The sequence below is a fragment of the Streptomyces mesophilus genome (genome assembly GCF_040300965.1).
Lineage (GTDB): Bacteria > Actinomycetota > Actinomycetes > Streptomycetales > Streptomycetaceae > Streptomyces > Streptomyces mesophilus_A.
Map to the genome: position 1 here is coordinate 1 of NZ_JBEPEW010000060.1, position 45,666 is coordinate 45,666.

Annotated in this window: 39 protein-coding genes and 2 pseudogenes; 17 read left to right on the top strand and 24 right to left on the bottom strand. The window is 67.6% G+C overall.

Features of this window, described 5'->3' with window-relative positions; translation table 11 throughout:
- The 5 genes and pseudogenes from ABT367_RS21350 to ABT367_RS21370 form a co-directional block, all read right to left on the bottom strand.
- Window positions 1-235, bottom strand: a pseudogene (locus ABT367_RS21350) (cytochrome c biogenesis protein CcdA); the annotation flags it as partial.
- A 6-nt stretch (window positions 236-241) separates the two neighbouring features.
- Entirely contained in the window at window positions 242-814 is a 573-nt protein-coding gene (locus ABT367_RS21355; protein ID WP_352254657.1) for a peroxiredoxin family protein, read from the bottom strand.
- A gap of 131 nt (window positions 815-945) precedes the next feature.
- Complete coding sequence (locus tag ABT367_RS21360) at window positions 946-2,043, bottom strand: SPFH domain-containing protein (protein WP_352254658.1); 1,098 nt, start codon at window positions 2,041-2,043, stop codon at window positions 946-948.
- A 44-nt stretch (window positions 2,044-2,087) separates the two neighbouring features.
- Window positions 2,088-2,525, bottom strand: a complete 438-nt coding sequence (locus tag ABT367_RS21365; RefSeq protein ID WP_352254659.1) for an NfeD family protein — start codon at window positions 2,523-2,525, stop codon at window positions 2,088-2,090.
- Between the two features lie 76 nt (window positions 2,526-2,601).
- Window positions 2,602-3,750: a DUF4190 domain-containing protein gene (locus ABT367_RS21370; protein ID WP_352254660.1), complete on the bottom strand. Its 1,149-nt coding sequence runs from the start codon at window positions 3,748-3,750 to the stop codon at window positions 2,602-2,604.
- Between the two features lie 320 nt (window positions 3,751-4,070).
- Here ABT367_RS21370 and ABT367_RS21375 point away from each other — a divergent pair, with 320 nt between their 5' ends.
- The 3 genes from ABT367_RS21375 (at window position 4,071) to ABT367_RS21385 (ending at window position 6,730) form a co-directional block, all read left to right on the top strand.
- Window positions 4,071-4,736: a hypothetical protein gene (locus ABT367_RS21375; protein WP_352254661.1), complete on the top strand. Its 666-nt coding sequence runs from the start codon at window positions 4,071-4,073 to the stop codon at window positions 4,734-4,736.
- A 262-nt stretch (window positions 4,737-4,998) separates the two neighbouring features.
- Entirely contained in the window at window positions 4,999-6,288 is a 1,290-nt protein-coding gene (locus ABT367_RS21380) for a cation:proton antiporter (RefSeq protein ID WP_352254662.1), read from the top strand.
- Complete coding sequence (locus ABT367_RS21385; RefSeq protein WP_352254663.1) at window positions 6,275-6,730, top strand: CBS domain-containing protein; 456 nt, start codon at window positions 6,275-6,277, stop codon at window positions 6,728-6,730. Before ABT367_RS21380 ends, ABT367_RS21385 begins: the two co-directional genes overlap by 14 nt.
- 110 nt (window positions 6,731-6,840) lie before the next feature.
- On the opposite strand, the gene ABT367_RS21390 is transcribed toward ABT367_RS21385, so the two are convergent.
- A complete protein-coding gene (locus tag ABT367_RS21390; protein WP_352254664.1) occupies window positions 6,841-7,320 on the bottom strand; it encodes an STAS domain-containing protein in 480 nt (159 codons plus the stop codon).
- The gene (gene nhaA / locus ABT367_RS21395; protein WP_352254665.1) at window positions 7,317-8,612 is read right to left on the bottom strand and encodes a Na+/H+ antiporter NhaA; all 1,296 of its coding nucleotides are present in this window, start codon (window positions 8,610-8,612) and stop codon (window positions 7,317-7,319) included. Before nhaA ends, ABT367_RS21390 begins: the two co-directional genes overlap by 4 nt.
- A gap of 293 nt (window positions 8,613-8,905) precedes the next feature.
- Here nhaA and ABT367_RS21400 point away from each other — a divergent pair, with 293 nt between their 5' ends.
- Together ABT367_RS21400 and ABT367_RS21405 are read left to right on the top strand one after the other, a co-directional pair.
- Complete coding sequence (locus tag ABT367_RS21400; protein WP_352254666.1) at window positions 8,906-10,405, top strand: FAD-dependent monooxygenase; 1,500 nt, start codon at window positions 8,906-8,908, stop codon at window positions 10,403-10,405.
- Between the two features lie 32 nt (window positions 10,406-10,437).
- On the top strand, window positions 10,438-11,025 hold the full coding sequence (locus tag ABT367_RS21405; RefSeq protein WP_352254667.1) for a TetR/AcrR family transcriptional regulator: 588 nt from the start codon (window positions 10,438-10,440) through the stop codon (window positions 11,023-11,025).
- A 38-nt stretch (window positions 11,026-11,063) separates the two neighbouring features.
- On the opposite strand, the gene ABT367_RS21410 is transcribed toward ABT367_RS21405, so the two are convergent.
- The 4 genes from ABT367_RS21410 to ABT367_RS21425 form a co-directional block, all read right to left on the bottom strand.
- Complete coding sequence (locus tag ABT367_RS21410; protein WP_352254668.1) at window positions 11,064-11,282, bottom strand: hypothetical protein; 219 nt, start codon at window positions 11,280-11,282, stop codon at window positions 11,064-11,066.
- Between the two features lie 39 nt (window positions 11,283-11,321).
- Window positions 11,322-16,172, bottom strand: coding sequence for a DNA repair ATPase (locus ABT367_RS21415; protein ID WP_352254694.1), 4,851 nt, complete (start codon window positions 16,170-16,172; stop codon window positions 11,322-11,324).
- A 209-nt stretch (window positions 16,173-16,381) separates the two neighbouring features.
- Window positions 16,382-18,421 (bottom strand): SPFH domain-containing protein, encoded by a 2,040-nt coding sequence (locus ABT367_RS21420; protein ID WP_352254669.1) that lies wholly within the window; start codon window positions 18,419-18,421, stop codon window positions 16,382-16,384.
- 89 nt (window positions 18,422-18,510) lie between these two features.
- Window positions 18,511-18,681 (bottom strand): hypothetical protein, encoded by a 171-nt coding sequence (locus ABT367_RS21425; RefSeq protein ID WP_352254670.1) that lies wholly within the window; start codon window positions 18,679-18,681, stop codon window positions 18,511-18,513.
- Between the two features lie 250 nt (window positions 18,682-18,931).
- Here ABT367_RS21425 and ABT367_RS21430 point away from each other — a divergent pair, with 250 nt between their 5' ends.
- Window positions 18,932-19,993 carry a PucR family transcriptional regulator gene (locus ABT367_RS21430; protein WP_352254671.1) on the top strand — a complete coding sequence of 354 codons (1,062 nt, stop codon included), beginning with the start codon at window positions 18,932-18,934 and terminating at the stop codon, window positions 19,991-19,993.
- Between the two features lie 87 nt (window positions 19,994-20,080).
- Here the strand turns inward: ABT367_RS21430 and ABT367_RS21435 are convergent, their stop codons facing one another.
- Window positions 20,081-20,806 carry a uridine kinase gene (locus ABT367_RS21435; RefSeq protein WP_352254672.1) on the bottom strand — a complete coding sequence of 242 codons (726 nt, stop codon included), beginning with the start codon at window positions 20,804-20,806 and terminating at the stop codon, window positions 20,081-20,083.
- Between the two features lie 343 nt (window positions 20,807-21,149).
- Here ABT367_RS21435 and ABT367_RS21440 point away from each other — a divergent pair, with 343 nt between their 5' ends.
- The 3 genes from ABT367_RS21440 (at window position 21,150) to ABT367_RS21450 (ending at window position 23,301) form a co-directional block, all read left to right on the top strand.
- A complete protein-coding gene (locus ABT367_RS21440; RefSeq protein WP_352254673.1) occupies window positions 21,150-21,791 on the top strand; it encodes an LmeA family phospholipid-binding protein in 642 nt (213 codons plus the stop codon).
- A gap of 396 nt (window positions 21,792-22,187) precedes the next feature.
- A complete protein-coding gene (locus ABT367_RS21445; protein WP_352254674.1) occupies window positions 22,188-22,670 on the top strand; it encodes a hypothetical protein in 483 nt (160 codons plus the stop codon).
- A gap of 25 nt (window positions 22,671-22,695) precedes the next feature.
- The gene (locus ABT367_RS21450; protein ID WP_352254675.1) at window positions 22,696-23,301 is read left to right on the top strand and encodes a hypothetical protein; all 606 of its coding nucleotides are present in this window, start codon (window positions 22,696-22,698) and stop codon (window positions 23,299-23,301) included.
- Window positions 23,302-23,345: 44 nt separating this feature from the next.
- Here the strand turns inward: ABT367_RS21450 and ABT367_RS21455 are convergent, their stop codons facing one another.
- Window positions 23,346-23,594 carry a hypothetical protein gene (locus tag ABT367_RS21455; RefSeq protein WP_352254676.1) on the bottom strand — a complete coding sequence of 83 codons (249 nt, stop codon included), beginning with the start codon at window positions 23,592-23,594 and terminating at the stop codon, window positions 23,346-23,348.
- A 92-nt stretch (window positions 23,595-23,686) separates the two neighbouring features.
- A complete protein-coding gene (locus tag ABT367_RS21460) occupies window positions 23,687-24,244 on the bottom strand; it encodes a hypothetical protein (protein WP_352254677.1) in 558 nt (185 codons plus the stop codon).
- A gap of 308 nt (window positions 24,245-24,552) precedes the next feature.
- Between ABT367_RS21460 and ABT367_RS21465 the strand changes: the two genes are divergently transcribed.
- From ABT367_RS21465 to ABT367_RS21485, 5 genes are all read left to right on the top strand, one after another.
- Window positions 24,553-24,882: a hypothetical protein gene (locus ABT367_RS21465; protein WP_352254678.1), complete on the top strand. Its 330-nt coding sequence runs from the start codon at window positions 24,553-24,555 to the stop codon at window positions 24,880-24,882.
- A gap of 967 nt (window positions 24,883-25,849) precedes the next feature.
- Window positions 25,850-26,278, top strand: coding sequence for a hypothetical protein (locus ABT367_RS21470; RefSeq protein ID WP_352254679.1), 429 nt, complete (start codon window positions 25,850-25,852; stop codon window positions 26,276-26,278).
- A gap of 18 nt (window positions 26,279-26,296) precedes the next feature.
- Window positions 26,297-28,552 carry a hypothetical protein gene (locus ABT367_RS21475; RefSeq protein ID WP_352254680.1) on the top strand — a complete coding sequence of 752 codons (2,256 nt, stop codon included), beginning with the start codon at window positions 26,297-26,299 and terminating at the stop codon, window positions 28,550-28,552.
- On the top strand, window positions 28,549-29,067 hold the full coding sequence (locus ABT367_RS21480) for a hypothetical protein (RefSeq protein ID WP_352254681.1): 519 nt from the start codon (window positions 28,549-28,551) through the stop codon (window positions 29,065-29,067). The genes ABT367_RS21475 and ABT367_RS21480 overlap by 4 nt, the downstream gene beginning before the upstream one ends.
- Before the next feature lie 271 nt (window positions 29,068-29,338).
- On the top strand, window positions 29,339-30,349 hold the full coding sequence (locus ABT367_RS21485; RefSeq protein WP_352254682.1) for a hypothetical protein: 1,011 nt from the start codon (window positions 29,339-29,341) through the stop codon (window positions 30,347-30,349).
- Window positions 30,350-30,572: 223 nt separating this feature from the next.
- Here the strand turns inward: ABT367_RS21485 and ABT367_RS21490 are convergent, their stop codons facing one another.
- From ABT367_RS21490 to ABT367_RS21510, 4 genes and pseudogenes are all read right to left on the bottom strand, one after another.
- Entirely contained in the window at window positions 30,573-31,709 is a 1,137-nt protein-coding gene (locus tag ABT367_RS21490) for a hypothetical protein (RefSeq protein ID WP_352254683.1), read from the bottom strand.
- Complete coding sequence (locus ABT367_RS21495; protein ID WP_352254684.1) at window positions 31,697-32,857, bottom strand: hypothetical protein; 1,161 nt, start codon at window positions 32,855-32,857, stop codon at window positions 31,697-31,699. Before ABT367_RS21495 ends, ABT367_RS21490 begins: the two co-directional genes overlap by 13 nt.
- 407 nt (window positions 32,858-33,264) lie before the next feature.
- Window positions 33,265-33,920: pseudogene (locus tag ABT367_RS41465) on the bottom strand (winged helix-turn-helix domain-containing protein); the annotation flags it as partial.
- Between the two features lie 127 nt (window positions 33,921-34,047).
- Window positions 34,048-34,359: a hypothetical protein gene (locus tag ABT367_RS21510; protein WP_352254685.1), complete on the bottom strand. Its 312-nt coding sequence runs from the start codon at window positions 34,357-34,359 to the stop codon at window positions 34,048-34,050.
- A gap of 232 nt (window positions 34,360-34,591) precedes the next feature.
- On the opposite strand from ABT367_RS21510, the gene ABT367_RS21515 reads away from it, so the two are divergent.
- Both ABT367_RS21515 and ABT367_RS21520 read left to right on the top strand, forming a co-directional pair.
- Entirely contained in the window at window positions 34,592-34,915 is a 324-nt protein-coding gene (locus ABT367_RS21515) for a transposase (RefSeq protein ID WP_434975507.1), read from the top strand.
- Window positions 34,916-35,534: 619 nt separating this feature from the next.
- Window positions 35,535-35,789 (top strand): hypothetical protein, encoded by a 255-nt coding sequence (locus tag ABT367_RS21520; protein WP_352254686.1) that lies wholly within the window; start codon window positions 35,535-35,537, stop codon window positions 35,787-35,789.
- A gap of 410 nt (window positions 35,790-36,199) precedes the next feature.
- On the opposite strand, the gene ABT367_RS21525 is transcribed toward ABT367_RS21520, so the two are convergent.
- The 6 genes from ABT367_RS21525 to ABT367_RS21550 all read right to left on the bottom strand — a co-directional run bounded on the left by ABT367_RS21525 (window position 36,200) and on the right by ABT367_RS21550 (window position 44,458).
- Window positions 36,200-37,348: a D-alanyl-D-alanine carboxypeptidase family protein gene (locus ABT367_RS21525; RefSeq protein ID WP_352254687.1), complete on the bottom strand. Its 1,149-nt coding sequence runs from the start codon at window positions 37,346-37,348 to the stop codon at window positions 36,200-36,202.
- A 112-nt stretch (window positions 37,349-37,460) separates the two neighbouring features.
- Window positions 37,461-38,174 carry a spermidine synthase gene (locus tag ABT367_RS21530; protein WP_352254688.1) on the bottom strand — a complete coding sequence of 238 codons (714 nt, stop codon included), beginning with the start codon at window positions 38,172-38,174 and terminating at the stop codon, window positions 37,461-37,463.
- Window positions 38,175-38,255: 81 nt separating this feature from the next.
- Entirely contained in the window at window positions 38,256-39,941 is a 1,686-nt protein-coding gene (locus ABT367_RS21535) for a ribonuclease J (protein WP_352254689.1), read from the bottom strand.
- Window positions 39,942-40,100: 159 nt separating this feature from the next.
- Window positions 40,101-41,045 (bottom strand): MHYT domain-containing protein, encoded by a 945-nt coding sequence (locus ABT367_RS21540; RefSeq protein ID WP_352254690.1) that lies wholly within the window; start codon window positions 41,043-41,045, stop codon window positions 40,101-40,103.
- A gap of 230 nt (window positions 41,046-41,275) precedes the next feature.
- Window positions 41,276-42,604 carry a M28 family metallopeptidase gene (locus tag ABT367_RS21545; protein ID WP_352254691.1) on the bottom strand — a complete coding sequence of 443 codons (1,329 nt, stop codon included), beginning with the start codon at window positions 42,602-42,604 and terminating at the stop codon, window positions 41,276-41,278.
- Between the two features lie 282 nt (window positions 42,605-42,886).
- Complete coding sequence (locus ABT367_RS21550) at window positions 42,887-44,458, bottom strand: alpha/beta hydrolase (RefSeq protein WP_352254692.1); 1,572 nt, start codon at window positions 44,456-44,458, stop codon at window positions 42,887-42,889.
- Window positions 44,459-44,644: 186 nt separating this feature from the next.
- Between ABT367_RS21550 and ABT367_RS21555 the strand changes: the two genes are divergently transcribed.
- Window positions 44,645-45,666, top strand: a 1,022-nt coding sequence (locus ABT367_RS21555) for an alpha/beta fold hydrolase (RefSeq protein ID WP_352254693.1), incomplete at its 3' end; no start/stop codon positions are given.

A 45,666-nucleotide genomic window follows, 5' to 3' on the forward strand; every position in this document is an offset into this window, starting at 1 on the left:
GTACCTGGCCGGCCGCCGGTTGTACGGCCAGGCCGAAGATGCCGAACACCGCGCCGAACCCGAGCGTGATGGCGAGCGTCGCGGTCAGGGCACGTACCACCGCGGTGGCACGGCTCGCGGGCCGCTCGCCCAGGACGAGCAGGGAGAGGTACGCGGGCAGCAGTGCGAAGCCGCACGGGTTGACGGCCGCGAGCAGGCCCGCGCCGAGCGCCAGGGCGAAGGGAACGTCGGACACCGGGCGTCAGCCGGTGAGTTCGGTGAGCTTGTCCGCCAGGCCCTCGCCTGCGGGCAGGACACCTTCGTAGACCTGCTTGCCGTCCTGGTCGAGGATGACGTAGCGGCTCTGTTCGGTGACCTCGAACCGTTTCCACACCTCGCCGTTCTCGTCGGACAGGTGCGGGAAGCTCTCGGTCCCGGTCTCGGCGACGAAGTCCCGCATGGCGTCGTTCTTGTCGAGTCCGGCGACGCCGAGCACGTGCGCCTTGTCCGTGAACTCCTCGGCGACCTTGGCCGTTTCAGCCGCCTGGGCGCGGCACTTGGGGCACCACGGTGCCCAGAACCACAGCACGACGGGCTTCCCCGCGAGCGTCGCGGCGTCGAAGGACTTCCCGTCCACGGTGGTCCCGGTGAAGCGCAGTGTCTCGGGCACCTGCGGGCTGTCCTCGGGCGTCGACGAGTTCGCCGGGGAGGAACTCTTCGTAGCGGACGGGCTGTCGGCGCTCGCGGCGGATGGCTCTTGCGAGCCGCAGCCGGCGACCAGGGCCATCAGCGCAACGGTCAACAGCGCTGCGGGGACGGCAGTTCGGGGGCGCATCGCTCCTCCTGGCAGGGAAGGTCCTTATCGGAGCCGACCTTATGCACGATGCGCGCGCACAGCCGGGGCCCGAGCCTTACGGTTCGGTGACATCGGCCGGACACTCCGCGGCTGACAGCCCGCCTTCAGGCTCAGGCCTCCATACCCTCATCTCCCCGGCCACGCACCCGATTCGTCTTCGCCGCCTCAGCCTCCGCCTTGGCGTCACTCACTGCGGCGGCCGCCTGCTCCGCGACCTGGTCAGCGGCCTTCGCGGCGTCCAACGAGAGCGGCGAGCCCGACTCGAGTTCACCGGTCCCCGTCTCGCCCTGAGCCAAGTCCACTTGCTCCGCTGCTGCGGGGACAGACCCTGGTCCATTCGACTGGTCGCCGAAGGCGCTGCTCACGGTGCGGATTGCCTCGGTCAGCTCGCCCGGGATCACCCAGAAGGTGTTGTTGTCGCTGTTCGCCAAGTGCGGCAGTGTTTCGAGGTACTTGTACGCGAGGACCTTCGCGTCGGCGTTGTTGCGGTGCACCGCCTGGAAGACGCGCTCCACGGCCTTGGCCTCGCCGTCGGCCCGCAGGATCATGGCCTGCTGGGTGCCCTGCGCCTCCAGGATGTCCTTCTGCTTCGTGCCCTCCGCGGTGAGGATCTTGGCCTGCCGCTCGCCCTCCGCGTGCAGGATGGCCGCGCGCTTGTCCCGCTCGGCCCGCATCTGCTTCTCCATCGCCTCCTTGATGGTGTGCGGCGGATCGATCGCCTTGATCTCGACGCGGTTCACGCGGATGCCCCACTTGCCGGTGGCGTCGTCCAGGACCGTACGCAGCCGGGTGTTGATCTCCTCGCGCGAGGTGAGCGTCTCCTCCAGGTCCATGGAGCCGATGACATTGCGCAGCGTGGTCACGGTGAGCTGGTCGATGGCCTGCAGATAGTCCGCGACCTCGTAGGCCGCCGCCCGCGGGTCGGTGATCTGGTAGTAGAGCACCGTGTCGATGTTCACCACGAGGTTGTCCTCGGTGATCACCGGCCGGGGGTCGGAGGAGTACACCTGCTCGCGCACGTCGAGCTTCGTGTTGACGCGGTCCGCCACCGGCAGCACGAAGTTCAGGCCGGGCTGCAGCGTACGGCGGTAGCGCCCGAACCGTTCGATGTTGTACCGACGCGCCTGCGGAACGATCCGTACGGTCGCTGCAATCAGAAAGATGACGACGATCGCCGCCACAAGGATGGGGATGACCACGGGGTCCATGCTTCCTCCATTGCAATGAGTTCAGGCGTGCGGGCCAAAGACGTTCAGGGCAGAAGCTCACGGGGGTAGACGACCGCGGTCGCGCCGTCGATCTCCATGACGTCCACCAGCGCTCCGGCCGGAATCACGTGGGTCTCGTCCAGCGCGCGGGCAGACCACTCTTCGCCCGAGATCTTGATCAGCCCACGGGTTGCCGTGACCTCCTGGATGACCTCGGCCCGTCGGCCGATCAGGGCATCGCTGCCTTCGCGCGTGAGAGGCGCCCGCTCCATCTGGCGCAGCGCGATCGGGCGGACGATGAGAAGCCCGGCCGCCGCTGCCGCACCGAGTGCGAGGAGCTGACCGAGCAGGCCCACGCCCACACCGGCGACCACAGCAGCAACCAGGGCGGCGCCTGCCAGTAGCCCGAGAACCAGCGTCAAGGTGAAGAACTCAGCGACACCGAGCACTCCGGCTGCGAGCAGCCACACGAACCACGGCATGGAATCAGCCTCCCTCAGGGGGACCTAGTGACAACGCTACGCCCCGGAACCGGACAAACAGAGTGATCACGCCCTGTCAGGCATCTGATCCCCCATCCGAGCCACCGGATCCCCCTGCCCCCGGCCGCACGTCCGGGATGGGCAGGTCGAGCCCCGTCCGCAGACGTCGCTCGAGATCGATGCCGCGAGCAGGGTCGACAGCTGCTCGTTGCATGGCTGCGTAGTAGACGTTCGAGCTTGCCGCCTTGGCGGCTTCGTCCCAGTGCGGCACTCCCCTGCGGAGTTCGGCGGCCAGTTCCTTCGCCGGCTTCCCCACCCTCTCTGGCAGTTGAGCCTCATCCAGAAGGCGAGCGGTCTCCGCTTGGGCGACAGACATCTCCTTAGCCCATTGCCGGGCTCCCGGCAGATCCCTCTTCGGCCCCTTCAATGGTCTCTCCGCCTGAGCCTGCTGCAGCGGTCTGAGGGCCTCCAGATAGGCCCGCTGCGCGGGATCCAAGGTTGCGGTGTCCTGACGGACGGACTGGTCGAGTTCACCTTGGGGCAATCCCGCCCAGCAGCGTACGGTCCGGTCGCCCTGTTGCCAGCGGTCGCGTTCCGGGAAGTAGAAGTACGTGCGCAGACCTCCGTACACGGCGGGGTCCGGGGTGTAGTCGAACAGGCGGTCCGTGCACGCCTCGGTCGCTGCCGTCTTGATCCACTCGGTGCCTGGATACGTTGCCCTGTGGGGCAGTTGGACCAGGGCGTAGAGCTCGCCGCGATGCGCCTCGGTGCAAGGCAGCCGTACCGCGGAGAAGTCGTCGAGCCCTCCACCGTCCTGGACGGGCAGTTCCCCCGGTGTGAAGCAGTCCCTTTCGTGCAGGTCGTTGATGTGGACGCGCTCCCCATTCGCGGACTGCGTCGGTGCGCTTGAGGTTCCTATCGGCACGCCCGAGCCTCCGTACGCCCAGACCCGGAAATGGAGCGCGCCGCCGAGGAAGGCCGCGGCAACGGCGAGGGTCACACCGGAGACGGAGATTGCGGCAATGGCAAGTCCCCTGCCGCGGTTGCCCGTTCGCGCCGTCCGAACCAAAGCGATGATCCCGAGGGGTAGACCGACAGGTGCGAGCAGAAGCAGTGAACACACCAGGGATGCGACAGCGAGGCCGTCGACCGGGGGTCTTCGGAGTGGAATCACCGGGCCGTAGAGGGGTGGCGGCGCGAAAGCCTCGTCAAGGGATTGCGTCATGGGACTCCCCCTCTGCTCCGCCCGCCCTCCGGCATGCGGAGGATCCCACGGGTCGCGACCGGGGGCATTGCCGTGGCCCGGCAGTCTTCAAGCCAGTTCCATGCCTGCATCCGCCACCGGCCAGGCCCTGTGGCCTATCGGGGTGAAATAGCAGCCTCGGCCGCGCGTCACCCTGGACAGCGCGGAATGTCACAACATGACCATCACATTTTCTCCATGAAGGGTCTGTGGCATTCATGCACGCTCATCGCTCCTACCGTCGCGCCGCGTCGATCGCTGTAGCTGCTGTCGTCCTGTCCGGCGTTGCCGCCCCAGCCGCCATGGCAGCCACCCCTGACGGAGTACCGGCCGTCACCGCGGTCGCGCCCTCCCCCGACACCCCGCTGACCGGCGGACTGCTCACGCTCGACCTCGCCACCGCCCTCAAGCTGGGCACACACGGCGTCGCAGTGGCGGTGGACGGCAAGGTCCAGACGGACGCAGTCGTTCGTCTCAAGGTCGGTAGCGGCAGCAAGGTCACTCACAAGAACAAGAAGCTCGTCGGCGGCACGGTCGTCCTCGACGGCTCCGTGCAGCTGGCCAAAGGCAACAAGAAGATCACTGTCTCCCGTCTGTCCGTCGACGTCGCCACGGGAATCATCACGGCGGACGTCGATGCCAAGGTGGGCGTGAAGATCGGCAAGGTCGTCAACCCGAAGAGCATCACCGTCAAGACCGACAAGGGCTCCGCCGCGGCCGTCATCATGCTCGCCGACCAGGGAGTCACCCTGAGCGCCGACCTCCTGGCCCGCATCGATGCCGCGCTCGAGACGAAGATCTCGGCCAACGTGGACGTCAACGTGAACGCCGCGCTCGACGTGGACGCCGCGCTCGCAGTCAACGGCAAGGTCAACCTCGACCTCGCCGCCGCGCTCGGGCTCAAGACCAACCTGAGCCTGTCGGGCCTGCTCGGCCTGGATGCGATCCTCGGAGTGCACCTGCTGTAGCACCCCTCCGTTGTTGCGTGGCCGGTCACAAGCCGGCCGGCCACGCAGCAAGTCTGCTCATCGCCACCGCTGCAAGAGCCGCTGCCAGAAGTCGCACTGCCGGATTCCGGCAACAGTTGTGGCGCCTGGGTGCCCGCAAAGAACCTGTCAGTGTTGCGTATGGAACGTGTAAGGTCCGCCTTGGTGTGCCGGGAAGTCTGGTCGGCGGTCTGGGGACAGGTGTCCCCAGGCGGAGTCTGTGAGCCGATCGGGGGCGTACGTCATGGTGCTGGTTGCTGTGTTCGGGGTGGCACTGCTGGTTGCGGTGCTGTTGTCCGGGCTTGCCGCGCGTACGGTTCTGTCCACGTCGCTGTTGTTTCTGGTGGGCGGGGCGATCGTCAGTGACGGATTCCTCGGTCTGATTCACATCACGCCGGACAGCGAGATCGTCGCCGTGACGGCGGATCTGGCCCTGTTCGCTGTGCTGTTCACCGACGGCATGCACGTGCACTTCGGCAAGTTGCGGCAGAACTGGAAGAACCCGGCACGTGCGCTCGGCCTGGGGATGCCGCTCGCGTTCGTGGGCATGGCGCTGGTCGCGTACTACGTGGTGGGGCTGGACTGGACGACGTCGTTCCTGGTGGGTGCGGTGCTCGCGCCGACCGACCCGGTGTTCGCCTCGGCGATCGTCGGGCGTAAGGAAGTGCCGTCCAAGCTGCGCCAGTTGCTGAATGTCGAGTCCGGCATCAACGACGGTCTCGCTCTGCCGGTCGTACTGATCCTCATCGCGGCCGCGGGCCCGAGTTCGGGTCACGCCGAGGCCTCCTACTCCAAGATCGCTCTGGAGCTGGGGCTCGGACTGGCCTTCGGCATCCTGCTGCCGCTGCTCGTGAACGGACTCGTACGCTTCCGGCACTTGGGCGCGGAGCCGAAGCTGCAGCCGCTGCTGCCGCTGGCGATCGGCGTGATCCTGTACGGCCTGTGCCACCTGACGCACGCCAATCCCTACCTGGCGGCGTTCTCCGCGGGTGCCGTCCTCACTGCCGTGTCACCGGAGGCCAAGACCGCGTTCGAGCCGCTGGGCGAGTCGCTGGCGGAACTGGCCAAGTTCGCTGCCCTGCTGGTCTTCGGAGCGCTGCTCACTCCGCAGCTCTTCGGCGACCTGTCCATCGGCGGCTACGTCGCCGTGGTCCTGGCGATCGTCCTGATCCGCCCGGCTTCGTTGCTGCTCTCGTTGATCGGGACGCGCTTCACCCGTCAGGAGAAGCTGGTCGCCGCTTGGTTCGGCCCGAAGGGCTTCGCCTCAGTGGTGTACGGGCTGCTCGTGCTGCAGGCCGGGATCCCACAAGGCGAGGAAGCCTTCACGCTGATCGCCGTGTGCATTGCCGTATCGATCATCGCGCACAGCAGCACGGACGTGCCGATCGCACGTCTCTTCCACGTCGACGACATCGCAGGCATCCCCAACGGGTCTCACGACGCCGGCGCTGAGCACAGCACAGGCCCTGCCGCCGGCCCCGGCACGCAGACCGCCCCCGCACCACGCAAGGAGAACGGCCATGCTCGCGCGTGACCTCGCAGAGCCCTACCCCTCGGTCACGACGGACGACGACGCCGTTCGGGCGCTCCAGCTACTCGCGGAGAATGAGCTTCCCGCGTTGCTCGTGGTCGATCCCGACGGACTGCCGTGGGCCATCGTGCCCGGGTCTCAGTTGGTACGGCAGTTGGTGCCCGCCTATGTACAGGAGGACCCGCTTCTCGCCGCCGTCGTCACCGATCGCAACGTCGGCGAGATGAAGGAGGAGTTGGCGGGCCGATCCGTGGCGGAGTGGCTGCCCCGGCGCCGGTTCACGCCACCGTTCGTCGGTCCCGACGCGAGTGCAACGACCGTCGCCGCCCTCATGGCCCGGACCCACACACCCCTGGTCGCCGTCATCGAGCGGGATGGTGACCACGTCCGTCTGCTGGGCGCCGTCACCGCCGCCCGCCTGATCGGGCAGCTCATCGGCGACTGACCCGTGCGCCAGGTTTCTCTGTGCGTACGCGCTCCACATCAGCACACGCGCGAAGTCCTTCACCTCACGATGGTGCTGCACTGTGAGGCGTCTGCCGGCAGTGGTCTGTGTCAGTGGCGGTAGTGGTGGAGCTGGTCCAGGCCGAGCTTGTGCAGGACGGCGCGTGCCTGAGGGCTGGCGTTGCGGATGGTGACCTCGGTGCCCTGCTCGCGAGCGATACGGGCAGCAGAGAGAAACGCCATCGCGCCGTCGCTGGTGAGGAGTTCGACTTTCGACATATCGATCTCCAGTGTTGTGGGGCGAGTGGCCAGCGCGCGGGTCAGCCGACGTGTCGTCTCACCTGCGGTGGTAGCGCTGATCTCGCCCCGCAGGTAGATGCGGCCCGGCTCTCGAGGCGTGATCTCACGCAATGTGGAACGAGCGGTCCAGGCCGCCATCGCCCCGGCGCGTAGTGCTGCAGCGGCAGCGATGAGGCAGAGGACCTTCGCCCAGACGGGTGTGAGCTGAATGACGGCCGCGGTGGCCAAGGCGCAGAGCAGCAGCCATGCTGCCGCGGTCACCAGGCGACGGTCCGGCGATGAGTGCGTCATGCACTGCTTCCTTCGGTGCGCTGGTAGATGTCGGGGATGCCGTCGCCGTCCTGATCCACGCGCTCCTCTTCGTAAAGGCGCTGATAGACCCTGTTCCGGCGGCGCAGGAACAGGGTGGCGAGGAAGGCAGCGGTGAGGGAGGCGACGAGCACCGCAGCCTTGATGTGCTCTCGGGTCGCGGCGTCGGGGAAGGCGAGCTCGCCGATGAGCAGGGCGACGGTGAAGCCGATGCCGGCGAGTGTCGCCAGGCCGAGGACGTCGGCCCAAGCCAGGTCCGGGTTGAGCTGGGCGCGGGTGAAGCGGGCTGCCAGATAGGTGCCGCCGAAGATGCCAAGGATCTTGCCCGCGACCAGGCCGATAATTACCCCGAGAGGCTCGGGGGTGGTGAACACTTCGCCCAGCGCTTCGCCGGAGACCGTGACCCCGGCCGCAAACAGAGCGAACAGCGGCACGCACAGCCCGGCGGAGTACGGGTGCAGCAGATGTCCTATCCGCGCCCCCGGAGACTCCTGCTCTCCCTCGTCACGGGTGGTACGCAGAATCAGGCCCATGGCGACGCCGGCGACAGTGGCGTGGACGCCGCCGTTGTACATCAGCGCCCATATCGCCACCCCGAGCGGCACGTACCACCACCAGCCCTGCACCCGCAGCCGCTGCATGACGTAGAAGGCGATCAGCCCTGCGAAGGCCCCGGCCAACGCCCAGTAGTTGATGTCCGAGGAGAAGAACACGGCGATGATCAAGATCGCGCCGAGGTCGTCAACCACGGCGAGTGTCAGAAGGAAGGCCCGCAGAGCGGTTGGCAGATGGGTCGAAATGACCGCCAGGACCGCCAGAGCGAAGGCGATGTCGGTGGCCATCGGCACTGCCCAACCGTCCATGCTCCCGCCGCCGATGGCGGCCGTAGCCGCGTAAAGGGCGGCGGGGACGGCCATGCCGCACACCGCGGCGATCACGGGCAGCGCAGCCGTTGACGGGGTACGCAGCGAGCCGACGACCAGTTCACGCTTCAGCTCGATACCGGCGACCAGGAAGAAGACAGTCAGCAGGCCATCGGAGGTCCAGTGACCCACTGACAGGTCCAGCCCCAGCGCAGGTATGCCGAAATGGAAGTCGCGAATGGCCACATACGTATCGCTGAACGGAGTGTTCGCCCACACCAGCGCCACGACCGCGGCCGCCAGCAACACCAGGCCGCCCACCGTCTCGGTGCGCAGAGCCCTGGCCACGGCCTGCCGCTCGGGCCACGTGAGAAGACCCAGGAACGGCCCGCGGGGAGGGGTGGCAGCCAAGACGGTATACCTCCAGGACGTCGGCGAATGGGCCCATGGCCCTACTGACGCCGACCAGACTTCCCGGCACACCCCGCGCTCTTCTTGACGCGTTCCTTACACCCTACCCGCGGCGCGGTGTCGCGCGCAGTCGGGCTTCGCTTGCCCGCCACATACCGGATCACCAGCACTCATGGCCCGTGCCACTCAGTCCTGACGTTTCTCATACGCCTGGCTTATGGCTCGGGCCTGGAGCCCGAAGGCTCGTCGAGTTAGCGTCTAACTAATGTTAGCGACTAACTCCAGGAGGCATCGTGAGCATCTCGACCGTGGTGGTCGCGGGCGCAGGCCCGACAGGACTGGCCCTGGCGTGCGCACTCCGCGCCGGAGGGGTGCCGGTGCGGGTGCTGGACAAAGCATCTGGTCCCTCCTTGACCTCACGGGCACTGGCGCTGCAACCACGAGGGGCGGAAGTCCTGGACCGGCTTGGCGCACTCGGCGATCTGCCTCAGCGGGCAATCCCTATCCGTCAGGTGATCACGCACGTCGATGGCATTCCGGTAGCCCGGTTGCGGGTCGGTGGCCGGACCAAGCTGGTCACCAGGCCCGGCCTTCTCATGTCACAGGCCGAAATTGAGGCCCTGCTCAGGCGGCGGCTGAGCGAGGTCGGGGGCGAGGTCGAATGGGGGCAGGAACTGCTGGCCGCAGACCAGGACTCCCAGGGGGTGACGATCACGCTGCCCGGCGGCCGGCTGCGAGCCGACTGGCTGGTGGGTTGCGACGGGGCGCACAGCCAGGTGCGGAAGGCTTCGGGAATCGGGTTCCCCGGGGTGCCCGTCATCGAGCGCTTCCTGCTCGCTGACGTACGGGCCGAACTCGCGCTGCCCCGCGACGCGGTGTCGGTGTGGCTGCGCGGCGACCAGATGCTCGGAGTCTTCCCGCTGCCCGGCGAAGACATGTGGCGACTGATGGCGCCGGCACCCGAAGGAGCCTCGGAGCGTGCTGATACTCCCGCCGTGCTGGCCCCGCTGATCGAAGCGCTGCAGAACGAAACGCGCCTGGCCGTCGAGGTGCGGGAGACAGTGTGGACCTCCACGTTCCGTATCCACCGTCGCCTGGCATCGACCTACCGGCAGGGACGCATCCTGCTCGGCGGGGATGCCGCACACATCCACAGCCCGTTCGGCGGGCAGGGCCTCAACACCGGCCTCGGAGATGCCGAGAACCTGGCCTGGAAACTGAGCCTCGTCGCCTCCGGCCACGCCCATGAAGATCTGCTCGACACCTACGAGGCCGAGCGGCGTCCGATCGCCGAGGAGGTTCTCAAGTCCACCAGCGCGATGACGCGCATGATCGTCGGCCGGAGCCTGACGGCCCGGGCTCTGCGCGACCACCTCTTCGTGCCTCTGATGAACCGACAGCTCATCCAGCGGATGATCTGGGAGACGGCCTCCCAGCTGAAGGTGAGCTACCGTCGCGCTCCGCTCGCCCGACGCAGACTGCCGGCCATCGGACGGCGGCCCGGCGACCGCGTCCCCGACCTGGAGTGCGTACGCCAGGACGGCAGCCCCACCCGGCTCCACGCTGAACTCGGATGGCGATGGGCCTTGTTGGCGCCGGCCACCAGCGGCGAGACGGCGGCCATCGCCCAGCGCCACCTCGGAGAGGAAAACTCAGCGCTACTGACACCGACCGACACCGGGCGAAACGTGTTGCTGGTGCGTCCCGACGGCCATCTGGCATGGTCGGGAACCTCCCCGGCCGCCCTGGACCGTTGGCTGACCCGCATGCGCGGCGTCGGTCGCACGCCTTGACCGACGGCCACGTACCCGAGAGGCATCACGACATGAAACCGGCCTCGACCCCGTCGACGGGTCTGCGCGCCCGCAAGAAGGCCCAGACCCGCCGCACGATCCAGGAGCACGCACTCAAGCTCTTTTTGAGCCAGGGGTATGAGAAGACCACGGTCGAGCAGATCGCCGCCGCCGCAGGGGTGTCGCACATGACGTTCTTCCGGCACTTCCCCACCAAGGAAGCAGTCGTCGAAAGCGACGACTACGACCCGATGATCGTTCAGCTCATCGCGGCGCGTCCAGCCCAGGAGGACGCGCTGACCGCTCTCCACCGGGCACTGGCCCAGGGGCTCGAGAAGGTCTACTCCCACGACAAAGTGGCGCTCCTGGTCCGCACACGTCTTGTTCTGCGGACTCCGGCACTTCGCGCCCGGGTCTGGGAGAACCAGTACGCCACCGAGCAGATGTTCGCCCAAGCGCTCGCTGCGCGCCGGCCGGACGCCGACCCCCTGCGTACGCGTGCGCTCGCCGCCGCGGCGCTGGCCGTGCTCACCACCGCCCTCACCGCCTGGGTGGACAGTGACGGCGCCGAAGAGCTGCCGACCTTGGTCGATCAGGCCTTCCAGGCCCTGCACCACTGAGTCCATCCCCTGGTCCCACTGGGGCGACAGCTGACTCCTCACTTTCTCGCTCGGTACAGCTCGATGTCCCTGTTGACGAAGAGGTGGACGTAGCCGCAGTGCCAGCAGATGAGTCCGGTGGCGGACGTCCAGGTGAAATTCGGGAACTCCCACGCGCGGCCGTTGAGCTTCACCTCCCGCTCACGGAACCGCTCGCCGCCGCAGACCAGGCATGAGATCCACCGGCCGTGCAGCGCGGCGTACACGGGTGTCGCCATGGTTCCTCCAGCATGAAGGTCTCGCCCGAGCGGCGCCGGTCATTCATCCCGCCCGGAGGCAGGGCGTACCGCATGCCGTCCTGTGGGCCGGGCCAGCATGTGCCGAGGATCCGTGGCCCGAGTGATGGCCGTTTCAACGGCAGTCAGCCGGTCGGCGAGCAGGCCGAGTGCGGCCACCGCGCGGACGACGGGGTCCTCGTCGGGTCCGCCGAGCGTGCGGTGCCGTACCTGGGCGGCCTTGATCTCACCCCAGCGGGCGCCCTGTTCGACGGTGAGTGTTCCCCTGAGCTCGGCCAGCTTGAGGAGGTTGGCTTCGGCATCCGTCGTGAGCGTCTGGGCCTCGGCGGTGTAGTGGTCCTCGATGACGGCGGCGAGTTCGGCATCGTTCATGACCGGAGAGATGCGGGCCGCAATCTTGTTCATGTTGCGGTACGAGCCCTGGAGGCGGAACGGCGGTTCGGTGCGCGCCGTGTCGTCCTGTGCGGCCGAGGCGATATAGGCCTCGTTGACCGCGAGAACGGTGGCGCGTGCGGTGAGCAGGTGCCTCAACACGGCCAAGATCGCGTCGAGTTCGGCCGGCGCATACGGGTGCTCCAGCCGGTCGCGACGGGCAGCCGGGTCACCGGCCGCAAGACGTACGAGCAAGTCGAGGTCGGAGCGCCCGCGACCGGCCAGCGGGGCGAGGTGCGCATTGGAGGTGAGCGCGTTCTCGATGAAGCTGAGGGCGAAGACGTCCTCCTTGCCGGTCAGGACGTCGCCCAGGTTCCAGACGTCGGCACGGTTGGCCAGCATGTCCGGGATACGGAAGCGGCTGCCGGACTCGGTGTACGGGTTGCCGGCCATGCACACCGCGAAGCGTTTGCCGCGCAGGTCGTGGCCGTTGAGGGTGCGGGTCGCGTCGCAGAGCGGGATGAACTTTTGCAGCAGCTCCGGCGAGACGTGCTGGATGTCGTCCAGGTAGAGGAGCGTGTTGTTGCCCGCAGCGAGTGCGAAGGCAATCTTCTCCAGTTCCCTGCGGGCAGCGGCGTTCGTCGCCTCGGCCGGGTCGAGCGAGGTGACGGTGTGGCCGAGGGCCGGGCCGTCGACCTTGACCAGGAGCATGCCGAGGCGGTCGGCGACGTACTCCATCAGCGTCGTTTTGCCGTAGCCGGGCGGGGAGATGAGCAGCAGCAGGCCGCTGGAGTCGGTGCGCTTGGCATCGCCCGATGCGCCGATCTGCTTGGCCAGGCTGTCGCCGATGAGCGGCAGGTAGACCTCGTCGACGAGCCGGTTGCGGACGAAGGAGGACATGACGCGAGGGCGGTGCGCGTCCACATCCAAGCGCTTACGCTCGGCCGCGACGAGCGTGCCGCGCTGCCGCTGGTACATGCGGAAGCCGGGGACCTCGCGGTCGCTGAACTCGCTTGTGCGCGCCAGGAATTCGTCCAGACGCAACGGGAGGGCCCGCTGGGTGATGCGCGGGTGCGTGCCGAGCAGACCCGTGACGACCGTGGCGGTTTCGCCGTCCGCGTCGTACCACTCGAGGTCGGGGCAGAGTTCGACGGCCACGGCCTCGGCGAGGTCCCCGTCGTCGATGTCCTCCCCCGAGGCGGTGGCGTAGGAGTGGAGCCAGCCCTCGACCAGTTGCTGCCGCTCCGGCAGTTCGGTGATCGCGCGGAAGTCGTCGGTGTACGCCGAACCACCCACCGCACGGCGGAACTTGTCGAGCAACGTGCGCGCCGTGACCGACACGGCGAACCCCTGCGGCGAGCAGGTCAGCTCCTCGAAGAGGTACGCCGCGGCCTCGGAGCTGCCCGCAGCAGCCGCCAGTTCCGACTCGAATGCGGCAATGGCCGGAGAGAGCCCGAAGGTGGCGCGGGCCCGCGCGAGCGACACGGCCCGTCGGGTCAGGACCGCTCGCTGCTCCGCGCTGGTGCGGTGTGCCCAATACAGCACGGCCGCCGCCCTCGCCCGGGGTGTGTGGCGGAGCTGACCCGCGCTGTCGTGCAGGCGCAGAAGGGAGGCGAGGATCGCGGTCGCGTCGTGGTCGTGGACGCCGCGCTCGTAGCCTTCGTCGTACGCCGCTTCGGCCACCTGCCGTACGAGCGCGGGGAGTTCGTCGCCGTCCAGCGCGCCTGCCAGGGCCTCGGCGCCGTGCTCGGCGAGCAGCCGGGCGGCCAGGTACTCGGCCCGGTAGACCTCGGCGGACTCGGACGGCAGGTGCCGCTGCCAGTACGGGCTGCCGGCGGAGAAGCCGGGGTCGGTCACGGGCGAGCGGTAGTCGGTGCCGGTCAGGGCGAAGGCGAGCCCGTCCCCGTGCGGGACGAGCGTCAGCTCCGGAGCCTGTCGGTTCACGGCGAAACGGTGCCGGCCGAGACGGATCGTGGCGCCGCCGTCCGCGAACAGCTCGGTGCGGTCGCGCAGTGCGCGCCCGGCCTCTTGCTGGGCGGACTTGAGGCGGCCTTCCAGTTCCTCGGCCCGTACCTGGTCGCCGAGTTCGCGCAGTTCGCCGGCGGTGCGGCGGATCTTGGCGACCATCGGGTCGGAGGCGAAGTACGTGCCCACCGCGTCGGCCGAGTCCAGCGCGGCCGCGCGGCGTGTGATGGTCTCCAGGACGCGCGAGGCCGAGTCGGCGAGGTGCTGCGCACGGCGGGCGCGGGCGTCCTGGAGGCTCTGCTTGCGCGCGGTGAACGCGTCGTAGATCTCGGTGCGCTTGTCTGCGAGGTCCCCGAGCAGGTCGTCGTGTTCGGCGAACCGGGACTCCAGGCCCTCCAACTGGGCGAGCAGCGACCCCAGTTGATCGTCGCAGGCGTCCGGTGTGGTGGATGCGGCGAGCGCGCCCGTGACCGACTGACCGAGCAGGGCGAGTTCGGCGGTGAACTCCGCGCGCCCCTCCCGCTCCAGGAGTTCACCGCGTCGGGCGGTGAGCGCGGCCCGGGTACGGTTCACACCCCCGAGCACGCCCGCGATCCGCTCCAGGACGGCGGTCCGCACGGTCGCATCGCCGATGTCGAGTCCGGTGACGACCTCCGTGAGGGTTCGCAGACCGGTGGTCAGCGCCTCGATGCGGTCGCCGATCGTCGCAGCCTCGGCGACGGTGGCGATGTCCTCCGCCTGTGCGGTCAGCCGCTCGATGTCCTCGTGGTAGTCGGCGAAGGCGTCCTCGCGCTGCAGGAACGCGATGGCGCGCCGGGCCGCCGCATCGATGTCGCCGGTGACGTCCTCGCTCAGGGCGTCGATGCGGGCGGTGTCCGCGTACCGCATCTCCTTGAGCGTCACCAAGTGGCCCTGGGACTGGCGCAGTTCGGTGATGCGCGAGACCCACTCCTCGGCGGTGGCGGGGGCCTCACCCCGGATGCGGCGTACGAGCCGCGCGATCTGCGCGGCGGACTCGGCCAGGGCCTCCGCTGCCTGCCGGGTCAGCGTCTGCACGGTCTCGAACTCGGTGAGCACCTGCTCGGCCGTGGCCCGCAGCGCGTCAAGGGGCGTGCGCAGGTCGCCGGTCTCGGGGTCCCCGAGCCAGTGGTGCTGGTCGGCGGCGCGCACGCACGCGGCCGCCAGCGTCTCGTACACCGCGCCGGTCGGGGTCGTCTCCAGGGCCTGCCGGGCGAGGGACAGGCAGTCGGAGATGCCGCGCACCAGATCGGCGTTGCCGAGCCGGGCGAGCGGACCACTGCCCGCCGGCCCGGTGTGCGTGTCGGCGACGTACGGCGTCTGCCAGATCTGCAGCGGATGGACCTGCGCGCCCTCGCCGGAGCCGCCGCGCAGCACGGTCATCGTGCCGTCGTCGAGGAGCGCATACCCCTCGCAGACCAGCGGGTTGGCGATCTCCTTGCGGATCAGGTTGTACGGGAGCAGCAGGCTGCGGCCCTCGGCGCGGGAGTGGTACGCGTACAGGACGTCCTCGCCGTTCGGCGAGCGCACGGCCCGCTCGAACTCAAGATCTTCGGTGTCCGTATCGAAGGTCTTCACCGCTCCCGTCGCCAGGCAGTAGCCTCCGGGGAAGACGATGCCCTGGCCGTCGGGCAGGCGACGGCAGGAGCGGCCGATGCCGTCGAGGCGTACGACGCTCCGGGTGACGGTGTTGAAGACCAGGTGCCGCTGGGTGTCCTCCTTGTACGGGCGGACGCGCAGCAGGACGAGGACACCGACCCGGGCGTAGGCGATCTCGGCGTCCGCGAGGGACTGCAGGGGCTCCTCGACGGGCTCGGTGTGGAGGCCCTCGCTCGTCTCCGTGTCGTCGTCGGTCTTCACGGTGAGGGCGCCGCCCACGGTGGAGACGTACATCGCGCCGTCGTCGATGCGGACGTGCGGGTGGCGGCCCAGGACGTGGTCGTCGCGGGTGGTTTCGGTCCACTCGAAGTCGTGGGGTGCGGGAAAGACGTGGTCGCGCTCGCCCTGCGCGTCCAGGAACTGCACGCCGTCGCGAGTCAGGGACCAGCGCAGCACCCGGATGTCGTCGAGCTGCTCGCCGGCCTGGAAGACGGCGAGCAGCTTGCCGTCCACAAGCCGCAGCTGGAGCAGTCGCGCCTGCTGGAAGTAGCGGTGCAGGGCGGTGAATTCACGTACGAAGGAAGGGTCGTCGAGCAGGCCGGGGACCGCGTCGTCCGGCAGCCGCTCCAGATCCCGGTCGTACAGGGCGAAGACGTCGCCGACTGTGGGCGCGGCGCCCGGCGCGAGCGGTGTCCGCGCGCCGACGAGCAGCCGGCCTTCGACGGCGACGACGTCCCGCAGTACGCGGGCGGACTCGGAGCGCAGTCGCTCACTGCCGACGAGCGTGAGCTCGGTGGAACCGAACTCGGCGATCCGGGCCTCGTTCAACGCCTCCGTACGGCCGGCCAGTTCGGTGGCCTGCGCGGTCAGGCGGTCGCGCAGCACTTCGTACGTGCCGGCGTCGATGTCGGCGTTCATGGCCCCGCTCGCCCCCTCCCCCGTGCTCGCGTCCTGCCCGGCGACCTTGCCCGTCGCCTCCGCCGTCCGGCTGCCGGTGTTCATCTGATGCCGCTCCTTCGTGTGCCTGTCCGGGTGCTCCCGGTACAGGCGCCTGCTGGTTCAGGTGCTGGAGCTGCCGCCCCCCGTGCGGCAGCTCCAGCACCTCTGACCGCTCCCCCCACGGGCGGTCAGGCCTGGGCGGCTCCGTTGAGCGAGCCGTGTGCTCCGGTCGCCAGTTCACTGAGCGGCATGTCAGCCACGCCCAACTGGCTTGCCTTCTTGAGCAGTTCGTTCAGCGGGCCCGACTGTGCACCGCCGCCGGACTGCATCAGCTTCATCAGCAGCGCCGACACGGTGAGGTTCTGCACATCGCCCGTGGACACCGACCCGAGGACCGTCGTCAGGTCATCGGTGAAGGACGCCGAGCCGTCCAGCCACGGACCGGCAAGCGCCTGAGCCGTCTGCGAGTTCTGCACGAACCCGTCAACGCTCATACCCATCGAGATCGACGAGAGCAGCCGGTCGAAGAAGACGGACTCGCCGCCGACGATGCTGATGTCGGCGCTCTCCAGACCAGTCGCGAGGACCGTGGCCTGAGCCTCGGCAACCTTCTGCTGCACCTCGATACCAGCCAGCCGGATGTCCCTCTCCGCCTCCAGGCGCAGCCGGAACTCCTCGTGCGTACGGGACGCCTCATCCAGGGCCGCCATCGCGGCCGCCTTCTCGGTCAGACCCGCGGCCTCCGCCTTGAGCTTGGCCTCGGTGCCCTCGGCCTCGGCCCGCATCCGGGCCTCGGTCGCCTGCGCCTCGGCGCGGCCGGCCTTCTCGATCGCGTCGGCTTCCTTCTCGCGTACCTGCACGGCGGCGAGTCCCTCGGCGGCCGACTCGGCCTGGATGCCCTCGGCGAGACGGGTCTTGGCGCGTGCGTCCAGATCCGCGGCCTTCACCCGGGCCTCGGCAAGAGTGACCTGCTCGGCGGCGCGGTGCGTGGCCGCCGCCTCAGCCGCCTCCGCTGCCTTGATGTCCTTGACCAGCTTCTCCTGCGCCTCGGCCTCGGCGGCGATGATGATGGCCTGGCGCTGGCGCTCGGCCTCCTCGACGGCGCGCAGCCGCTTGATGGACTCCTCCTGCTCGGCGACCGTACGGTCCACGGCCACCCGCTCCCGTACGACCTCGGCGATGTCCCGCTTCTCGGTCTCGACCTCCTTGTTCGCCGCGATCCGGGTCAGTTCGGTCTCCCGCTCGCGGGCGATGACCTCGAGCAGGCGGTCCTTCTCGATGCGCTCGTTCTCGATGGCGATGACGCGCTCGCGGTTCTTCGTGGCGACCGCGACCTCGCGCGCCTGGTTCTCGCGCTGGATGCCGAGGGCTTCCTCAGTCCGCAGGAACGCACCCTGCGAACGCAGCCGCTCCTCCTCGACCACCTTCGCGGTCTCCGCCTCCTCGCGGGCCCGAACCGTCTGGATCTCCCGGCGCTGCTTGCTCTCGGCGTCGGCCTGCCGGCGCTCGAGCTCCAGGATGGCCTCGCGGGCGTCCACGTCCTGGCGGGTGATCTCCTTCTCCTCGTGGCGCCGGAACTCGTTGGTGCGCACGTGCTCGATGGCCGTCAGCTCGGTGATCTTCCGGATGCCCTGGGCGTCCAGGACGTTCGCCGGGTCGAGCTGGGTGAGCGGCGTCTGCTCCAGGTAGTCGATCGCCGCGTCCTCCAGGTGGTACCCGTTGAGGTCGACGCCGATCAACTCGATGATCTTGTAACGGAGTTCTTCGCGCTTGGTGTAGAGGTCGGTGAAGTCCATCTGCTTGCCGACCGTCTTGAGCGCCTCGGAGAACTTCGCGTGGAAGAGCTCCTGCAGCGTGTCCCGGTCGCTGGCTCGGGCCGTGCCGACGGCCTGGGCGACCTTGATGACGTCCGCGGAGGTCTTGTTGACCTTGACGAAGAACGAGATCCGGATGTCGGCGCGGATGTTGTCCCGGCAGATCAGCCCTTCCTTGCCGGCCCGGGTGATCTCGATGGTCTTCACCGAGATGTCCATGACCTCGGCCTTGTGCAGGACGGGCAGTACGACCTGCCCGGTGAACGTGACGTCCACCTTTCGGAGTTTGGAGACGATCAGCGCCTTGCCTTGTTCGACCTTGCGGAACAAGCGGCTGAGGGCGAACACGACGATGACGGCAGTGAGCAGGACGAGGGCAGCGGACAGGCCGATGCCCACAGTGGTGGCATCCATGAGAAATCCCCGGTCGAGAGATGAGAAGAGCGCGGAGCGGGCGCTGAAAGGCGCCGGCACGCCGCGAGAGTTCAGGCGGCGCGACAGGTTCAGGCGGCGCGGCGGTTACGGTCGGCGGACGGTAGTGGGTCCGCCCCGGGTTCATCGGGGAACCACTTCGCCGACGGAGGGGTGCGCAGCCAGAAGCCGGCTCCGGCGATCAGGAGGAGCGCGGCGACGGGCGCGAGCGAGAGAGCGATGCTGTCGATGAAGCCGCCCACGAGTCCCCCTCCGCGTCCGTGCACGCCCTTTGTGAGGCGTGCTTGCCGTTCCCCGGCACCAGAATTCCCCCGGTGCCGCTCGGGGTGCATCGTCGCACCGCACCCCACTTGGGCACATTGCCGTTGACCGGCAGTCTTTGACGCGTCTTTAATGCCGGGGCGGACGCATCGAAGCGCCGTCACATTCCTGGCCGCCGATCGCCGCGCGCCAGGATGGCATCAGCGGGGCGACAGGATTCGAGGGAGAGGCATGACAGGGGCGGAGATACCGGAGGAGTATCTGGCGGGGTACGCCCAGTGCCTGACCGAAGCCTGCGCAACCGGTCGCCGTTTGACCCGCGATGAACTCGAAGCACAGCGCTCACGCGGCGAGCAGGCAGCAGAGGCCGGCTTCGGACTGCGCGCACTGGTCCGCGCTCTTCTCTCGGCGGCCGAGGGGGTCCGCCCAGGGTTGCGCTCCGCGCAGGCCGAGCATCTGCTCGAGGCCGTCGGGCAAGCCGTGGACGCCTTCGCCGAGGGCCACGAACGAGCTCAGCGCCTCGCGATCCGTCAAGAGGAAGCCGCCCGGCGGGAATTCATCGACGACCTGCTGTACGGCCGCAGCGACCTGGGACGCCTGGCCGAACGCGCCGAGCGCTTCGGTCTGCTCCTGTCCCACGCGCATACGGTCGCGGTGGCCCAGGGCCCTGAGCCGTACGCCGACGGGTATCCCGTGAGCCGCCAGATCGAAGCCGCGCTCGCCACTCGCTTCGGCAGCCGCCGCATCCTGCTGACCACCAAGGACGACCGGCTGATCTGCATCGCGCCCGGCGACGAGTCCGATGTCGTCACCTACTTCGCGAAGCTGGCGTACGCGGCCACCGACGGTGGCCGCGTGGGCATCGGCCGCTCCCACCCAGGCGCCGGTGGCGTCGTCCACTCCTACGAAGAAGCCCTGGGCGCCCTCGACCTCGCCGAGCGCATGGACCTCGACGAGCCGGTGCTGCACGCGGCCGACCTGCTCGTCTACCCGGTGCTCGCCCGCGACCGCCAGGCCATGACCGACCTGGTCGACAGTGCGCTGGGCCCTCTCAATCAGGCACGCGGTGGCGCCCAGCCACTGATCGACACACTGACCGCCTACTTCGACAGCGGCTGCGTCGCCGCCGAAGCCGCGCGACGCCTGGCCCTGAGCGTCCGCGCGATGACGTACCGCCTCGAACGCATCCACACCCTCACCGGCTACGACCCCGGCGATCCCACGCACCGCTACACCCTGCAGACCGCGGTCATCGGTGCGCGCTTGCTGGGATGGCCGGGAGAAGAGGTCTAGTTCAGGTTGGACTTGAGGGCCGGCACTTCCGGTGCCCGAACGTCGCTCTGTTCGGCATGTCCCTTTCCTGCCAGGACCGTCCCAACGTCACGCCGACACCACTCGCGGACGCGTGAACGTCGAGTTGTCGATGACCGCATCCATCAACGGCAGGGGGTCGACTTCCCGAAGATAGATCCGCTCGGCCACCAGGTACCTGTTGCGGTGGATCGATTCGGCTTCGGAGCCGGCCCAGTCCTGATCCCGTTCGGCGCCTCGGCGGACGGACAACTCCGCATCCACCTGCAACCAGATCCTGAAGTCCCAGTAGTCATTGATCTCGGGCCTGAAGGCAAAGACACCATCCACGATCAGTACAGCGTCCGCCGCGACCGGCGTCGCTTCCGACGAGTGGTCCCGCTGGGTCAAGGGGTCGATGCTGCACAGCACGCACGATCCCGCTTCCGGTGATCGGCAAGGGTCCAGCAGCAGGCGCTTGGCGGCCTCATAGTCGTACGCATTGCGGTAGTAGCCCTCGCCGGACTCCCGGTCATACAGATGCCGGTCCTCCCACGGATTCTTGAAGTCGTCGAGTGTCGCCCGCAGCACGGGTCGGCCCGCAGCACTGATCCACTCAGCGAGTTCATGTCCGAAGCTCGTCTTCCCCGCAGCCGTGAACCCGTCGATCCCCACAAGCAGACGACCCTCCCCGAGCGCCAGGATGCGCTTGCCGATCCCTTCGATCAGCGAGCTGCGCTCGACGGAGGCCGGCGGAGGGCAGGGCTGCTGCCAGGACGAGGCCGAATGATGCACGTCTGCTCGTGGCGATCTCATGAGACGAACCTATCGGCCACCCAACAGAGAGAAGATCACCGCTCAGTACACAGAGCAGCACCCACCCGGCGATGTGGACGGCAGCGGACCCTGGGATCTGAGGGCCACCCACCGCGGCTCCGGCAAGGAGCTGTACTTTTACCCAGCCGTCACCAGGAGTGGCATCGGCGCCCCCACTGCAGTGGGCTCAGCGGCTTGCTGAACCTTCAACACCTCAACCGGCCGTTCCGTTCTGCCACAACTGACCAGAAACACCCGTTACGCGTCGATGAAGAGCCCGGTCCCGCGAACCGGGCGCGGGCTCTTCATCGACCGCAGAACCTCCTCGAAGGAACCCGCGTTCATGCGACTGCGCACGACACTCATCACCCTCGGCGTACTGTCCGCCCTGGCTCTCGCCGGCGACCTGGCGGCCGAGCAGATAGCGGAGAACATAGCCACCGACAAGGTCTCCGACCGACTCCCCGGAGACCAGGGCAGCGTGGACGTCGACATCGCCGGGTTCCCCTTCCTGACCCAAGCGGTGTCCGGCCAGTTCGACGAGATCGAGATCACGGTGAAGGACGCTGCCGACCCCACGGGCTCGTCCGCCGTGACCTTGCCCAGTGCCACTCTCACCGCACACGACGTGCGCGTCGAGGGCACCTCGAGCGCGGTGGCCGATCGCATCGACGGAGAGGCGATCGTCCCGTACAGCGCGATCGCCGACGGGCTGCAGCGTCAGTACCCCGGCCAGGGCGACGTCGAGCTCGCACCGGTCACCGGGGGCGCCAACCGCGTTCGTCTCACTCAGGGCGGCGAACACCTCATCGCCCGGCTGACCGGCCAGCGCCCAGACCTGGTGTTCACCCCCGAAGTCGAGGGTGCACCCCCGCAGATGGTCACCCTCGCCACCGGCCCCATCCCGGTCGACGTCACCGGGGTCACCCTCGACGACGACGGAGTACGGCTGCACATCGCCGCGCGATCGGTCAGCCTCGGCTGAGGTCTGCACGACCTCCAGCGCCGTTTCGGTGCGGTCGTATCGGTCGAAGTGGATGTCGCTTTTCACGTGACGTGAAAATGCCGGGAGGTAGGCCAGCTCCCGGGACGGCGCCTCACGGGCCGCTGTCAGTGCAGCGCGGATGCGGACCCAGTCGGGAGGAGGGCTGTGAACCGACGAGCTTTGTCCATGCAACAGCGCACCAACGGCCGAGAGGCCGTGGGTCCCGACAGCCGAGCGGCGTAGGTCCGTCCCAGGCAGGGGCAGAGGGGCGGACGCTGCCGGAATGTGACGTGTTCTGTTCTCGAACGTCCCGGCCATGCTTGTGCCCGCGCCCCGCATCCAGGCAGGACGGCGCTGAAGAGCGGCGAGAGCCGAAGCCTTCAGAGAGGCATGTCAATGAGAGACAGTGACCACGAGCCGGTGCTCGTCCGCAGCAAGTGGGGAACGAACCGGTACGTCTACAACACCAGCAGCCCCGTAGGTGTCGCACTCATCATCGGCTCACTGCTCTTCGCAGGGATCATGCTCTACTCCCTCCACGCCGGGTCCCGTTGGACCGAGGACGATCTGCGGGACGCCGTATACCAGGCGGCCGGCGACCTCCACGGCGCTGCCGACCCCAACGGCGAACTCCTCTCCGACTCACCGCTCGCGGGCGACAGCGACTACAACCCGTATGCGATGTACGACCAGGGGCTCATCCAAGATGCCATCGAGGACACCGGCATCGGCGCATCGAGCGGGCTGGTTGTCCAGGACGCCGAGTCGGGGGGCTCCGGGTACGAGGTCAGCACCTTCGACACGGAGAGCACGTATTGCATACGCCTGACCCACCACGACGGAGAGCTCTACGCCGGGGCCGCAGACGGCCCTTGCTGAACGATCTGCAGGCCCGGAGGTGGGCATGAACCGTCTGCTCGGTATGGCCATGGTCTGGGTGGCTCTCATGGGATCGATCACCATCGGCTCCGGGGAGTCCGGCGGGGACCGGATCATGAGCCTGGCTGCCGCGCTCCCGGCATGGGGGTATCTGGGGTTCCGGTGTCGACGCGAGATCCGCAGGATCCGAGCAGAGAACCGGATGGTGCAGCTGGACAGAGAGCAGCGCCAGGCGCTGGGTCCCGGTGAACTCCTCGACGTGCTGGCACAGTTGACAACTGGAAAGGGTGAGCGGCTGCAATGCTCCGTGCAGGGACACGCCACAGGGCATCGTTGTCTGCCCGTCTCTCAGGATTGTTCCCTGGCCGATCTCGTACGGGCACTCCGTAGTCGGTACGGCACTTCGGCCATCCTCGTGATCGGTGGGAACGTCCATCCAACACTCGATGCGACATCGGGACTGTCGCTGCTCGCCCCATTCGGCCGGCAAGTAAGGGACATGCGTGGCTGGGGCCGTGGTGTTTGGCGGATCGGGGCAGGGACGGTGGAGGACAGCCACGGCAGTCGGCGCGTCGTGCTTGTCGATACGGGCAAGCCGTCTCCTGGCGAATCGCGATCCGATGCACCTTAGGGCGTCCGCTGCCAGGCCTCAGCATCAACTCCACTCACCACACGTCATCGATCATGATCCCGCGTCGCCGCCCCGGCCACGAGCAGCGTGAGCCACACCGCGAGAGACAGCACAGCGATCCCTATCAGCGGCCAGAGCATGCCTTGCTTGAAGCTGTACACGAGCATGGAGGGGTCGGTGATAAGGACTACCGCCGCCAGCAGCAACAAGGCCCCGACAGCGATCAAGCCGCAGAGCCACTGCACGAGATAGCGCGCTACTGCCCGTGCTCCAGCCTGATCTTCGCGATTCAACAGAGCTCCTCTTGATGTGGATCCTGCTCATATCTCACGTCTTCCGGGCTTGGTTCTCAGAGGGCCGTGACGCCCGGCCGTTGCCTACCTCTTCATTCCTCCGCCCCGGCGTAGGTGTCCGGGCCGATGGCGACAAGCACGCCGGCGACCAGTCCGACGAGGCATACGACGAAAGCGAGCATTCCAAGTCCCGCCCAGAGGATGAAGGGGAACGGTACGACGATCGCTGTGAGTATCAGGGCGGCGATGCGGCGCATCCTGTCGTGGGTCACGAGCAGCAGCGGACTGCCTGGATGACGCCACGCGAATGCCTGAGCGGCAGCCGCGATTGCGCTGATCATCACGGCGTACGGAAGCGATGGTCGAGGAAACAGCGCGCCTATACCGACGGTGCCCAACTGGGTGAGCCCAACGATGAGGGAAATAGGGCCAGCCACTGCGAAGAACCCGGCGATCAGGCGTATGAAACGTACAGGATCGGCTACCCGGACTCCACGGCCGTACGTCTCCATGTATCGCACGGCGCGCCAGGCGATCCCGCGGTAATCGGTGGCCACGGGAACCCCGAAGATCGTGGCGAACAGGCCCCACGCCAGGGCGTCCAGCTCACTCGGCGTCTGCGACTCTGCTGCTGCCCACACCAGTTCCACGCGTCCCCCTCACTCCTCGTCGACACTACCTCGGGTTGCCTAAGTTTCCCCAGGTCAAGGAGTGCCTGCGGGCGGCACGGGGCAGGAGCCAACCGCTGCGCAGCCTGCACTCGGCCTCGGTGGCGTCATGCACGGCGCCCTAAGAGTTGTACGCGCCAGGTGTATTGAGCGCCCTGCGCAGAGACGGCAGTTGAGCCGGCCGGACATTGCCTGGCCCTGGCATGGTCAGCGCCGCAGCACCCAGCAATACTGTCGGGGTTCGGACCGGACGCTGCTCGCGTTCCGCGTGGTCGAAGCGGAGCAGCACCATGGCATGGGTGGTAACAACCAACGCGTTCGTGGGATTGCTGGCGATCGCTTTGGGAATCGTCGCGCTTCGGACAGGGTGGACCGTACCCACGGCGCGCCGCCACGTGACCACGCCGAAATTCCACGGTCTTGGTGCCCTGCTCATGGGCGCCTCCCTCGTTCTGCACAGCCTCGTGTACGTCCTCGGCGATGTCCTGCCGATAGTTTCTTGGGAGGCTCGCTTCTTCGGTGGGAACGCTCTCCTGATTGCCGGCATGGTCCTGATTGTCCTCAGTTACCTGCTGCCACTCCGCCGAAGCCGGTCTCGCACCGATCCCTCACGTGCCTGAAGTGTGCCGCCGGATGCTGTCAAGACGCCGGCGTTGCCCGAGTCCCTGCGGGTTGGCCGCCACTGATGCCGCCCCCATGCATCGGGGTCTGGTGTGCCTGACGACGCAGGTGCGCTCCCCGCGGCCCGCGGTCTCCAGGGCCGCGAGCACACGACGGCCGCGCCGCAAACACCCGCGAAGGCCGTGGTGAAGTAGACGATCGGTATCAACGCGTCGAGCAGCGTCCGGGGCAGTGGCTCGTCTGTCGGCTCCACCGATTCGGACGGATCGAACACCATCCGGAGCCAATCCCCCGGTGCCGTGGACTCCTCGCAGCTCGCTGCAACTACGACATCGACCGGAGTGCCGTCGAGTAGAGCCACCGAACATTCGTATCTGATGTAGTTCCGCCCCGTGTGGTGGTACTCGCGAACATCCGTGACCTTCACCGTCCGTTCCTCACCTCGAGCGACGAGAACGGCTTCTGCTCCCGCGCTGGAGACCAACCAGGAGAGCCCAAGCCCCAGAGCGATCACCCCCAGCACCCATGCATGGCCGGCCTTAGCGGTGAACAGGCACAAGGCGAGTCCCAACGCCATCGCAGTAGCGACCCATGCGCCCAGCTCCCGCTGCCCGGACAACAGCCCCACAGCGCCCATCCCCGCAACGCCTCCCGCGCCGAGGAATCCTGCAGCCGCCCCTCTCAGCAGGAGCCGTCTCGAAGGTCTCCCTTCGAAATCCGCACGTCCCCACCACCGCTCAACAGACATCCCCACCCCCGGTATTCGCTCTCATCGGCCCCGCATGCCCTGCCCCTTGGGCAGCTGACCGTCCTGCGCCCGGGCACCTTACGCGAGGCGCCTCGCTCCGGAGGGCACTCTCCGTAGCGCCACCTCAGGAGGCAGCAGGCCTCTTTGGGAGCTCCTTTACTCACGTGATCACGTTTTCGTAGGGTGGCACCACATGATCAGTGTCGAGGGGGCGGGCCATGGCCTGGGACGAGTGGGAGCGGATCAAGTCCGAGGTGGCAGCGCGCCATGAGGGCGAGATGCAATTGAACGGCACGGGTGAGGGTCGTGGCGACGGATCGATGCTGCGCACCAATTCCCCAGGCAAGAAGGAAGCGGTCAGGTCTCTACGGGAGGACATACGGCCTGGCGCGCAGAAGGCCGGCACGCATGCCGATGAGTCAACCAACTCCGCCGAGCGTGAGTTCAAGGGGTGGGACACAGGATCAGGACTCAAGGACGCACATGAGAAGTGGGACCGGCAGCTGACGAACCTGAAGTCCCGGCTCGCGCAGGACCAAGAGGCTCTGGGCAGGACGAAGGGCGACTTCCAACAGATCGATGTTGGTGTGTACAGCTCACTCGCCCAGATCGACAGCAAGTCACAGGATGCGCGGCGCGACGTCTAGTTACTCACGGGGGAATCGATGCTGTCCTATCAGGACGTCATGACCGTCCGTCTTGAACCGCTCACTACAGCGGCAAAGGACTGGGACGAAGTAGCCGACGGGTTCGAGGAGTTGGAGACGCTCTATCGCCACAAGGTGGAGAGTGTGGCCAACGATGGTGTCTGGGTGGGGGTGAGCGCGGGGGCCGCGTCAGGGCGGTTCTCAGCCACTCGCGCGGAATTCGAGGCCGGGCAGACCGAGGCCCGGGCCCTGGCCTCCATCCTGCGCGATGCACACCAGCAGTTCACCACCCTGGTCAAGCACGTGCGGGATCTGACCAAGGACGCGAAGACCAAGGACTTCACAATCGATGCTGAAGGCCTGGCGCACTACAACTTCGACAAGCTGACCCCGTATCGCAATGATCCGGACTACGACAAGGCCGTCCAGGACGCTCGCAAGGCGGAAGAGGACTGGACACGTTCCATCAAGCAAGGCGTGCAGGCGGTGGACGACGCTGACCAAGGGGTGAAGCTGGCTCTGCACGACGCCGCCGGCATCAAGGGATTCTTCGAGGGCATGTTCGACCGCGCCCTGGGCCGCGGAGATGGATTCAATGCGAACGCTGAAGGCGACATCGAAGTTGTCGAGGCTCGAGAGGCCAACAAGTACGCGAACTTGATCCTTGCTGGTGAAGAGCTCGACAAGGGCGAGCTGGCCGAGTACGAGCGCCTGATGCGCGACAACGACGGCGACAAAGCCTTCAGCCAGACCATGCTGAACTCGCTCGGGCCCGAGAACACGCTCAAGCTGTCGAACAAGGTCAACGATCTCGCTTACTTCGACGACACCCAGGACAAGCGCGCCTACCTGAACATCAACGCGGGCTTGTCGAATTCCCTGGCCACCGCCACCCGCGTCCCTGAGTTCAAGGAAGCCGACGGCAAGCCCCTGCGCTACGGCACCCCCGCCTACCAGGAGGCGTTCAGTAACTGGAAGAAGACCCCGAACTCCGACTTCTATCTCAAGTGGCGCGAGGAGCTCAACGAGCTCGGCAACGACAAGTACGACCTCAAGGTCGCCGGCGAGAAGGTCGACGTCGGGCGTGGCCACGGTCAGGAGATCCGTGGCTACCAGAGCCTGGCGACGCTCATGCAGCAAGGCAGCGGTGACTTCTCACCGCAATTCGTCGCGGACGTGACCGACGACATGATCGCCATGGAGAAGAAGGACCCCGACATCTGGGACCTGCACGGCGAGTACAGCGGCAAGAACGACGGCTGGTTCGCCAACGACCCTGTCGACGCATCCCTCGGGGTCATGGCGCATAATCCGGACGGCGCAGCCGTCTACCTCGACCCCGCCACCGAGACGGGCAAGGAGCGGTACGAGTACCTGCTCGGAAGCGGGGACGGTTCCCGCGACTGGGACATCCGCGACACGACGTCGTTCATCAACGACAAGGCTGAGACCGCCGGCCCGGACGAGCAGGACAAGGACGAGCGCCGTGGCCTGGGCGACGCACTCACCGCAGCTGCCACCGGCGTGGACCCGACGGATCCGAATGCCCGGGCCACGGAGCACACCGCTGCGAACGACAGGATCTTCAAGCACTCCCTCGAGTTCCTGTCTGGGCAGGGCGACGACATGCCGTCCTCACTCCGCGATGACATGGCAAAGATCATGACCAGCCACGGTGAGGAGGTACACGCCACAATGAGCAACTCGGGCGACCCACTGCCACTGGATCGCGGCCAGGTCACGGAAATGACCAAACAAGTCTCCCGCAGCGAGAACTCCTACGGAATGCTCCACGAAGGCATGAACTACGCCATCCTCGAATCGTTCCGCGACGGGAGCCGGCAGCCGGAAGACACCCTGGACGCCGCCGGCTATACGGTCGGCTTCATGGAAGAGGCTCGTTACAACGCCCTCAAGGGGGACCAACACGACTACACCTGGGACAAGGCGTGGAGCTACCACGCATCGGGCGCCATGCTCAACTTCATTCCCGGAGTAGGTGACATCGCGCAACGCGGTGCGGACATGGTGACCACTGCATGGATCATGGACGAACAACAACGCCAGGCGGACGAGCTGACCGACAACAACAAGACCACCTATGAGGCCCGGAATGGGCAACTCAGGACACTGGCCAACGAATGGTATGCCGTGAATTCCGCGTGGGCGCAGGACGAGACCGGCTACTCCGCAGATGAGGGTATTTACCGCCGGATCGAGGCTGCTGCGAACGATGGCAACGATGCGACCGACGGAATCGAGGGCGATCAGTGAGAAAACACGCCGGGCGGCCGGCAGCTCTGGCAGTCCCCTTGTTGGCCTTGGCCACAGCGTGCAGCAACCCCATCGACGCTCCGAAAGCGATCTGCGGGACCCCCGTCGACCGTGATGCCCTGACGCCGCTCCTCCCCGAGGAGGGCGAAGTCACGCAGTCATCGAAGCAACTCACACTTGATGAGTACTGCGTTGTACGCGTAGACAAGAGCCGCGTTCTGCAAATCGAGATCCGCGAGCTGAACGAGCCGCTCCCCGCGGAGGACTGGATCCCGGACAAGGAGCTCGGGTACCTCAGTGGGAAAGTGACGCAACTCCCCTTCGCGCGACGCGCAATCGTGGGCGAGCAAGGCGCACTCGTCGAGACAGACTGCGGAAATCCGAGCAAATACTTGCTCTTCAGAGTCGACTACAGCCCTGTCGATGGACAGTCTGAAGCTACTTCCAAGAAGGTGAAGGGATTTATCCAGGACTACGTCACGGCCGCGAAAAAGCAAGTGGGGTGCACTGCGTGATGTCGTGGACGCCGGCGTAGCAGGAGGGAGGCGCAGCAGTGTGCCATTTAGATCACCGGCATTGGCCCGCCCCACGGGCTGCTGGTCCAGACCGCCCAGTCGGGTGGCTCCAAGTACCAAGTCACCACGGTCGACACGGACAAGACGTACTCCCTTCGTCTGACCCACCGCAAGAGAGTGCTCGCCGCCGGCGCCTCTGGAGGCCCCTCCTCCCGGGGCTATTGACCACCGCCCGGTGAGCCGCACCCCGCCACACCAAGAAGGGCCAGGCATGACCGCACTACGGACCAAGGTAGGTGCACTCGCACTCGCACTCGCCGCGGGCGGGGCGATCTGGGGTTTCGGCCCATGGCACGGCGACTCTGCCACCTCGGCGGCAGACACCTGCAATGGAGCGCTGGCCGTTCGGGAGGCGGAGGAGTTCTTCCAGGGCGCCGAGCTGGAGTTCCGCGGGAACACTGCGGAGTGGATGGGCCATGAGACGCAGCACTGCGCAGCATGGGCCGACGGCGACAGCTCCATCGGCAAGCAGCTCAAGCTGAACATCCGTCCAGCGTCCGCACACCGTGCCAGCGGCGCGGCCGAGGACAGTTCGGCGACACCGATCGGACACGGCTGGAACGGCTCGTTCTCCACGACTGGCCTGCAAACCCAGGCCGGCGTACTCATCGACTGTGCACCCATGGCGGGCAAGGGTCTACTCGTCCTGGCCGAGATAAGCCGGGAGGCCGAGGAGCTCACCGACTCTCAGGTGCTCCAAGTGGCCCGGCTCGCCACCGAATCCGCGCGCCTCGCCGCCGAGCGCCTGGGCTGTGAGGGGAAGCTCGGGCAACGGCCCGCCGCCGTGGACCGCACCCCTTGGCAGAACCGTCCCGCAGCACAGGCATCGGGAACCTGCCGTGACGTCGTCGACGTACAGGAGGCGGCTCGACTGAGGATCACCAGCGTGTCGGAGAAGCCCGCTGGGCGCGCGCTCACCGAAGCATGCACCCTGCCCCTGCCCGGCAAGAACCGGCATGTCCGCCTGTCCGCCTATTACGGGCCCTCCGCGCAGCAAGAGATGTACCTGGATGACCGCTACCCGGGCAGCGTGAACGGCGCGGTCATGCGGTCTCAGCACTGCGCAGGCGGGCTGGGGACCGCATATTTCAAGTTCGAGGAATTCCCGCGGCCGGACGCCGCGAAGAAGATACGCACCACCGTCGCCTCCGGGGATGCACGCCGGTTGCTGACGGCGTTCGCCGCCGCCTCCACCACTCGACACGGATGCCCGACGGATTGAGTAGCTCGGCAAAGGAGCAACCTGGCTGATTACTGGGTGAAGATCGAACTTGATGTCGTCGGCATCCATGTGGCGCGATTTCAGCAGCAGTGCCTGTCCCGACACCTCACGGAAGGCGCCCGCTTCACCGCCCTTGCGGAGGTGGGGGGAACACACTGATGTCGTGCCCCTTCAAAGGGACACGGTGCGCTGCGCTGACCCGTCAGCCGAACCGATGCGTGCCTCAAGGCCCGGGCCGGGCCGGTCTCGCGCAGCCGTGTTCTTCGGCGGACCGCTCGGCAAAGGCTTCGAGCGCGGCACGCTCGTATGCGGTGTCGGCCGAGGTCGGTTGGTCGTCACCGTGGCGGTGAAGCGTATAGAGGGCCGTTCTGTTGCTTCCGGTGCAGGTCGCGCTGGTCCAGTGGCCGTGCCCGTACAACTCCCCCTTCCTCACCTGAGTCCAGGGGCGACCGTCGAGGCTGTCGTTCCGCTGGAATTCGCGGTACGCGACGTCTTCGGCGTACGGGCCGTAGTGCGCTGTAAGGGTGTAGGCGTGCGGGTCGCGGCCGGCGCCGAGTTCGCATTCCTCGTAGGGCGCCGGTCCGGGCCGCTGCTCCCAGGCATGGGTGACTCTCTTCCCGTAGGAGGGAACGCCCGCGCAGCTGCCGGTGGCCTTCTCGAGCGGTACGCCCTCGTCCTCGTTCACAGGCAGGGGAACGTCAGTCAGCGGGCGGCATAGCTTCGCGTCGCAGTCCCATCTGGCGGCGGCAGCGGCGGCGGTACGAGTTGCCACCTGGGCGAAAGCAAGGCGACGGTCGGGGTTGTCGAGTGTCCTGTCGCCTTGGGACACCTGCGCCGTGACCAGCAGATCGCTGCGGCCCGTCACGCAGTCGAGCAGGACCGACGTGGTCGCCGAAGCGTCACGGTCATACGAGCCCGAACCTGTGAACACCGCGTTCCACCCCTGTCCCAGCGGCGCGGGAGGCAGATTTGCGCGTGTGGGCGGCGGATAGAGGCTCTCCGCGCGATCTTCGGGATCGAGAGCCGGCACAGCGCTGATCGTCACCGAGACGGAACTGTCGGCGACCTGAGACCCGGCGTTCTGCTCGCTCTCGCGGCTGAGGCCGCATTCCACCCGGAGCGATGCCTCCTTGCCGTCGAGCGTCCCCTCGACGACGTCGTTCCCGCCGACGAGCGCCCGGTCGCCGAGAAGGGCCCGCATGTCCTCGGCCGGCAGCGTCCCCGCACAGGCGTCCTCGATCAGACGGCCGGTCGACCAGCGGTCGTAACCGCCCCCGAACCAGAAGACGCCGCCGGCCAGGAGGACAAGCACGCCTGCCGCTGCTGCGAACTTGGCGGCGTGCCGCTTCAGCGCACCCATTCCTCGACCTCTCCCAGGATCTTCGTGTCCGCGCAGCCCGAACGCTGCGGCCAGGCCCGGTCATCGGCCAGGTAGCGGTCGAGGGTGGCGCGGGCATGCTGTGAGAACCGCGTGCGGTCGGACCGGCTCATCACGTGCTTCGTCTCGTCGCCGACGGCGGGAAATTGCGCGGTGAGCGTGATCCGGTGGTAGCTGCGCCCGCCGGCGCACTGCGACCTCGCCCACAGGGAGAGCGCCGTCCCCTTCTTCGTGACCGTCACACTGCCGTCCGGTCGCGTCGGTGACGGTTGCCGAGCTCCCGGGACGTCGTCAGTCTCGGCGAAGCGCTCGTAGGCACCGTCCGCGTAACTCCCCGACCAGCTCTGGACGATCGCGTCCACGACGGGCGCACCCTCGTACCCGGTGGAATATCCGACCATCTGCCCCCGGCAGACCCCCCGCCGGTCGTCGAAGCTGCGGTCGCTCGTCCACTCCCAGCCGTACTCGCTCGTCGGCCGGCCGTCGGCATCCGTGCTGTCGCCCTCCTCGAACTGCAGCACTTCCGGATCGAGCCAGGCACACAGTGCGGAGGGCTCATAAGCGGTGTGCGGGGCCGGCGCGGCCTTGGTCGTGATGCTTCCCGTGCCGCAGTTCTGCTTCTCGGTGACCCAGTTGGCCACGCGCACCGCGGTTCGGGCGGTGCGCAGACGGTCCGCGTGCGAGACGTCGTACTCGCTCTCGGCGTGCGCCGGCAGCGTCACCGCCACCTGGAGGTCCCTCGACGGCAGCACGCGCCCCTTCAGACCCTTGGGGCACTCGACCCGCAATGATGCGGTCACCTCACTGCCCTCGAGCCGGTCCCCGCCGACCGTTGAACCCTGCACGCCCCTCGGCAGCGGGAGTTCGAAGTCGTCTACCAGAGGTATATAAGGCGCCTCGTCGTCGGAGTCCTTCTCCCCGCTCTCCGATTTCTCGTCGCCCTGGCCGGCCATGAGGGCTTCAGCCCGGACCGTCACCGCGGCATCGGGGCCCCATCGACCGCCTCCCCAGGAAAGGCTGCAGTCGAGCAACGCCCGGCTCTCCTGCCCCGGGTCGAGCATCGTCCCGTATTCCTCGAGCACTCCAGCCGAGTCGTCGGGGAGGAACTCCCTCAGGTCCCGCTCGGGCAACAAACCGGCACAGGCGCGCTTCAACTGTGCACGATTCCGAGCCTGTTGATGTTGCTGATCATTCGAGTGCCATACGAGGACACCCGTGGCGAGCACGCAGGTCACGGCACCCCCTGCCCCGAAGATCCACCACTTGCGCCGACGCGTTGTAGGCACTGCACGCCCTCCCCCATGATCCAACCGTGACGCTATCAAGCCGCTCGAGCGCACCGCCGATCGCCTGGGGGAACCAGGACGGCCAGACACCAAGTGCTCGCTCACATAAGGCGCCTCGGCCAGGGGTCACCTGGCTGTAGACGCAGGCGCATGTGGCTCGGTGAGTTTGAATACCTGGGGTGAGGACGTCTGTTGAGCATTCGTGGGAACACGCGAATTTCGAAGGCAGACCTTAGAGACGGCTACTCATGCGAGACATGGGTGTTGAGCCGGTCCCAGACCAGCACGATCGGCGCCTTGAGGAGTAGGTGGGCGTCGTCGAGCAGCGCGATGAAGTCCTTCTCGCCCATGCTGCGACGCTTGCCCTTGCCCGCCGGATGGGAGATCAGCCGGTGACACAGTCGTGTGCGTGAGCCGGGCCGCATGGCGACCAGTCCGGCCACCGACAGCCGTCCCGAGCGGCGTCCGCTCACGGTGACGACCGGCGTCACGCCGCGCCGGCCCCAGGTGCGTCCTCGGGGCGGCTTGCGGGTGAACCCGGCTCCGTCCTCGAAGCAGATGTAGCCCCCGCAGGCCGCCCGGGCTCTTTTACCTCGGCCCAGGTCGCCTCCTTCCACACCTTCACGGCCTGCTCGTCTCGCTCGGCCACCCGCCGGGCGGGCACCTGCTGGGAGAAGCCGAGCCGGTGCATCAGCCTCGTGGCTCCGGAGACGCTGTAGGAGACGTGGAACTTCCTGCCGATCAGCGTGGCCACCCGAGCGGCGGTCCACACCTGGTCCTCCGCCCAGCCGTGCGCGACCGGGCCCTCATCGAGCTACGCGGCCAGCTTGGGCAGGCAGCGTGGCGACAAGCGGCACCGCGACCCGCTCGCGCCACGCGAGGCCAGGGCCTGCGCGCCCCCATCCCTGCCCTTGGCGAAAGGGCGAGCCATGGGGTGATCCCATGACGCCCCTGCGCACACAGATCATCGCCCGACTCGCGGGACCGCCCGAGGCCGCCGTTGGACCGCGGGCGGTCCCGAAGTACTCACGAGGTCACGGATAGAGGGTGTAGACCGTGCAGTCCGCACAGCCCTTGTGCTGGGAAGCTTGGTAGTTCCCAGTGGAATTCTTGATGGTGGCCTTCGTGGGACTGCTGATCCAGCTCTTCCACGTGCCATTCGTCTTGACTCGGACCCATGCGTACCCCGCACAGGAAGTGCCCGTCTTCTGGGTGTAGGCCAGCGTGCGGCTGCTGTAGGCCCAGTACTCGGTCACGACGCCGTTGCAGGTGCGCTTGATGGTTAGCTCCCCCGCCGACGCGGGTGCGGCGGCGAAGACCGTGGCGGCCAGCACAGCGGTAGTCAAGCCGGTCACGTACTTCAAACGGGTTCGAGTCATGGGGTCTCCAGGTGCCGCAGGACGGGTTACGACGCCACCCTGCAATTCGGACCTTGACGAAACCTTGCAGATAGCTGAATGCCCTGCGCACACCCCCAACTCCCGCGCACGTACCGGTCGGTTACTGACTTCGGCTCGTCAGGGTGATCTTTGCTGACGTTCCTGATGTCAGTGGAGTGTTGGCTGTACTCCGTGGTGTGTGAGGTATGCGGATGGGGGCGGGCTGACCGCTGCGGGACGTCAGCGCCGCGGGGCCGTACGAGCGCAGGCGGCCGAGTTGTTCGAGCAGAAGCGCGAGTGGCTGAGTGTGTTCCTGCTGCCCGCCTACTCGCCCGACCTGAACCCGGTCGAGTGGGTATGGGCACACGTCAAACGCAGTTTGGCCAACCTCGCCGTCGTCGCCCTCGACCGCCTGGAGGCACTCGTCCGCGACCGGCTCAAGCGCCTTCAGTACCGGCCCGGCACCCTCGACGGCTTCATCGCCGGAACCGGCCTCGCCCTCGACATCCCAACGTCACCCTGACAAGCCGAAGTCAGTACTGGGAATACTCAGGTTGACTCGGTTCCTGAACGCTTTACTCTCACCGGGAGTTGCTCAGCTCACTGGACACACGGTCTGGCGCTGTCCCACAACGGCGCGATGGGGGCGCGGACATGATCCGACGGGCGTGGCACAAGATCACCATGGCGCTTGCGGATAGGCCTCAAAGACCATCCAGGCGTTGACGCAGTCGCGTACATCTACCCCTGTGGGGACGACACGGGCAACTACCACTACAAGGCGTGGTTCCGCGCAGACGACGAGACGCTGTTGCTGCACGACAACTACGCGGACAACCGGAAATCCAATGCGCGCATCACCGTCAGGGATAGCAACGGGGAATGGAAGGATGATGACTGCTTCGAGAACGCGGGGAGTAAGACGGATCAGCTAGCTACCTGACGGCTTCGGAAACATCCCAGAAAGCTACGCCGTAGAGCTTCAACTCTCCATCGAGCTCTCCAAATGCGCACAGAAGATAAGCGGGATCTCGTAACGGGAGGGGTCGGCTGCTTGGCTTGAGCGTGGACCCCAATGCGTTCGACGCGCACCGGGAGGGGCAATCTTGCCTGCCCGGCTGACTCGTAGGGAGGAGCAGGACGTGGCGCGTGGCCGCAAACAGGTGGACACCATCGTGGTGGTGGTCGTCCTCGTACTCACGGTGGTCGCGTCCGTCGCAATCATCACCTGGCAGCGTGGACAGGAGCGTGAGCCACTTCGCGAGGGCTGCCGGTATGTGGGCAAATTCGTGAAGTGCGACGACCCCGGCCCAACTCCCGACGAGAGCGCAGGCTTCGAGCTGCCGCCCCATCCGACAGAGCCCGACCCCTATGGTCCGGACTCCGGTGGTGAATGAGCCGGCCGCCAGCGCAACAATCCGCTCGTCCCCAGCTGCGGGATCCGCGGATTCGTCCTGGAGGTCTATGCCGCCGGCCGGCCAGCTGCCATCGATCGTGAACATGCTGCCGGTGATGAACGACGCGCGGTCACTGGCGAGGAAGGCGACCAGGTCGGCGACTTCCTCGCTGATCCCAGTCGGCGCAGTGGGAATCGGCCTTCCGGGCAAGTGGCTGACCCGGATATCGACCGAACATGGAAGCCGCCCGACTGCTGGCCCTGAATCAGTGCCCACGCACCAGCTCCTGGTGCGTGGGAAAGCGCACGCCCGAACAAGCCCCTGTCAGTGCCGACTACTCCCCCGATCGACTGTGCTTCTGCCGCCGCTGCCTGCCCTAAGACGCTCACGGCGAGTTGACACTGCCGGTCTCAACGGACCCGCGCACCGCAGCGGCCCCGCAGCCGCACCGCCCGGACGATGACGCCAATGACCACCAGACCCACCCCCGCGCCGACTGCGGGCCAGGCAGAACCGCCGGAATCAATCTTGGCCGCTGCCTGGGGTCCCGGACCCGGCTGTGGGGCAGGCTGTTTGAGCGAGCCGACGGGTCTGACGCGTGACGCGGATTCGAAGCCCCAGTCCAGCAGCTCTCGCGCCTCCTCATAGACGGCGAAGCCGCCACCTGCCTGCGGATTCATCACCGTCACGACCAGCCTGCGACCGCCACGTTCGGCAGCGGCGACCAACGTGTGGCCCGCCTTGCTCGTATAGCCGTTCTTGATCCCGAGCAGACCTGGGTACCGGGCGACGCCGTCGGCTCCGGTCAGTAGTCGGTTCGTGCTGTAGATGTCGAACGACCAGCCGCCCAAGGGGAACTTCGCGGAAGCGGTGCGCGCATAGCGAGCGAACTCCGGACTCTTGAGACCGACCCGTCCGAAGACCGCGAGATCGTAGGCGGAGGAGACCTGGCCGGGGGCGTCGTAACCGTCGGGCGAGACGACGCGGGTGTCGCGCGCCCCCAGGGCACGGGCCTTGGCCTGCATCTGACGGGCGGTGTGCCGCCACCCGCCGTTCATCCTCGCCAGCACATGCACCGCGTCGTTGCCCGAGCTGAGGAACACGCCCCGCCACAGATCCGCGGCCCGGTACGCGTAGCCCGCCCTGACGCCGACGAGGCTGCTGCCGTCGCCGACGCCTGCGAGATCGGCTTCGGTCACCTTGTGACGTACGGAGCCGGGAAGATGCGGCAGCGCGGTCAGCGCGAACAGCGTCTTGATAGTGCTGGCCGGAGGCAGTTTGCGATGCGCTTCTTTGGCGGCGAGGACGTCACCGGTACGGGCATCGGCAACCAGCCACGACAGGGCCGACACCTCGTCCGGCAGCTCAGGGGCGCCGGGGCCCGTACGGACCTGGACCCCCTTGCGGTACAACACGGAGGGGTCGGACGACGCAGCCCGCGGAGGCTTCGGCTCACTCTGCGAAGCCACTGTCGCCGACGCCGGGCCGAACAGCAACGCGCCGGCGGCGCAGGCGATCACAGCGGCCAGGACGGAACGGACAGGTGAGCTGACGGACATTCAGTCAACTTAGGAAGCAGTCGACTTGGGGCGCCGCACGGCTGGCCGGGCGATGGGCGAGCGGCACCCGGATGCCGCACCTTGACGCAGCGAAAGGGTAGCCCCGGCGCACTCAGGTGAGTGCCACGTAAACCGTGTTGGTCGCCATGCCCCCTTGCAGTGGGTTGTCGAACTCCACGACGTGGGACTCCGCCTTCCGGAAAGCAGCCGTCAGCCGCGTGCTGAACTCGGCGTCCGGCGGATCGTTCGACCACAGGGCGAACACGCCGTCCGGACGGAGTTGGGCGGCGAGGGCGCGCAGCCCGGCGGGCTGGTAGAGCGCCGCATGCCGTGGGTGCAGTACGTGGCGTGGCGAATGGTCGACGTCCAGCAGGACGGCGTCGAAGCGGCGGCCGGGCTGCCCGGGATCAAGACCGTGCACCCCGGCAGCCAGCGCGAAGAAGTCCCCGTGCACCAGGCGGCAACGAGGATCGGACGCAAGTTCCGCGCCGAGCGGCACAAGCCCTTGCCGGTGCCACTCGATCACTTCGGCGAGGGCGTCGATGACGATCAGCGAGCGCACCCGCGGATTGTCCAACGCCGCCTGTGCGGTGTAGCCGAGTCCCAGTCCCCCCACGGCGACGTCGAGTTCGTCGCCTTGCAGGTGCTCCAGGCCGAGCCGGGTGAGGGCGATCTCGCCCTCGGTGAAGAGACTGGACATCAGGAACTCATCGCCGAGTTTGACCTCGTGGATGTCCCGGCCCGTCGCCGGGTCCCGTCGGCGGCGCAGACAGAGGTCGCCCATCGGGGTCGGGCGCCAGTCGAGCTCCTCGATGCGTTTGCTCATGACTCGGCCTTTCTCGGGCCCGGCGGGCCGGGGTGGCAGGTCCTGTCGGCCTGGATGCCGGCACCTGCAAGCCGGACATGTTCAGGCGTCGATGATCACGGGGATAACGAGCGGCCTGCGCCGGTGGGTACGGAAGGCCCAGTTCGCCACCGCGCGAGCGAGGAGCTGTTCGAGCTGGTGCGCGTCGCCGACGCCTTCCTCGGCCGCGGCGGCCAGGGTCTTCTCGATCACGGGGACGACCGGTTCGAAGGTGGTCTCGTCGTGGACGAAGCCGCGGGCCAGGAAGTCCGGCGGCTCGGTCAGCGCTCCGGTATCGGCGTCGACGAGCGCCACGACGGTGACCACGCCTTCCTCGGCGAGGGTACGACGGTCCTTGAGGGAGGCTTCGGTGGCGCCGCCGACCTCCATGCCGTCCACATAGACGTTGCCCGCGGGCACCTTGCCGGTGATGCGGGCCCGCCCGTCGATCAGGTCGACGACGACACCGTCCTCGGCGATCACCACATGGTCGGGGTCCACGCCGGTACGGATCGCCAGGTCGGCGTTGGCCCGCATGTGCTTCCACTCGCCGTGCACCGGCATGACGTTGCGCGGCTTGACGATGTTGTAGCAGTAGACGAGTTCGCCGGCGCTGGCGTGTCCGGAGACGTGCACCTTGGCGTTGCCCTTGTGGACGACGTTGGCGCCCCAGCGGGTCAGTCCGTTGATGACGCGGTAGATGGCGTTCTCGTTGCCGGGGATGAGGGAGCTGGCGAGCAGGATGGTGTCGCCCTTGCCGATGCGGATCTGGTGGTCGCGGTTCGCCATCCGGGACAGGGCGGCCATCGGCTCGCCCTGGGATCCGGTGCACACCAGCGTGATCTGCTCGTCGGGCAGCTTCTCCAGGTCCTTGGTGGCGACCACGAGGCCGGCTGGGACGTTCAGGTAGCCGAGCTCGCGGGCGATGCCCATGTTGCGGACCATCGAGCGGCCGACGAAGGCGACCTTGCGTCCGTAGGCGTGGGCGGCGTCGAGCACTTGTTGGATGCGGTGCACGTGACTGGCGAAGCTGGAGACGATGACCCGGCGCGGCGCGGTGCGCATCACGTGGTCGATGGCCGGGGTCAACTCGCGCTCGGAGGTGGTGAAGCCGGGGACTTCCGCGTTGGTGGAGTCGGTGAGGAAGAGGTCGACGCCCTCCTCACCGAGCCGGGCGAACGCGCGCAGGTCGGTGATCCGGTCGTCCAGCGGGAACTGGTCCATCTTGAAGTCGCCGGTGTGCAGCACCATCCCCGCGCCGGTGCGGATCGCGACCGCGAGACCGTCCGGGATGGAGTGGTTGACGGCCACGAACTCACACTCGAACGGCCCGAATTCGCGCCGGTCACCTTCACGGACCCGTACGGTCTTCGGCCGGATGTGGTGCTCTTTGAGCTTGGCCTCCAGGAATGCCAGCGTGAGCTTGGAGCCGACGACGGGGATGTCGCGCCGCTCCCGCAGCAGGTAGGGCACTCCCCCGATGTGGTCTTCATGACCGTGGGTCAGCACCAGGGCCACGACGTCGTCCAGGCGGTCACGGATCGAGGTGAAGTCCGGGAGGATCACGTCGACTCCCGGCTGATGCTCCTCGGGGAACAGCACGCCACAGTCGACGATCAGCAGCTTGCCCGCGTACTCGAAGACGGTCATATTGCGGCCGATCTCGCCCAGGCCGCCCAGGGCGACGACCCGCAGCCCCCCTTCCGGCAGCGGCGGGGCGGGCTTCAGCTCGGGATGTGGATGACTCATATCTTGACGTTACCGGAGAGTGCGCCGCGTAGATCCACGACCTTCCGCACCCCTGTTCACCAGCGGCGGGCTCACGTGCCGGTAGGCCAAAGCCGGCCTCGGCCGACTCCCCGCAGGCGCGGCCCGGCGACCGCCACTGCATCCGGGCGATCGCGTGCTCTAGACCCTCCAGTCACTGTTCTCATCGAGCCGCCGCGTATCAGCGGGCGCGAAGGCGTCGAACTGGACCGCAGCGGACAGCCCCGTGCCGCCGCCGGCACCATCACCACCGCCGGCACCGAACGAACCCGATCCGACCAGACGCCCACTGTCCCCGAGATAGGGCACGTCAACTTCCAGACGCGAGGATTCAGGCACGCGGTCGATCGACCCAATGATCATCAACGGGTCGAACATCACCACGGCCCCAGCGATCAGCAGGAAGGCCAGCGGGCCGATCAGCATCGGGACGAGCATGCCGAAGGACGAGGTGCTTGCGCTGCCGTCGCCGACGCCTGAGTGCACGTGAACATTGACGGCTGCCATACCGGTGTAGTGCATGCCCGTCACCGCTACACCCATGATCAGGCTGGCACCCAGGCTCCAGAGCAGCCCCTTGACCTGAACCGCTGCCCACAGTGCGGCAGTGGCCGCCACAACAGCGATCACCAGAGAAAGGGCGACCGTGCCCGTGTCGTAACCGAGCGAGCCTCGCTGCACCGTCACTGCGGCCATGCCCATGTAGTGCATGCCCGCGACCCCGAGTCCGGTGATCGTTCCGCCGGTCAACAGCGCGGGCAGGGTCGCTCCCCGGTACCCGACGATGAACACTCCGATGCTGACGACCACGATCGCGACGGCGAGGCTGCCGAAGGTCAACGGCCAGTCGTAGTCGACGCGCGTCCCTCGCACGGTGAAGCCGATCATGGCGATGAAGTGCATTGTCCAGATACCAGAGCCAATGGCCCCGGCTCCCAGAGCAAGCCAGCCGGGACGCCACGTAGGCGCATCGAAGAGGGATCGTGTCGTGCACCGCAGCCCCAAGGCACTGCCGAAGCACGCCATGACGTACCCCACGACGGGTGTCACCCATCCATAGCTGAACCCGTCGATCGCCCCAGTCATTGAGTTCTCAAACCTTCCGCGTCCACCATGCGGGCAACTCGTCCACATCGTGCGTCATCTGTGACAGTCCTGTGCAGGCCGGGTGGCCGCGATGAGTATGACAGGTGAAGCTACTGGCCAGTCACAAGCCGACGGGGTAGGCCCTCGCACCTCCCGCACATCGCGGGTGGCGCGAGGACCGTGGGAACGCCGGCACCCTTGCAGTGGGCCGGACCCTTGTCGTCTACCCGCTAGAAGGTCAGCTTCCAGCCGTTGATCCGGCCGGTGTCCTGCGCCGCCACGTCCTGAACGCGCAGCATCCAAGCGCCATTGGCCGTCTCGGTGGAGGCGTTGACGGTGTAGGTCGCCACCACGTTGTCCGCGGAGTCGTTGGAAGAGGAGTTCTTCAGGCGGTATGCCGTGCCGTCCGGTGCGACCAGATCGACCACCAGGTCGCCTCGCCAGGTGTGCGTGATGTCCACGCCCACCTTGAGGGTGGCGGGCGCGTTGCCCGTACGGCCGCTGACGGTGATGGTGGAGGTGACGGCCGCCGCGTTGTCGGGGATTGCGACGTCGGTGGTGTTCTCGTAGACGTCGCCCGGCGGGATCGCGGGCTCGGTGCCCAGCGTCCACACCGCGTGCGCGATCGCGTCGCTGTTACGGTCCAGGGCCGTGTCGTTGATGTTCGCCGTACCGTCGCAGGACGAGTGGTAGCAGCGATCGAAGGCCTGCCCGGCGGTGCCGCCCCACTTCTGGGCCTGCGCGCTGGTCTTGGTACGGCTCGCACCGGTGAACAGGCCGCCGACGGGGATGCCGACGTTCTTGAACGCGGCGTGGTCGGAGCGGCCGTCGCCCTCGGTCTCGATCTCGGTCGGGACGCCCAGGCCCGTGAAGTAGTCCTTGAAGGTCTTCTCGATGGCGGGGTCGTCGTCGTAGACGAAGTAGCCCGGGTTGGGCGAGCCGATCATGTCGAAGTTCAGGTAGCCGCTGACCTTCGAACGCTCCGCGGTCGGCAGGTTGTTGACGTAGTGCTTGGATCCGAGCAGACCCAGTTCCTCGGCGCCCCACCAGGCGAACCGCAGATGTTTGGTGGGCTGGAGCTGCGCTCGTGAGACGGCGAGCGCGGTCTCCAGGACGGCCGCCGAGCCGGAGCCGTTGTCGTTGATGCCGGGCCCGGAGCTGACGCCGTCGAGATGGGCGCCGGCCATCAGGACGGCGTTCGCGTCGCCGCCCGGCCAGTCGGCGATCAGGTTGTAGCCGGTGGCTCCGCTGGCGGTGAACTGCTGCACGGAGGTGGTGAATCCGGCCGCGTCCAGCTTGGCCTTCACATAGTCGAGGGAGGCCTTGTATCCGGGGCGGCCGTGGGCGCGGTTGCCGCCGTTGGCGGCGGCTATGGAACCGAACTGGGTCAGATGCGCCTTGACGTTGGCGAGCGGTATGTCGGGGGCTGCGATCACAGTCGGCGCGGGGGCCGCGACCGCCGCCGGAGCGGTGGAGGCGAGCAGGCCGCCGAGTGCGAGGACCGCACAGGCCACCAGGCGTCTGACGCCGGGCGCGCGGTCGGGAACGGAGAGTCTCATGTGGGGGCTCCGATTCGAATTCCGTACAGGACAGGGACGGAAACGTACGAGACGCCCTGCGGCCACCGGGGCCGCAGGGCGTTGGAGCTGTGCGTGATGCGTGCCCGCATCGTCGTGCCCTGTGTGACAGACCGTCAAGAGCGAGAATCGGACGGGTTGTTCCGCATTCCGTACACGCGGTGATCTTCGACCAGCGTCAGGCCGGCTCCCCGACCCTCGGCAAGGCGCGCCCAACCCCCATGGCTCTCAGCCCAGTTGCGGTGCCGTACGCGAAGGGAGAGTTCAGCGCGTCGAAGGTGACGCGGGACAGTGGGTGTCCTGCTCGGGCATCCGGCCGGTGGTCAGGTAGTCGGTGACGGCGTCGTTTCCGCATTTGTTCGCGCCGAAGAGATAGGCCCCGTGCCCGCCTTGGTCGACGGTCACCATCCGGGCCCGGTCACCGAGCGCCTCCCGCATCCGTTTCGCCCCGGCCAGCGGGGTCGCCGGATCGCGGAGGTTCTGCAGCAGCAGCACCCGCGCGGCGGGACCGTCACTGCTGATCTTCACCCTGTCCTCGGCCGGCTTCGCCTGCCAATACGCGCAGGGTCTGATGTTGGCGGCGTACGGGCCGTACATCGGATAGCGGACGCGGTCCTCGTCGACGTTGTCCTGATAGGTCTTCACATCCTGCGGCCACCGGTTGTCGGCGCAGATCACCGCCAGGTACGACCCGGCGAAGTTGCTGCCGGATCCGCCGTCGGCGGCTTGGCCGGGATCCTTGAGCCGCTGTCCGGTGTCGAGTTTGTGCCAGATCTCGGCGAGCGGCGCGAAGGTGGCGTCGTTACGCAACAGGGCGGCGGTGATCCCGCGGAAGGTAGCCCCGTCGTAGCCCTGTTCCGGTTTCGTGTCCAGCCGCCGGGCCAGCTGGAAGTACTTCTCCCGCACCGCGGCCGGTGTGCCGCCGATGCGGTACCTGCGCGGATCGGCCGCCGCGAAGGCGCCGAAGTCCGGGAAGCGCTCCTCGAAACCCTCGCCCTGGCCGCGTAGTGCCTCGATGTCATAGCCCTCGGGCGGGAGGCTGCTGTCGAGGACGAACCGGTCGCTGCGGTGAGGGAAGAGCGTCGCGTAGACCGCGCCGAGGTAGGTGCCGTAGGACACCCCGAAGTAGGAGATCGCCGGTTCACCGAGTGCCTCGCGGATCCGGTCCATGTCGCGTGCCGTGTTCGCGGTCGTCATGAACGGCAGCAGATCGGCCGTCTTCGAAGCGGCGCACAACTCGGCGAGTTGCTCTGCGGTGTCGGCCTGCTTCGCCACATCCGCATCGTTGTACGGGGTGCGCGGATTCGATGCCTGCGAGACCTGCTGCGGTGCGAACCCACAGGTCACGGGTGCGCTGCGGCCGACTCCCCTGGGGTCGAACCCGATCACTTCATAGGTTTCGCGCACTTCCAGCGGCAACGGAGTCGCCGCAGGAAGCGGGCTGTTGAGCCCAGCCAATCCCGGGCCACCCGGATTCATGAGCAGCACGCCACGGCGCTTGGCCCGATCCTTCCCGGACCCGACCGGCCGGGAAAGCGCGATCTTGATCTGCCGGCCGTCGGGGGCGCCGTAGTCCAGCGGGACCTCAAGGGATGAGCACTCCAAGGTTCCCTTGCCAGGGCCCGGGCATTCCGCCCACCGCAAGGTTGACTGCCGTGCGGCATCCGTACGCGTCAGCAACTGTGCTGCGCCGGTCGTGGACGCCTGCCGTCCGGCATCGGCGGGCGCGATCAGTGCCGTTCCCATGGCCGCGACCACCAGAGCGCCGGCGACGAGGGTCACGGTCTGGACGACCTTGCGCATACGGACGCTCCAATATCGCGGGCTCTCGCCCACTCTTGCCGAGCCGCGCGTCCCTCAGCGACCGGGCCTCGACCGATGGAGTGGCCGCCCGGACTCCGGGGCGCCGCGGAACGGAGTGACCGTAGGAGGAGGTCTGCTGGGGAAAGCTTCGACTTTGGTCGCAGTTCCCAAAACCATCGGCGGATGCGCACCCCGGGCGAGGTGCATAGCGTCGCTTGCATGTCACGATCTCTCCGGCAGTCCGCTGTGCCCTCGCGTTCTCTACGGATCGCGGCGCTGCTGGCCGCCGCCGCGCTGACCTTGACCGGGTGCGTCAGCGGAAGCACCGCGGCATCGAAGAAACCCGAGCCGTCCGCGTCGGCGCCTGCCCCTGACCCGATCGACTGGACTGCGTGCGGACCACGCCTGGACTGCGCCACCGTCAAGGTGCCGCTCGAGTACACCGCGCCCGACGGCGAGCAGATCGCGCTCGCCGTCACCCGCCACCGCGCCACCGACGCTCAACGGCGCATCGGCAGCCTGTTCATCAACCCGGGCGGTCCGGGGGTGTCGGCCACCGAGACCGTCGCGTCCATCGACCCCAAGGGCGCCACCAGCCCGTACTCCCCCGAGGTGGTGTCCCGCTTCGATGTCATCGGCATGGACCCGCGCGGAGTCGGGAAGTCGGGCGCCGTGCGCTGCCTCACCGACGAGCAGCGCGCCCAGGCGGCGGCCGACAACCTCGACCCGGCCATCCCCGGCGGGAAGCCGTTGACACGGCTGCTCGCCGACGCCGACATCTTCACCAAGGGCTGCCTTGCGCACCAGAGCCCCGAATTCCTCGCGAGCCTGTCCACCGACAACGTCGCCCGCGACCTCGACCAGGTCCGTGCGGCGCTCGGCGAAGAGCAGATCACCTTTTACGGAGCCTCCTACGGCACCGTGGTCGGCCCCATGTACGCCACGATGTTCCCGGGCCGCGTCCGCCAGATGGTGATCGATGCCCCCGTCGACACCAGTCTGTGGATCAACGAACCGCTCCGCCTCCTCGACGACGTCGCCCGGTCCAACGAGGAGAACCTCGACGCCTGGTTCGAAACCTGTCGCGCCGAGGGCGTGAAGGCCTGCCCGTTCGGGGACGGAGACCCGCAGTCCGCGTTCGACGCCCTGATCGCGCGGCTCGAGGCGAAGCCGCTGCACGTCCCGCCCGCCGAGGGCCTCACTCCCGGCGGCACACTCGACGGCGCCGTGGCGCTCGAGGC

Coding starts and splice junctions, on each gene's coding strand:
- ABT367_RS21355 (WP_352254657.1), bottom strand. CDS start 814: ATGCGCCCCCGAACTGCCGTCCCCGCAGCGCTGTTGACCGTTGCGCTG.
- ABT367_RS21360 (WP_352254658.1), bottom strand. CDS start 2,043: ATGGACCCCGTGGTCATCCCCATCCTTGTGGCGGCGATCGTCGTCATC.
- ABT367_RS21365 (WP_352254659.1), bottom strand. CDS start 2,525: ATGCCGTGGTTCGTGTGGCTGCTCGCAGCCGGAGTGCTCGGTGTCGCT.
- ABT367_RS21370 (WP_352254660.1), bottom strand. CDS start 3,750: ATGACGCAATCCCTTGACGAGGCTTTCGCGCCGCCACCCCTCTACGGC.
- ABT367_RS21375 (WP_352254661.1), top strand. CDS start 4,071: ATGGCAGCCACCCCTGACGGAGTACCGGCCGTCACCGCGGTCGCGCCC.
- ABT367_RS21380 (WP_352254662.1), top strand. CDS start 4,999: ATGGTGCTGGTTGCTGTGTTCGGGGTGGCACTGCTGGTTGCGGTGCTG.
- ABT367_RS21385 (WP_352254663.1), top strand. CDS start 6,275: ATGCTCGCGCGTGACCTCGCAGAGCCCTACCCCTCGGTCACGACGGAC.
- ABT367_RS21390 (WP_352254664.1), bottom strand. CDS start 7,320: ATGACGCACTCATCGCCGGACCGTCGCCTGGTGACCGCGGCAGCATGG.
- ABT367_RS21405 (WP_352254667.1), top strand. CDS start 10,438: ATGAAACCGGCCTCGACCCCGTCGACGGGTCTGCGCGCCCGCAAGAAG.
- ABT367_RS21410 (WP_352254668.1), bottom strand. CDS start 11,282: ATGGCGACACCCGTGTACGCCGCGCTGCACGGCCGGTGGATCTCATGC.
- ABT367_RS21415 (WP_352254694.1), bottom strand. CDS start 16,172: ATGAACGCCGACATCGACGCCGGCACGTACGAAGTGCTGCGCGACCGC.
- ABT367_RS21420 (WP_352254669.1), bottom strand. CDS start 18,421: ATGGATGCCACCACTGTGGGCATCGGCCTGTCCGCTGCCCTCGTCCTG.
- ABT367_RS21430 (WP_352254671.1), top strand. CDS start 18,932: ATGACAGGGGCGGAGATACCGGAGGAGTATCTGGCGGGGTACGCCCAG.
- ABT367_RS21435 (WP_352254672.1), bottom strand. CDS start 20,806: ATGAGATCGCCACGAGCAGACGTGCATCATTCGGCCTCGTCCTGGCAG.
- ABT367_RS21440 (WP_352254673.1), top strand. CDS start 21,150: ATGCGACTGCGCACGACACTCATCACCCTCGGCGTACTGTCCGCCCTG.
- ABT367_RS21445 (WP_352254674.1), top strand. CDS start 22,188: ATGAGAGACAGTGACCACGAGCCGGTGCTCGTCCGCAGCAAGTGGGGA.
- ABT367_RS21450 (WP_352254675.1), top strand. CDS start 22,696: ATGAACCGTCTGCTCGGTATGGCCATGGTCTGGGTGGCTCTCATGGGA.
- ABT367_RS21465 (WP_352254678.1), top strand. CDS start 24,553: ATGGCATGGGTGGTAACAACCAACGCGTTCGTGGGATTGCTGGCGATC.
- ABT367_RS21470 (WP_352254679.1), top strand. CDS start 25,850: ATGGCCTGGGACGAGTGGGAGCGGATCAAGTCCGAGGTGGCAGCGCGC.
- ABT367_RS21475 (WP_352254680.1), top strand. CDS start 26,297: ATGCTGTCCTATCAGGACGTCATGACCGTCCGTCTTGAACCGCTCACT.
- ABT367_RS21485 (WP_352254682.1), top strand. CDS start 29,339: ATGACCGCACTACGGACCAAGGTAGGTGCACTCGCACTCGCACTCGCC.
- ABT367_RS21490 (WP_352254683.1), bottom strand. CDS start 31,709: ATGGGTGCGCTGAAGCGGCACGCCGCCAAGTTCGCAGCAGCGGCAGGC.
- ABT367_RS21525 (WP_352254687.1), bottom strand. CDS start 37,348: ATGTCCGTCAGCTCACCTGTCCGTTCCGTCCTGGCCGCTGTGATCGCC.
- ABT367_RS21530 (WP_352254688.1), bottom strand. CDS start 38,174: ATGAGCAAACGCATCGAGGAGCTCGACTGGCGCCCGACCCCGATGGGC.
- ABT367_RS21535 (WP_352254689.1), bottom strand. CDS start 39,941: ATGAGTCATCCACATCCCGAGCTGAAGCCCGCCCCGCCGCTGCCGGAA.
- ABT367_RS21540 (WP_352254690.1), bottom strand. CDS start 41,045: ATGACTGGGGCGATCGACGGGTTCAGCTATGGATGGGTGACACCCGTC.
- ABT367_RS21545 (WP_352254691.1), bottom strand. CDS start 42,604: ATGAGACTCTCCGTTCCCGACCGCGCGCCCGGCGTCAGACGCCTGGTG.